Genomic DNA, 54982 nt, shown 5'->3' with positions numbered 1-54982 from the left:
CAGGCCGTCGAGGACGCGGTCTCCCGGTTCGAAAGCAAGTCTCGAATCAGAGGGCTCGCAATCATGTGAACGGGAAGGGAGGCCCACGAAGCATGGGATCTCGCGGATCGGTCCATCGGCTTGAGCGCTGGATGGTTCTCGCTTCGGCGGCGAGGTATCCCGATGGAATGAGTCTCGCAGGTCGCGACTAGCCGGCGGGGCAGGGTGATCCTCCGCCGCCTTCGTTGGGCGCGTCTCAGCCCTGCGCGAGCGAGGCGTGATAGGCAGCCAGCACCTCTCCGATTTCGCCCTGCATCCGCATACGCCCATGTTCCATCCAGATGCCCGTCTGGCACCACTGACGCAGCATGTCGTCGGCATGGGAGGCGAGAACGAGGAGACCGGCTTCGCCGATGAAACGGCTCATCCGCTCGCGCGCCTGAGCGATGAAGGCCGCGTCGCCCGCGCCGATGCCCTCGTCGATCAGCAGGATGTCGGGGCGGATCGACGTCGAAACGGCGAAGGCGAGACGCGTCGCCATGCCCGCCGAATAGGTTCGGATCGGCATGTCCAGAAACTCGCCGAGATCGCTGACGAGGGCGATGTCCTTTGCGCGCTCGTGAATCTCGCGCTTGGAATAGCCGAGCAACATGCCGCGCAGGATGATGTTGTCCCAGCCCGTCGCGTCCGGGTCCATGCCGAAGCCGATGTCGAACATCGGCGCCACATCGCCCTCGACGCTGACGCGGCCTCCCGTCGGCGCATAGATGCCGGCGATGACGCGCAGCATGGTCGACTTGCCCGCGCCATTGTGCCCGATCAGGCCGACGCGCGTGCCGTGCGTCAGGTCGAAGGAGACATCGTCGATGGCCCGAACCGACATCCGGCCGCTGTCGCGCGGCTGGATCTGGCCGCCCGTCGCGGCCGACAGAACATTGTTCTTCAGCGAGCGATTGCTCGCGTTGAAGACGGGAATGTCGACCGAGACGTTCTCGAACTTGATCGAAGCCATTCGGGATCAGGCCCAGTAAGCGATGCGCGGACGATAGCGCGCGAAGAAGTGGAAGGCGACGAAGCCCATCGCCAGCGTGATGGCGATGCAGACGCCCCAGTTTTCCAGCGAGGCGGCATGGCCGAGCAGGGGATCGCGGATGATCTCGATGAAGTGATAGAAGGGATTGGCGTGGAGAAACAGCGCGCGCTCGGGCACCTGCTTCGCGTCCCAGAGGATTGGCGTCATGAAGAAGACGATCTGCACGACGCTTTGAATGATCATCGGAATATCACGGAAGCGAGCGCAGAGTGGCCCGAGAATCATGGCCATGAAGAAGCCGTTCGCCGTGATCAAGACGAAGGCCGGAAGGAACATCAGCCCGTTCAAGCCCGGCCAAAGCCCGAAATAGAGAGCGACAGCGATATAGATAATGAAATTGTGCCCGAAGGTGATGATCTGCCGCCAGACGAATTGGTAGATATAGATGCTGAGCGGCATCCGAACCTGCCGCACGGACGAGGCAGCGGATGAATAGACGTCGCAGCTGCCCACGATCAAGCCGCTGATCAAGCCCCAGGTGATGAAGCCGACCGCCAGGAAGGGCAGATAGTCCTGAATGGGCTGCTTGAAGATCTGGGAATAGAGAACGCCCAGACCCAGCACCATGAAGCCCATGGACAGGGTCAACCAGAAAGGACCGAGGAGCGAGCGCTGATAATGCTTGCGCACGTCGCGCCAGCCGAGAAACAGCCAGAGTTCACGCAGGCCGAGCCCCTTGGAAAAGTCCGCAAGGCATTCGCGCATCCGGTCCGCACGGTCGGATCGACCGTTCGAGACATAGACAGGAGCATCCGTCGAAGACATTCTGCCGATGGTCCTTTCCAGCAGGCATCGCGGCGGCCTGGGCGCGTCATGCGCCATCGGCCGCCAAGGCCGGGCGGGAAGAGCCGCCCGGCGAAGTCGCGCTGATATAGGTTCGCCTCGCCTGCGACAAGCGAGGCTGACGATCAGAGGCCGCCGGACGCGATCTTCTGGAGATAGATGCCGTATTGGCTCTTGCCGAGTTCCTTGCCGAGGCGCGTCAGCTGATCGGCGTCGATGAAGCCGAGGTTGAAGGCGATCTCTTCAGGGCAGCACACCTTGAAGCCCTGGCGATGTTCAAGCGTGCGCACGAACTCCGCCGCCTGAAGAAGGGAATCGGGCGTGCCCGTGTCCAGCCAGGCGAAGCCGCGACCCATGCACTCGACGCTGAGCGAGCCTTCTTCCAGATAGACCCGGTTGAGATCGGTGATCTCCAGCTCGCCGCGCGGCGAGGGTTTGAGCGAACGGGCGATCTCGGAGGCGCGTCCGTCGTAGAAATAAAGACCCGTCACCGCCCAGTTCGACGCGGGCTTGACAGGCTTTTCCTCGATCGAGGTGGCACGCCCCTCTTTATCGAAGGCGACGACGCCGTACCGCTCGGGATCGTTGACGTGGTAGGCGAAGACGCTCGCGCCGCTGTCGCGCTGCACGGCACTGCCCAGAAGCTCAGGCAGACCGTGGCCGTAGAAGACGTTGTCGCCGAGAATCAGGGCCGACTTTTCGCCGCCGACGAAGTCCTCGCCGATCAGATAGGCCTGAGCGAGGCCATCCGGGCTCGGCTGCTCGGCATAGGTGAACTTCATGCCCCAGCGCTCGCCCGTGCCGAGCAGCGCGCGGAAGCGCGGCAGGTCGTGCGGAGTCGAGATGATGAGAATATCCTTGATCCCGGCGAGCATCAGCACCGACAGCGGATAATAGATCATCGGCTTGTCGTAGACCGGAAGCAGCTGCTTCGACGCCGTCAGCGTCATCGGGTGCAGCCGGGTGCCGCTTCCACCCGCCAGAATGATCCCCTTCATCGCCATGCCTCCATCCGTCCTGTTAACCCATTCCGCTCGTGCAGGCCTGGCCGGGGCAGTTCGCGCTGCTTCCCTTCTTGCCGCAATGCGGGCAATAACTGTAAACGCGTTCAAAACCAACAGGCGAAGGTTGTTTCATGCTCGAAGTCCGCGCTCTGGAAATACCGGACGTTCTGGAAATCACACCGAGAAAATTCGGGGACGAACGCGGCTTCTTTTCGGAAACCTTCAATCGCGAGCGTCTGCGCGCCAGTGGCGTGGACAAGGACTGGATGCAGGACAATCAGTCCTACTCGGCCGAGGCCTTTACGTTGCGGGGCCTCCATTACCAGGAGCCGCCTTTCGCGCAGGACAAGCTCGTGCGCGTGCTTCGCGGCAAGATCCTGGATGTCGCGGTCGATATCCGCCTGAAATCGCCGACCTATGGGAAGTGGGTCGCGCTGGAGCTTTCGGCCGAAAGCTTCAACCAGATTCTGGTGCCCGTCGGCTTCGCGCATGGCTTCGTCACGCTCGTGCCGCACACGGAAGTCTTCTACAAGGTAAGCGCGCCCTATAGCGGGCAGCACGACCGTTCGATCCGCTTCGACGATCCGGACTTCGCCATCGAATGGCCGCTGGGAGGGCGTCAGCCCATCCTCTCCACCAAGGACGAGGCCGCGCCGCATCTTCGCGACATCGAGTCGCCCTTCGTCTACGAGGCCTGACCATCATGAAGATTCTCGTCACCGGCGGCGCCGGCTTCATCGGCTCGGCCGTCTGCCGGCATCTGATCAATGACACCGATCATTCGGTGATCAACTTCGACAAGCTGACCTATGCCGCCAGCCTGTCCTCCCTCGATTCGATCGCCTCGAACCCGCGCTATGCCTTTGTGAAGTGCGATATTCTCGATCGCGCCTTCGTGCTGGATCTGCTGCGCCGCGAAGCGGTCGATGCGATCATGCATCTGGCCGCCGAAAGCCATGTGGATCGCTCCATCGACGGGCCGGGCGACTTCATCCAGACCAATATCGTGGGCACCTACGAGCTTCTGGAAGCGGCGCGCGCCTATTGGTCCAGCTTGGAAGGCGAGAAGAAGTCGGGCTTCCGCTTCCACCATATCTCGACCGACGAAGTGTTCGGCGATCTGCCGCTGGACGACAGCCTTTTCACCGAAGACACGCCTTATGCGCCGTCCTCGCCCTATTCGGCATCGAAGGCGGCGTCCGACCATCTCGCGATGGCCTGGCACCATACCTACCATCTGCCGGTCGTCCTTTCGAACTGCTCGAACAATTACGGTCCCTACCATTTCCCCGAGAAGTTGATCCCGCTGATCATCCTCAACGGTCTGGAGGGCAAGCGCCTGCCGGTCTACGGCAAGGGCGAGAACGTGCGCGACTGGCTCTATGTCGAGGATCACGCGCGGGCTTTGGCGCTGGTCGCGACCAAGGGCGAGCTTGGCCGGTCCTACAATATCGGCGGGCGCAACGAGCGCTCCAACCTGACCGTGGTGGAGACGATCTGCGACACGCTGGATCGCCTGTCGCCGCTGCCCGATGGCACCAAGCGCCGTTCGCTGATCGACTTCGTGACCGATCGTCCGGGCCACGATCTGCGCTATGCGATCGACGCCACGCGCATCGAAACGGAACTGGGCTGGAAGGCGCAGGAGACGTTCGAGACCGGCCTCGAAAAGACGGTTCGCTGGTATCTCGACAACAAGGATTGGTGGCAGCCGATCCGCGAAGGCCGCTATAGCGGCGAGCGTCTCGGCGCGAAGGCGTGACGGCGATGCGGCTTCTCGTGACGGGGCGCGACGGTCAGGTCGCGCAGGCGCTTCTGGCGCTCTCGGGTTCCGATGTGGACGTGGTCGCGCTCGGCCGTCCGACGCTCGATCTCACCGATCGCGCCTCGATCGAGCGCGCCATCGCCGAGCATCGGCCCGACGTGGTCGTGAACGCCGCCGCCTATACGGCGGTGGACAAGGCGGAAAGCGACGAGGCGGCAGCCTATGCGGTCAACGCCGAGGGCGCCGGCCACGTTGCGGCTGCCGCCGCCGCGGCTGGGCTTCCGGTTGTTCATATCTCGACCGACTATGTCTTTGCTGGTGATAAGGCGGGACCCTATGTCGAGAGCGATCCGACTGGGCCGCAGGGCGCCTACGGCCGCTCCAAGCTCGAGGGCGAGCGGCTGGTCGCCGAGGCCAATCCGAACCACGCGATCCTGCGCACGGCCTGGGTCTACGGTCCCTATGGCGCGAACTTCCTGAAGACCATGCTGCGCCTGTCGCAAACGCGCGATCTCTTGCGCGTCGTCGCCGATCAGCGGGGAACGCCGACCTACGCGCCCGATATTGCCGAGGGCATCGTCGCCGTATCCCGCGCGCTCGAGAGTGCGCCGGGAGATGCATCGAAGCGCGGTGTGTTCCACATGGTGTCGGAAGGGGAGACGACCTGGGCCGGTTTCGCCGAGGCGATCTTCTCACGTCTGGCCGAGACAAGTGGCAAGCACGTGACGGTGGAGCCGATCACCACGGCCGATTATCCGACGCCCGCCAAACGCCCGGCCAATTCGCGTCTCGACACGACACGCTTCCGTCAATCCTTCGGCCATAGCCTGCCCGAATGGACCGAAGGCGTGTCCCGCTGCATGGCGGCTCTGGCCGCGAACGAGGCTCCTTGAAACACGACGTTCCCGTCATCTTCGTCCATGTCTTCTACCCCGATGTTTGGGCGGAGATGGCCGAGGAGATCGCCCGAAGCTTCGATCGGCCGTTCGAGGTCGTTTTGACCTGCCCGAATCCGGCGCTCGAACTGGTGAGCGTGCAGAGCCCGCATCTCGTGCGTCAAAGACGGATCGACGTCGAGAATCGGGGGCGGGACGTCCTTCCTTTCCTTCTCGCGCTGAAGGAGGTGGGTCCGAATTTCGAGATCGGCTTGAAGCTCCACACCAAGCGCTCCAAGCACCGCAGCGACGGAGAAGCGTGGCGGCTGCATCTGACCGGCACGCTGCTTCGCCCTGCTGCCGGCGAAACGGTGCCCGAACCGCTGGCCCTCATGGAAGAGGATACGCGCCTCGGACTGGTGGCGCCAGCCAACCATATGCTGTCCCTCGATAGCCGCATCGGCCTGAACGCGCGCGCCTTGCGCCGGGTGGCGGACGCTCTCCAGCTTCCTCTCGATCTCGAAGCGTTGGAGAGTGACCATTTCGCCGCCAGCTCCATGTTCTGGTTCCGGCGGAGCGCGCTCGAAGCTTTGAACGAGCCGAAGCTGAAGACCCTGTTCGAGCGCGAAAAGGGCCAGCTCGACGGAACGGTGGCCCATGCACTGGAGCGTCTCTTCGCGCTTTTGGCCGAGCGACGCGGCATGATTGCGACGGCCGCCGAAGCCGTTCCGGCCTTGCGCAGGGCGTCGCGCGAGGGGGCCTCGTTCAGTGAGATGGCGTCACTCGCCCGGACGGAACTACGGCCGCTCGAGAACCCGTTCATTCTTCCGGTGCCGGAGCTCTGGCGGCGTTATCCCCGCCTGATGCTGGTCGCCCATCATCTTTACCACCATCTGCCGCGACCGATGTTCGTCGTCGCGCGCGTGGTGTTCCGTATCATGATGCGGCGGCCGCGCCGTTCGATCTCGGGGTGAAACGGGAGGGGGCGAGCGGTTCTCGCTCCGCCCCCAAATTCCCCAGTGTCAGGCGACCTGAACGGCGCTCAACGATTCCGCCACCGCCTGCACGATGCGATCCTGTGTCTCGCCGGAAAGATAGGCGTGCATCGGCAAGCTTACGACCTCGCCGCATAGCGCTTCCGTCACGGGCAGCCCGTTGCCGCCGACCGGGAAGTGGCGATAGGCCGTCTGCTGGTGCAGGCCCTTGCCGTAATAGATGACGGTCGGGACGCCGCGCTCTTTCATCGCGGCCATGAAGGCGTCGCGCCGGCCGCCGGGCACCCGGATCGTGTATTGCGCCCAGGTGGACACGACATCGCCGGCGATCGTCTGAGGGGCGACGCCGAGCAGCATCTCACTGTAGCGCGCGGCAATGCGCATCCGCGCTTCGATCTCGCCGGCAAAGAGCGGCAGCTTCTCGTTCAGGACGGCGGCTTGGAACGAGTCGAGACGGGCAGTCAGGCCCAGCCGGACATTGTCATACTTGTCGCTGCCGCTGCCATGGATGCGAATGGAGCGCAGGATGGCGGCGAGCTCTTCGTCGTCGGTCTGGATCGCACCACCGTCGCCGTAGCAGCCGAGCGGCTTGGCGGGGTAGAAGCTGGTGGCCACGACATCGGCCCAGTACCCGGCGAGATGCCCGTCGCGCGTCGAGCCGAAGCCCTGCGCCGCATCGGAAATCAGCTTCAAGCCGAACTCGTCCGCCGTCGCGCGGATCGGCGCGTAGTCGGCGATCTGGCCGAACAAGTCCACTGCGATGATCGCGCGCGGGCGCAGCTCGCCTCGGCTGGCGATGGCCGCCACCGTCCGGCGCAGATGGGCGGGATCCATGTTGAACGTATCGGGCAGGACATCGACGAAAACGGCCGTCGCGCCGGTCAGGCCCACGACCTCGGCCGTGGCCGCGAAGGTGAAGCTCGGCACGAAGACGGCATCGCCCGGCCCGATGTTCCAGGCCATGAGCGGCATCAGGAGCGCGTCGGTTCCCGAGGCGCAGGAGATCGTCTCCTTCATCCCGCTGAAGGCCGAAAGCGCCGTTTCGAACTCGGCCACCTCGGGCCCCTGGATGAACGAGCCCTGATCCATGATCCGGCCGAGCCGCGCTTCGATCCGCTCGCGAATGAGATCGCGCTGCGTGGCCAGATCGATGAACGGAATCGGTTGGGTCATGTCGGGGTCCTCGTCAGAAACGGATGCGGCGACGCGCATCCGCAGCGTCTCAGCGCTCAGAGCCTGTTTGGAAACTCCCCGGCGGAGGGATGGCGAGGGATTTTTCGGTCTTCGGGCGGAGGCAAACGCAGTCGATGCCGGCGGCATCGGCTGATATTGACGACAAACCGAGGCCGTAAAAGAACCGCCGGACCGACCCGGTGGAGTTTCCAAACAGGCTCTAAAGCCTCGCAGCGCAAAAACCAAGCGAGGCGAAGGGAGGGCCTATCACGATTGATGGGCCGGGGCGCAAGCGCGTGATGGCGCTAGCCGAGACCCATGCGACGGTAGAGCGCGGCGACGGTCGCCATCACGTCCTCTTCCGTATAGCCGCTGCGCACACGGGCCGCCGCGCTTTCGCTCATGGCCGAGAGGCGCGCACGATCTTGCGCGAGTTCTTCGATCCGGGCCGCGAAGCCGGCGGCATCGCCGACGGGCAGAACATATCCGTCTTCGCCATCGCGAACGAAGTCGCGGCAGCCCGGCACATCCGTCGTCAGGGCCGCACGGCCGCAGGCCGCCGATTCCAGAAGCGTGCGGGGCAGACCTTCGCCGCCGCGTGAGGGTAGGATGGCCAGATCGTGCTCGCGCCAAACCGAGGCGATGTCGCCGGTCGGCCCATACCAGCGCAGGCCCGGCTCGCGCGACCAGTCGTGCAGCGTCTCCAGCGGTACGGCCTTTGGATTGGAGGGATCGGGCGAGCCGTAGAGGTCGAGCTCGACATTCGTGCCGTTCGAACGGGCGAGCCGAACGGCCTCGACCGCCGTGTCCACACCCTTCGACCAGAGAAGGCGGGCGACGAGGGCAAGGCGCAATGTTTCTCCCTCGGGCAGGGGGGAGGCGGGATAGCGTGCGGGATCGATGCCGGCACCATTGACGATCGTCACCTGGGGTGAAGCGGGGTCTAGACCGAGCAGGCGCGGGTCGTCACGGTTCTCGAACAGGTAATGCGTGCCGGCCGTCTCAAGCCCCCAACGCACGACGGTGCGAACGATCCGGCGGGCAAGGCGTGCCGTCCCGTCCTGCCGCGCGCCGAGAAAGCCGAGGCCGGTCAGTGCGAAGACGGTCCGCTTCACGCCTGCCAGCCGGGCGGCGAGGCCGCCGACGAGAATGGGCTTCAGCGAGATGCAATGAACGACATCGGGCCGCTCGCGGCGCAGGATGGCAGCCAGCCGCCGTGCCGTGTCCAGCGCGTGAAGCGGGTTGGTGCTCCGGCGCTCGGCCTCCAGCGCCACGACTCGGGCACCGGTCGCCTCGATGATTTCGGCATGATCGCGAACGCGCGTCACCACCACCACGTCCAGCCCAAGCTTCAGGCCAACGCGGGCCATGGGGAGGAAGTGAGACGCGAAGAACCAATCTTCGGTGACGACGAACAGGAGCTTGCGCAAGGTCGAACGGGTCCGCTGGGAGCGATGAGGTGCGGCTTATCGCGCTGCGAGCGAGGCGAATAGGGCGGTCAAGCCTCTCTCGGGACGAAAAGCGGCGATGCGTGGCGCCCGTGCGCTGGAAGAGCGAGAGGTGTTGCCTAACTCGCCTTCCATGACCCAGCGCGCATCCGAGACCATCACCCTGCCTGTCCACGAGCCGCTTCGCCCGCCCCCGGAGGATTGGCTGCTGGCCTATGCGGCGATCATGCCGATCACGGCGGGCGCGCTTTCGCTCTTCGTTCTGCCGGACTGGAGCGCGACGCTCCTGCCGCTGACACTCGTCTGGGCCGGGGCAATCGTGACGTTCCTGTCGGGCGTGCGGCGCGGGGTGAGCTTCCGTATGCCCGATGGCGCCCATCTCAGCCAGTTGGCGATGATGATGTGGCTTTTTCTCGCCGGCATAGGCTCGATCCTGCTGACCGGAGCCGGGCGGTTCGGCCTCGCGACAGCTCTTCTCCTCCTAGCTTATCTTTCGCTGGCGGTGCTGGACCCGATTGCCGCGCGCAGGGAGGAAGTGCCGAACTATTTCGCGGGACTTCGACCGATGCAGATGGGGTTGGCGGTCGTGTCCCTGATGGTGGTCGGTCTGCGCGTTGGCGGTTGGATTTGAGGGCTGGTGTTGCAGCGTAACGGGTACGTGCCGATCAATACGTCCCCTGGGTCGTGACGACGCACGAAATGTCAGGCGCATGACAGATTGGTGGGCTCTCCCATGACGACATCCATCCTCATCCTTCTCGGCTTCATCCTTTTCTCGGGGCTGATCGCCGCCAGCGGCATCGTCTTCAAACCAGGCACTTGGTATCAGGGGCTGACGAAGCCCTCTTGGACGCCGCCCAACCGCGCCTTCCCGATCGTCTGGAGCGTGCTTTACCTCCTGATCGCCATCAGCGGGTGGCTGGTCTGGCGGCAGGCCGGCTTCGTGATTATCCCGTTCGGCATCTTCCTGGGGCAGATGATCCTGAATTTTCTTTGGTCGATGCTGTTCTTCGGCAGGCGGCGGCCCGACCTCGCCTTTCTCGACATAACGCTGCTGGGCCTCGCCATCGCGGTCAATATCCTCGCCTTCTGGCCCTATAGCCGGACAGCGGCGCTTCTGCTCGTGCCCTATCTCGCCTGGGTCTGCGTCGCCGCCGCGCTCAATCTCAAGGTCTGGCAGCTCAATCGGGACCGCGGCACATTTGCTTAGACAGGTGTCTTGACGCGCGTTCGGTGCCTTGCCACTCCGGCTTATCACGAAGCGGGCCTTTCGCCTGCCGGGAGGTTTCATGTCCTATGCCATCTATCCTAGCCTGCGCGGGCGCACGGTCTTCGTCACGGGCGGCGCGTCTGGCATCGGGGCGGACATCGTGCGCGCCTTTGTCGATCAGGGCTCCAAGGTGGGCTTCGTGGATATCGATGCCGAGCGCGGAGCCAAGCTGGCCGAAGACCTGTCGGGCAAGGATTGCGACGTGGCCTTCGAGCCCTGCGACCTCCGCGATATCGACGCGCTGCGCGCTGCCTTCGCACGGCTCGAAGCTTGGCTCGGACCGGCCACCGTCCTCGTCAACAATGCCGCGCGGGACGATCGCCACGGCTGGGAGGACGTGACCCCGGATTATTACGACGAGCGCATCGCCACCAACCTGCGGCACATGTTCTTCGCCATCCAGGCCGTCGCGCCCGGCATGATCGCGGCCGGCGGCGGATCGGTCATCAATTTCGGCTCGAACTCCTGGTGGGAAGCGGGCGGCGGAATGCCGGTCTATACGACCGCGAAATCGGCCGTGCACGGCATGACGCGCTCCTTTGCGCGCGATCTCGGCCCCCATCGCATCCGCGTCAACACGGTGGTTCCCGGCTGGATCATGACCGAGCGCCAGAAGGAGCTTTGGGTAACGCCCGAGGCGCTGGAGGCCCATCTCAAGCGCCAATGCCTGCCGTTTCCGATCGAGCCGGTCTATCTGGCCCGCATGACCTTGTTCCTCGCCTCCGACGATGCGGCCATGTGCACCGCCAACAATTACATGGTGGAAGCGGGCTCGATCTGAGCCGGGGGCCTGCGCCGCTCTCCGCCTCGCTTCCCGGCGGCCGTGGGATCGGCTAGGGGAGGACATGTCCAGCGCCTGTTCAGCCGAAGCGACCCCGCTTCGGCTTCGGCCTATGCCTGAAAACAAATGGTGAGGGTCTTCTTCTTGAACGAAGGTTCCGGGGAGGGCTCTCGCGCCTGCCGGAGTGTGCCGTGCCCAGCCCCGAATATATCCTGACCCTGTCCTGTGCGAACCGTCCGGGCATTGTCGCTGCCGTGTCGCGGCATCTCTACGACAATGGCGCGGACATTCGCGAGGCGCACCAGTTCGACGACCCGGAAACCGGCCGCTTCTTCATGCGCGTGCGTTTCGCCATCGTGGAATCGGTGGTACGGGTCGAAAGCCTGACCACGGCCTTCTCCGCGATCGCCGAGCGGTTCGGCATGGATTGGCGCATCGCGGCCAACGATGCGCGCCAGAAGGTGCTGATCCTCGTCTCGCGCTTCGACCATTGCCTCGCCGATCTCCTCTATCGCTGGCGGATCGACGAGTTGCGCATGGACATCGTGGGCATCGTCTCGAACTACCCGCGCGAGACCTATGCCCATCACGATTTCGACGGCATTCCGTTTCACTATCTGCCGATCACGCGCGACACCAAGCCGCAGCAGGAGGCCGACATCATCCGCATCGTGGAGGAAACCGGTGCCGATCTCGTGGTGCTCGCGCGCTACATGCAAATCCTGTCGGACGAACTCTCGGCCTATCTCTCGGGCCGCTGCATCAACATCCATCACTCCTTCCTGCCCGGCTTCAAGGGTGCCAAGCCCTACCATCAGGCGCATCGGCGCGGCGTGAAGCTGATCGGCGCGACGGCGCACTATGTGACGGCCGATCTCGATGAGGGCCCGATCATCGAGCAGGATGTCGAGCGCATCTCCCATCATGACGCGCCGGAAGACCTCGTGCGCAAGGGGCGCGACATCGAGCGCCGCGTCCTGTCGCGCGCCATCGCCTGGCATCTCGACAACCGCGTGATCCTGAACAAGGACAAGACGGTGATCTTTCGCGATTGAGAGGCGGAACCTTTGCCGCGTTTCGCCACTATGGGCATCCCATTGATCGGGATGCCCTTTTTGTTTGGCATCCATAGAATCCAGCAGGCCATACCCCCGCGCCAAGGGGCTTCGGCCGCCTCCATCTGCCGCAGGTCGGCGAAGAGTTAACCCTCAGTTAAGGCTGAACGGTTTAACTCCCTCAGCAACAAAGCGTTAATGAAGATGACCGAAGCCCTACCGAACAGCAAAGCCGTCCGCCTGCGCGGCCGATCCTTTCTCGCGCTGGTCCTGTCGCCCGAACTGCCGTTCCGCGACTGGCTCGCGCAGCTGGACGACCTTGCTCGGCGCTCCACGGGCTTTTTCCTGGGCCGGCCCATCGTTCTGGATGTGGCGGGTCTGCCGATCACCCGCGAGCAGCTGGCCGATCTGCTCGCGGAACTGACCAAGCGCAATGTCCGCGTCATGGGCATCGAAGGCGCACTGCCTTCGATTCTCGGGCCGGGGATGCCGCCGGAAATGCGCGGCGGCCGCAACGCAGCCGACATCGAGATGCCCGACGAAACTTCCGCCCCGGCGGCGGCGAAATCCGGCGCGGCGCCTCAAGCGCCCGCCGTTCCGCGCATGACGGCGCCGCCCGTTACGCCGGCGCTGGTGATCGACACGCCGGTTCGCTCGGGCCAGTCGATCATCTTCCCGGAAGGGGACGTCACTGTTCTCGGCCATGTCGCCTCGGGGGCCGAGGTCATCGCCGGCGGTTCGATCCATGTCTACGGCGCCCTGCGGGGGCGGGCGCTGGCAGGGTCGGCCGGCAATGCCAATGCGCGCATCTTCTGCCGCAAGCTCGAGGCCGAACTGATCGCCATCGACGGTCTCTACAAGACCGCCGAGGACCTCGACCCCAAGATGCTGGGCCAGCCCGTCCACATCTGGCTCGACGACACGGCTCTGAGAACCGTGGTCCTATCGAACTGAGCTCGCCTCGGGGCGGGTGCGACGGCCGAACGAAACGAAACGAAAAAAACGACAACAGGGAAAGGCCTGACATGGCTGAGGTGATGGTGGTGACATCGGGCAAAGGGGGCGTCGGAAAGACCACCTCGACCGCCGCGCTGGGCGCAGCTCTGGCACAGAGCGGCCAGAAGGTCGTCGTGGTGGATTTTGACGTCGGCCTGCGCAATCTAGACCTCGTGATGGGCGCCGAGCGGCGTGTGGTCTACGACCTCATCAACGTGGTTCAGGGCGACGCGAACCTCAACCAGGCGCTGATCCGCGACAAGCGCGTCGACACGCTCTGCCTGCTTCCGGCCTCGCAGACCCGCGACAAGGACAACCTGACCCAGGACGGCGTCGATCGCGTCATGGATCAGCTCCGCGCGCAGTTCGACTGGGTGATCTGCGACAGCCCGGCCGGTATCGAGCGCGGCGCGACGCTGGCGATGCGCCATGCCGATCTCGCCGTCGTCGTCACCAACCCGGAAGTGTCCTCTGTGCGCGATTCCGATCGCATCATCGGCCTTCTCGATTCCAAGACGCTGCGCGCCGAAAAGGGCGGCCGCATCGAGAAGCATCTGCTTCTGACGCGCTACGACCCCATCCGCGCCGAGCGCGGGGACATGCTCAAGGTCGACGACGTTCTGGAAATCCTCTCCATCCCGCTTCTGGGCATCGTGCCCGAGAGCGCGGAAGTTCTGCGTGCGTCCAACCTCGGCACGCCGGTCACGCTGTCGGACGCCCAGAGCGCGCCGGCGCGGGCCTATATGGACGCCGCTAAGCGGCTCATGGGTCAGACCGTCCCCATGAACGTGCCGACGGACAAGCGCGGTCTTCTGGGCAAGTTCTTCAGCCGGAGGGCTGCATGAGCCTCTTCAACTTCTTCAACAAGCAGCGGACCACCGCCCCGGCGGCGCGTGAGCGCCTCCAGATCCTGCTTGCTCACGAACGCGCCGAGATCGGACAGTCCGATCTCGTCGCCGTGCTGCGCGAGGAAATCCTGGCCGTCATCGCGCGCCATGTCCCGATCAACCGGGACAAGGTGAAGGTGAAGATGGACCGCAAAGATCAGATGTCGACGCTGGAAGTCGACATCGAATTGCCGCAGCAAGCGGCACTCCTGACGGCGCATTGAAACCGACCGGACAGTCTGTCCGGTTGGCCGAAGCCGTTCCACACCAAAGGGAAAGGAGACAGCCATGAGCAGCAGAGCCGAGCTTCTCGTTCGTCTGCAGGAGGTTCAGAACCTCCCACAGATGCAGGGACGCAACATCCGCTCCATCGCGTCCATCCTGTCGACCGAAGCGCTCCGCAAGCATGTGGAGGTCTGCGAAGCGCAGGCCCGCAAGGGCGAGGCGAAGCAGTAGGACCCAAACCCGACCGCTGACACGAAAAGAGCCCGGCTGCAGGATGCGGCCGGGCTCTTTTCGTTGGTCGGCGCGTGAAGCCTATTTCAGGAGATTCTTCGAGCGAAGATAGTCTTCGGCCACCGCGCGCGCCGGCTCGCCGCCGAGCTGGACGCGGCCGTTCAGCTCCTGCAGCGTCACGAGATCGAGGCTCTCGAAGATCGGCTTCAGCAGGCCTTCGATCTCCGGGTGCTCCTTGAGCACCGCCTCGCGCACGATGGGCGCGGGCTGGTAGACCGGCTGCACGTTCTTGTCGTCCGCCAGCACCTTGAGGTTGGAGGCCGCGATGCCGCCATCCGTGCCATAGACCATGGCGGCGTTAACGCCATTGGTGTTCTGGGCTGCCGCCGCGATCGTCGCTGCCGTGTCGCCGCCCGAAAGCGTCAGCAACTGATCGGGCTTCAGCGTGAAGCCATAGGTCGTCTGGAACGAGGGCAGGGCGGAGGCGGAGTTCACGAATTCGGCGGAGGCGGCCAGCTTCACGTCGCCGCCCTTGGCCACATAAGAGCCGAACTCGCTGAGCGTCGTCAGCTTGTTCTGGTCCGCGACATCGCCGCGCAGCGCGATGCCCCAGGTGTTGTTGGCCGGCGAGGGCGTCAGCCAGACGATCTTGTTGGCGTCGTAGTCGAGCTTCTTGGCCTCCGCATAGGCCTTGGCCGCGTCCTTCCAGAGCGGGTCCTCGGCGCGGTTGAAGAAGAAGGCGGCATTGCCTGTATATTCGGGATAGATGTCGATCTCGCCCGATGTGATGGCCTTGCGCACCACCGGCGTTCCGCCCAGCTGAATGCGGTCGGTCGTCTCAATCCCGCCATTCTGCAGCGCCAGCATGATCATGTTGCCGAGGACGCCGCCTTCGGTATCGATCTTGGACGAGACAGTGACGGGTGCCGCAAAAGCCCCGCTCGCCAAGGTTGAGCCCAGAAGCAAGGCGGCTGCGAACACGGGAAGGCGCATCGAATGTCTCCAGATCGGGAAAGCCCGACGCTGTTGAGCGACCGGGCTGCAGGTGGTTCGAAACGGCAAACTGGAGCAGCACCGGCCGGAAGCCAGAGTGCCGGTGCCGCAGCCGCGCCGTTCGATGCGAATCGCGATCGTTTCAAATCATCAAAGGGACTGTTCTTCGGCGGCTAAATGGTAAAAAATCCGTAAATCTCTACGGAACCAAGCTGGAAACAAAGTGTTCGTCTGACTCCCGCCCTGATGAAATGGGGAACTCCATGACAGCGTCCGATATCGTCACCGCCCTCGAGGCGGGATTGATCACTGAAAACGAAGCCGTCGAGCAGGGGATGGTCGAATGCCTGTCCGACCTCTACGGCAAAACCTCCACATCCCCGCGCTTCGGCGCCTCGTCCGGCCGTGAGCCGCAGACCGCCAGGGTCTGGTCGCCCCGCTGAGGCGGGCCGAACCGCATCGCTTGATCATGGCTGGAAACGCTTGCTGACTTTGCTCATTCGCATCTAGAACGCAGCCGGCACAAAGCCCAAAGCGGAAGGATTTCGTATGAGCATTCGTCGCATCGAGCCCGGTCATCGCATGAGCGCGGCCGTCGTTCACGGCAACACGGTCTATCTCGCGGGTCAGGTCGGCAATCCCGGTGAGGATGTGACCGCTCAGACCAAGACGGTGCTGTCCGAGATCGATCGTCTCCTGGCCGAGGCCGGCACTGACAAATCCAAGATCCTTCAGGCGACCGTCTGGCTCGCCGACATGAATGATTTCGGCGCCATGAATGCGGTGTGGGATGCTTGGGTCGATCCGTCCAACAAGCCCGCACGCGCGACTGGCGAGTCGAAGCTCGCCACGCCCGACTATTTCGTCGAGATCATCGTGATCGCCGCCATCTGAGGCGGTCGGCCGGCGCGATCATCCCGCGCCGGCCTTTTAGTTTCAGTATGCGCCTTGGCTGCGCAGCAGGCTGATGGGCGTCATCACGAGAATGCGGATGTCCAGAAGCAGGGACCAGTTCTCGATATAATAGAGATCGTAGTCGAAGCGCTTCTTGAGCTTTTCGCTGTCGTCGATCTCGCCGCGCCAGCCATTGATCTGCGCCCAGCCCGTGATGCCGGGCTTGACCTTGTGCCGCCCGAAATAGCCGTCCACGATTTCCGTGAAGGTCGCGTCGAAGCTTGAGCGCGCATGGACCGCGTGCGGGCGTGGACCGACCAGCGAGAGTTCGCCCGTCAACACATTGAACAGCTGCGGCAACTCGTCGATCGAGCTGCGCCGGATGAAGCGGCCGACGCGTGTCACGCGCGGGTCGTTATGGGTGACGATCTTGCGCGCGAGAGGATCGGCCATCTCATGGCGCAGCGAGCGGAATTTCCAGACATTGATGATCTGATTGTTGAAGCCGTGGCGCTTCTGGCGAAAGAAAACAGGGCCGGGGCTGTCGAGCTTGATGGCGATCGCCGTCGCCATCATGACCGGGCTCAGCGCGATCAGCGCGAATGTGCCGACCACGAGATCGAGCGTGCGCTTGGTGATCATGCTCCATTCCGCGAGCGGCCGGTCGAAGGCGTTCAGAAGCGGAATGTCGCCCAGGAACGAATGCGAACGGGAGCGGAACCGCAAGTCGGCCGAGGAGGCGGCGACGCGAATATCCAGCGGCAGAACCCAGAGTTCACGCATGATCGAGAGCAGCCGGGCTTGTGCGCTCATCGGCAGGGTTACGATCAGCATGTCGATATGGGCGCGCCGCGCGAACTCGGTCAATTGCGCGATGGAGCCGAGCTTGGGATAGCCCGCCACGATCGGCGGGGAGCGGTCGTCGCTCCGGTCATCGAAGATGCCGCAGATACGCACATCGTTGTCGGGGTGCATTTCGAGGCGGCGAATGAAGGCCTCCGCCGCGCTGCCGCCGCCCACCAGGATCGCGCGCCGCTCCATGAAGCCGTTGCGAACCCATCGGCGCATCCGCCGGGCCAGGAAAAAGCGCACGACGCTCAAAAGGCCGAAGCCGGCGATGGCCCAAATCCAGAGATCGTGGGTCAGCGCCCAGGTCAGCTTGCCGGTGAGGGAGGCGCATAAGCCGACGATGATCGTGGCGGAAAAGATCGAGGCGCCCAGGCGAAGGAACTGCGAGCGGCGCGAACGCAGCACCGCAGGCTCATAGCCGTGGGTCATCTGCATCATCGCGGCCAAGACGACGATCAGGAGCGCGCTGAGGCTGAGGCGCGCGATCAGACCATCGACAGAGTTGCGGAGGCAGATGATCGCGAGAAGGCCGAGCACGACGATCTCGAAGAGACGAACGAGCCCGCTCGCCAGACGGGGCGACAGAACGCGGCGCTCCAGCATCTGAGCCAGACGACGGGCGTTGACCGGCAGTTGGACCTCCGCCGCATCCCGCTTGATCTCCTTCTCGTCCGGCCGATAGGTGCGAACGATATCGCGCTCGAAAAGATTGGCCTTTGGCTTCCTGTTCTTCATCCGATCGCCACCCTAGTGCCGGCGGGCTCTCTTGAAGGAGCGAATGAACCGTCCGGCTGACGTCAGATCTAGCGGTCAAAGGCTAAAGGAGTTTGAGCCGACGCGCCGAAATCAGAATAGCCTTTCGCGAACGGAAATCGTGTCACCGGGAATGATCGGATCGGAGATCAACACGCGCCCTGTGATGACCTGACCATTAACCTGCCGCGTGATGTCCACCGTGCGCTGGTCGGCGCGCGAGGAGAAGCCGCCGGCAATGGCGATGGCGTTCTGGGCCGTCATGCCCGGAACATAGGAGTACTGGCCGCCGCTCGCGACTTCGCCCATGATGAAGAAGGGGCGATATTGCTCGACCTGAACCGAGACATCGGGCGAGCGCAAATAGCCGTTTCGAAGCGCCGCCGTGATCGCGGCCTGTACCTGTTCGGTCGTTTTACCGCGCGCGGGCACCGCCCCGACCAGCGGTAGCGACAGATAGCCGGACTTATCCACAGCATAGATGTTGGACAGGTTGTCCTGCTCGAACACCGTCACGCGGATTCGATCGCCCGCGTCGAGCTTGTAGGGTTGGTTCAAAACCGCATGAAACGCAGGGGCGGGCGGTTTCGCCGTCACGCAGCCCGACAGCAGCGCTCCGATCAATACCATCGTCACGAAGCCGGCGCGCATGGGTCTCACTCCAGAAAAGCTTCAAATCGTGTGTCGGGCGACTCGCCCGCGCCAACATTCTCGAATTAGGGTTAACCGTACGTAAACTCGCGTGCATATTGTCCGCGAATTTCAACCTTCTATCCTCGAACTCGATGACGGATACGAGAATCGATCCAAGGGGCGGCGTGCGACAGGAAGGGCAAACCATGCCGGCGATCTGGCCGCAGCGGGGACAGGACGATCTAAAGGGGCCGCGCGACGTCGCGCGGCGCCTTGGGATTGTCGGTGCGTCCACGGTCCTGTCCGGCGCGATCGCCGCTTTCGCCGTTTCGCTCGTACCCCCCGTGCACCGGGCCCGGATCGAGCTTTCCGCCGATGGCGCGCCTCTGCCATCCTGGACCAATGCCGAAATTCACGACCTGATCCGTCGTGAGACCCATGCGGATGAGGCAGAGGCGGACGAGGTCGTCTCCCTCAACGACCTTCTGAACCGGAGTTCGGGGCCGCTCGAAGGCAGCGTCAGCCGGCGCGCGGGCGTGACATCCCTGTCGAGTTCGAGGAGCGTGGTCTGGGCCGATGCCGGAAGCGCCGCTCTTGCCGAAAAGCGTGTTCGCCTGATCGTCGCCGATCTCCTGGCCCGCGTGCCGAGCCCGGCTAAGCGTCTGGCGGCGGCCGATGGAAGAGCAGGCGCGCCGCAGAGCGCGAACGACGCGGCGCCCGATCCGGCGCGGAGATCGGATCAGGATCCGGTGCTGAAGGATTTGGAAGCGCGCATGACGGATGCCGAGCGTCGCTTGGCGGATTTCGACGTGGCGATCAGCGCCTCGCCCGCACCGGCAGCCGCCGAGGGTCAGGAAATCGCCGCGCGGGCCTTGCTGGAGCAGCGGCAGGCTGACCTCGATGCGGCCATCGTTGCGGTCGAGAAGGGCGAGGAGGGGGATGCCCCTTCGAACCTCTGGCAAGGGTGGGATACTTGGCGGCGACTCGTGGCCGAGACTCGAACGCTCAAGCCCAAGGCTGACGAACTCGCGGCACAGTTCGACGAGTCCCATCCGCGTGTGCAGATGGTGCGTCTGCGCCTGCGCCAGCTGACCGCCAATATCGAGCAGCAGCGTGGAACGCTGCTCGCCGACCTGCGGGCGGAACGCGCGGCCAACGGAGCGGCTCTGCGCGCTCTGACACCCAGCGCCTCCGCTTCGGCCGATCCCGATTCCCGTATGCAGGCTAGAGACACCCTGAGGTCCGATCTGACAGCTGCGCGAGCGGATCTGGCCGCGTGGCGTGCCAAGCGGGGATCGGAGGAGGCCGCCTCACCCGATGCGCAAGCAACAGCGGCCAAACCCCTGATCGCGCAGACGCAACTCCCGCCAACACAGCGCTCGCTTTCGCTTTGGCCGGGCGCGCTTGCCGGGAGCGTCGCGGGCTTTCTCGGATCCTCATTCTTTCTCGCCCTGTCGCGCTCCTTGCGGCGCAAGGAGGAGATCGAGGCCGGGCCGATCTTGCCGGCCGTGTCCTTGACGAGTGAGGCCCCGAGCCGGCCCGAAATCGCGATGATCGACGATGTGATCGAGGCGCTGCGGGCGAGCGAACTGTCCCGCGCCATCGTGGTGGCCGCCGGCGAGGGCGATGGGCGACCGCTCAGCGTCGATCTGGCGCGCCGCCTTGCGCTGCGGGGCCGCTCCGTGCTGCTGGTCGATTTGTCGAAAACGCAGGACGCCGCACGCGCCATGGGACTGGCTCCCAGCGAGCCCGGGCTCATCGACCTCGTGCGCGGCGATGCGAATTTTTCCGAGATTGCCCGGCGTGATTTCGCCACCGGCGCGGACATCGTGGCCGCCGGTCGCAGCCTCCAGGGCGAGGACGACACGGGGCGCTGGAGCGAACGCCGCCATGCGCTCGACTTCATGGAGCGCAGCTACGAAACGCTGCTGATCGACGCCGGGCGGGTCGATACGACGCGTCTCAAGACCATGATCGACGCAGAGGCCGCGCTGCTCGTGTCGGTCGAGGGTTGCTCGTCAAGCGAAACCGACGCAGCCGTCGGCACGCTGGCGGAAAGCGGCTTCGCCGATATGATCCTGGTGCGGGACCGGCAGAGCGCTTGACGCCGATGTCGGAATGTTTGTCGCCGCGACGCTTCAGGAACGTCGCGCGCCTTCCATCCATTTGATCACGAACATGGCCGGCACAACCCAGAGGATGCCGGTCGCGAAGAAGTAGAGCAAATGGATGTAAGCCGCTGACTCTGCCAGATAAAGAGTGGCATAGGCCGTCGCCACCACGGCATAGACCGCGACGAAGCCGACCAGCAGCAGCGTGCCGATGAGCTTCTTCAATCGGATGGGCATGGGAAACCTCCGGTTTGGGACGCAGACGTGATGGTGCCGCGACCCGATGACCCTTGCCAAGCGTGGCACATCGTACCAAACCTCGGGGCCAGGGCCCATTTCGCAAACCCTTCGGGTCCGGTCCTAGATTGCCGATCCGATCGGCCGAAAACAAGGGGATGAAGCGGCTGAGTTCGCAAGCCGGTTCAAGACAGACATGACCCTATCGACCCATGCCCCCACCCTTGCCCGCGAAGCCGACGGCTGGGCACGCTCGCGCCGGCTCATTCGCTTCTGGCTCTATGGCGTCGCGGCGCTGATCCTTGCGCTGGTCGTCGTGGGCGGAGCCACGCGTCTGACCGAATCCGGCCTGTCGATCACGGAATGGAAGCCGATTCACGGTATCGTTCCGCCGCTCTCGCAGGCGCAGTGGCAAGAGGAATTCGATCTCTATCGTCAGATCCCGCAATATCAATTGCTCAACAAGGGCATGAGCCTGTCGGACTTCCAGACGATCTACTGGTGGGAATGGGCGCACCGGTTTCTGGCGCGCAGCGTCGGCTTCGCCTTCGCCCTTCCGCTGGCCTTCTTCTGGCTGACGGGGCGGATCGAGCCTTGGCTGAAGCCGCGCCTTGTCGGGCTTCTGACGCTCGGCGGTGTTCAGGGCGGTATCGGCTGGTGGATGGTGGCCTCGGGGCTCGTGGAGCGCACCGAGGTCAGCCAGTATCGGCTGGCGGTTCATCTCACCATGGCCTGCATCATTTTCGCTTCGACTCTCTGGATCGCCAAGGGCCTGTCGCCACAGCGGATCGAAGCGCCGCCGACGGGCCATTCCGCCAAGGTCGGTGCGCTGCTGGTCGCGCTGGCCTTGCTCCAGATCTATCTCGGCGGCCTGGTGGCCGGTCTCAATGCCGGTCTCAGCTTCAACACTTGGCCGCTGATGGACGGGCAGATCGTGCCGGCCAATCTTCTCGCGATGTCACCGGCTTGGCGCAACTTCTTCGAGAATGTGATGACGGTGCAGTTCACGCATCGCTGTGGCGCCTATCTGCTCTTCACCGTCGCGCTGCTTCACGCCATTGCCGCGCGCCGCCTCGCGCCCGGCTCGCGCCATGCCAAGATGGCGACGCATCTCGCCGGTCTCGTCACTCTGCAGGCCGCGCTCGGGATCACCACGCTGCTCTTGCAGGTGCCGATCGGCTGGGCGCTTCTGCATCAGGCAGGCGCGCTCTTGGTGCTCGCCGGCGCTGTGTTCCATGCGCGGGAGCTGAAAGGGGCCTATCCCCTTCCAGCCGCTGCCTAAGGGGTCAGCCCCGCAGCATCAGGTCCATGTTCTGGACGGCCGCGCCCGACGCACCCTTGCCGAGATTGTCGAGAAGGGCGACGAGATTGAAGCGCGCGCCGTCCTTCGAGCCGAAGACGAAGAGCTTCATGCGATCCGTGCCGGCGAGTTCGGTCGGGTCGATGCGCTTCAGCCCCGACGTTTCCTCCCCGCTCGCCACCTCCACGATCGACTGGCCGGCATAATGATCGGCCAGCGCCTCGCGCAGGCGCTCCGCGCTGGCGCCGTTCACAGCCTCGGCGTGGAACGGCACCTGAACGATCATGCCTTGGGCGAAGCGGCCGACCGAGGGCGCGAAGATCGGATCGCGGTCGAGCTTTCCGAACACGCGCATTTCCGGCAGGTGCTTGTGGGCGAGGTCGAGCCCATAGAGGAAGTGCGGCGCGTCGATGTGATCGTCGCGGGTGGCATCCTCCATCTGCGCGATCATCTGCTTACCGCCGCCCGTATAGCCCGACACGGCGTTGACCGTCACCGGCTGCGTCTCGGCCAGGAGGCCGGCATCGCGGAGCGGGCGCAGGAGCGCGATGGCACCCGTCGGGTAGCAGCCGGGATTGGCGACGAGCCGTGCCTTGGCGATAGCCTCGCCTTGGCCCTTGGCGAGTTCCGCAAACCCATAGGCCCAGTTCGGATCGACCCGGTGCGCGGTCGACGTGTCGATGACACGGGTCGAGGCATCGGTGCCGATGAGGGCCACGGCCTCGCGCGCCGCATCGTCCGGCAGACAGAGGATGGCGATGTCGGCGGCTTTCAGAAGCTCCTCGCGCAGCGAAGCGTTGCGCCGCTCGGCTTCGGGAATCGACAGAAGCTCCACATCGCTCCGGTCGGCCATGCGGACGCGGATCTGGAGGCCGGTGGTTCCGTGTTCGCCGTCGATAAAGATGCGCGGTTTCATGAGCGTCGTGACCTGTCTGAGGGAAGGCGGGAAGGGATGAGGAGGCTCAGCGGCCGGCTTTTCGCGCGGCGAGAAGGCCGACCAGATACATGCCAACCGTCGAGCCTGCGATGGCTGTCATGTCGGCGTGATCATAGGGCGGCGAGACTTCCACCACATCGGCGCCGATGAGATTGAGCGCACCCAGCTTGTGCAGCACGGCCAGCATCTTGGCGCTCGATGGTCCGCCCGCGACGGGCGTTCCCGTGCCGGGCGCGAAGGCGACGTCGAGGCAGTCGATGTCGAAGGTCAGGTAGCAGTTCCCGCCCGCCGTCTTCTCGATGATGCGCTGCGCGATCGCGGAGGACGACAGGTCCTCCAACTCGTGGCCATAGAGAATGTCGATGCCGCCGGTCTCGGGCGCGTGGGTGCGGATGCCGATCTGGATCGAGGTGGCGGGATCGATCAGTCCTTCGCGCAGCGCGGCCGAGACGAAGGAGCCATGATCGACGCGCGGCCGGCCATGGGTGTCGGTGGCCAGTTCCCACGTGTCCTGATGCGCGTCGAAATGCACGAGGCTAACCGGCCCGTGCTTGGCCGCATGGGCCTGAAGCAGCGGAAAGGTGATCGAGTGATCGCCGCCCAAGGTCAGGAGAAAGCCGGTCTTCTCCAGAAGCGCGGCCGCCTGTTCGCGCATCGCCAGATGAGCGCGCTCGGGCAGGCGATAGTCGAGAAGACAATCGCCATAGTCCACGACATCCAGCGTTTCGAAAAAGTCCTGCTGAAAGGGATATTGCGGGTCGTTGTCGAAAATGGCCGAAGCCCGCCGCAAAGCCTGCGGTCCGAAGCGCGCGCCCGGCCGGTTCGACACGGCCGAATCGAAGGGAATGCCCCAGACCGTCACATCCGAGCCCGCCACGTCCTTGGAAAAGCGCCGCCGCATGAAGGAGAGCGCGCCGGCATAGGTCGGGTCGCTGGCCGCCCCCAGCGGGCCGGCGGCGGTAAAGGCATGGTCGATCGACTTGCTGGCCATGGGAACCCCGTTTCGAATTGCCGCCAGACATAGGCCAAGAGGGCGACAGCTTGAAGTCAAAGACGGCTGTGCCGCTCGCAAAGAAAAAGGGCTCCGGTTTCCCGAAGCCCTTTCCCGTTGGTCCGTTCGAAGCTTGGAGCTCCGGTGAAGCGTTGCGCTTCGATGAAGCTTGGCGCTTCCGAGAAGCGATTAGCGCTTCGAGAACTGGAAGGAGCGGCGGGCCTTGGCCTTGCCGTACTTCTTACGCTCGACGGTACGCGAGTCGCGGGTCAGGAAGCCGCCCTTCTTGAGGATCGAGCGCAGGCCCGGCTCATAGTAGGTGAGGGCGCGCGAGATGCCGTGACGAACCGCACCGGCCTGGCCGGAAAGGCCGCCGCCGGCAACCGTCACGATGATGTCGAACTGGCCGTCGCGCGAAGCGGCGACGATCGGCTGACGGAGCACCATCTGGAGAACCGGACGCGCGAAATAGTCCGCGAAGTCCTTCTCGTTGACGGTGATCTTGCCCGAGCCGGGCTTGACCCAGACGCGAGCGACCGCGTCCTTGCGCTTGCCGGTAGCATAGGCGCGACCGTTCGAGTCGAGCTTCTGGACGTGAACGGGAGCAGCCGCTTCCGTGACGCCAGCGCCGGCGAGGCCCTGCAGCGAGTTCAGGTCGGCCATTATGCAGCCCTCGAGTTCTTGGAGTTCAGCACCTTGACGTCGAGCGTCTCGGGCGACTGGGCTTCATGCGGGTGCGCGGCACCGGCATAGACGCGCAGGTTCTTGAGCTGGCGACGGCCGAGCGGGCCGCGCGGCAGCATGCGCTCGACGGCCTTCTCGAGCACGCGCTCGGGGAAGCGGCCTTCGAGGATCTGGCGAGCCTTGCGCTCCTTGATGCCGCCGGCATAACCGGTGTGCCAGTAGTACGTCTTGTCCTCGTACTTCTTGCCCGTGAACACGACCTTGTCGGCGTTCACGATGATGACGTTGTCGCCATCATCGACATGGGGCGTGAAGGAAGGCTTGTGCTTGCCGCGAAGGCGAAGCGCCACGAGGGAGGCGAGACGGCCGACAACGAGCCCTTCGGCGTCGATGACGATCCACTTCTTCACCACCGTCTCGGACTTCTGCGAGAAGGTCTTCATGAAAATACCCTTTGGGTCAGTCGCGCGTCAGCCGCGAAACCAATCCCGGCCATACGAAAAGGGCGGCTCGCGCCGCTCTTGATGACGGTTCCATAACGAACGAGTAGATGATTGGCAAGGGCGTCCGAAAGGACGGAGCCATCGCGCAGCCTCTATAAGCATAATGAAAACATGTACTTAGAAATGCGGTGTTCAGATACCGGAAAATAGGCCTCTTGATACCGCACTTGTGCAGGCGCTTTAATCGCCTCGAGCCGCCGCCGGTCCTGCCGCACGTCAACCCGACCGATACAAGCTGACGCTCAAGGAGTTCTCCATGACAAGCTTTCTCGCCCTCAATCCCGAAGGGATCACCCCCGAGGAAAGCCGTCCTGCTGCCGAGAAGGTCACGATGGGCGATCCCATTCATCGAACCTGGAATCTCGAGGAGGCCGATGGCCTCTATGCCGGCATCTGGGAATCCACGCCCGGCGAATGGCTGATCGAATATACCGAATGGGAATATTGCGAAATCTTGTCCGGCGCCTCCGTGCTGATCGAGGAGGGCGGGGCCGAGCGCCGGGTGATGGCGGGAGACGCCTTTGTTCTGCGCCCAGGCTTCAAGGGGCGCTGGCGCGTCGAGGAGACGACGCGCAAACGCTATGTGATCCGGCTCTGACGACGGAGCTCAGAGCGTGACGTCGAGCCGCTCGACGCCGCGAAAGTGATAGCTGTCGCGAAAGCGCGGCGGCGAGGCGGGAGCAATCTTCGGATAGCGTCGGGCCAAGCCCCGAAAGGCAATCTTCAATTCCAGCCGCGCAAGCGGCGCGCCGATGCAGAAATGGACGCCCGCCCCGAAGGAGACATGGGGAATACGCGCGCGTCCGGCGTCGAATCGGGCGGGCTCGGGAAACACTGCCGGATCGTGATTGGCCGCCGCCAGAAGCAGCGCGACCTCTTCGCCGCGTTTTAGAATCCGATCGCCGATCTCGACATCGCGCAGCGCGAAACGTCGGAAGAGATGGAGCGGCGTGTCGAAGCGCAGTGCTTCCTCCACCGTGCGTTCCAGAAGCGCATCGTCTTCGCCCAGCGGGGCCAGCGGAACCCGTTGCCGCGCGAGCGCCGCCAGCGCATTGCCGATCTGGTGGACCGTCGCTTCATGGCCGGCGTTGAGGAGCAGCACGACGAGCGAGACGAGTTCCTCTTCCGTTAGCTTGCCGCTATCCGTCTCGGCCTCGATCAGCCCGGACAGGAGATCGTCCGTGGGCTTGCGCCGCTTCTCGCCGATCACGTGGAGGAGATAGTCGCGGAACTCGCGCGCGGCGTCGTTCGCCCGATGCTCGACCTCGGGCGTGCGGCCCATCTGATACATGGCGACCATCGCGTGCGACCAGCGCAGGAGATGGCCCGTATCCTCGCGCGGCACGCCGATCAGCCCCGCGATGACGGCAACCGGTAGCGGTTCGGCAAAGGCCGAGACGATCTCGACCGGCGAGGACGGGTCGAAGCGATCGATCAGGTCTTCGACGATGGAGGTGATCTCGGGCGCGAGCGCTTCGATCCGTCGTGACACGAAGGAGCGGGTCAGGAGCGCGCGCAGCCGCGTATGGGCCGGGGCTTCCAGGTCGAGCAACGAATGGTTCTCGAGCTCGTAGAAATGCGCGAGATGATCGGGGATGTCGCCGCGCACCGGCCGCCCGCTGCCGTCCTGCGACAGGACGCGTCCAAAATCGCGCGACTTCAGAATGCGCTCGACCAGAGGATGCGAGGCGACCGTGAGACAACCGGCCTCGTGCCAGAAGGCCACCGGCGCTTGGGCGTGAAGCGCCGCATAGGCCGGATAGGGATCGGCGAAGAAGGTGGGATCGCGCGGGTCGAGATGAAAGGCGCGTCCGTCAGCGTCTATGCTCAGGGATGCAGAGAGTGGGGAGTCGGCATGGGTCATGCCACTTTGGTACGGCCCGAAGCCGGGGCGATGCAACAGCCCGAATGAACGCTTGGGGGACGCGAGACGGATTCAAGCGAAAGGCGCGGGCGGGGTGTTCCGCTCGCGCCTTCGAGAGGTTCGGGACCGCTGATCGGATCAGCGTTCGACTTCGATCAGGATTTCGTTGCGGCGCATGAAGCCCGGCGTCCACGGCGCGTTGTAGAACGCGTAGATCGGGTCGCCCTTCTGCTTCAGGTTCTCATCGGCCAGATAATTGTACAGCGTCATCAGCTTCTTGGATGCCGTCGATGCCGTGAAATTGCCGCTGAAACGGATCGCGACGATGCGCTTGGCGTCGACTTCCTTGATCGCGACATCATGCGAGTTCGGCGTCGGCAGGCTCGCCTTGGTGTATTTCTTCGGCATGATGAAGCGCACGGCCCAGCCTTTGGTACGGCCCTCGCTGTCGGAGAGCTGCTGGAGCACCGGCACGGTCATCGCGATCTTCTTGCCTGAGCGATTGTTCGCCGAGATGAAATCGTAGAGCGTCTCGAAGCCGCGACGGCGGGCCTTCTCGTGATAGCCGGTTTTCACCGTTTCGGCGACGATCATGGCGTCATAGTCGCGCACTTCGACATCGCCGTCCCGGCGCACGACCTCGTAGTCGGGCTCTTCGGCATGGTCGGCGATCTTCTTGGTGACATAAACGGCTGCGCCGAGCGCGAGGATCGCGCCACCGGCTATCACCACCGCCGACGTGTTCGGGCGCTCGCGAAAGAAATCGACGCCGCGCTGATAGCCGCGACCGCCATGGAAGCTGGCGCGCTGGCTGAAGAGCGAGGGCAGCGAGAAGGAGGACAGGTGATCGCGCGCGTCGGACGCGCTGTCCGACAAGCGGCTGCGCGCATCCGCCGTGCCGTCCTCGATCGAGCGCTTGGCCTTGTAGAAGCCGGCCTTGGCATCGCTGGAGGAGGGGAGCGACCAGCCACTGAGGAAAGACGGCAGATAACGCGACGCACCATGATCGCCGTAGAGACGTCCGACTTCATGCTCCACCGCGCGGCGAATGCGCTCGGCGCGCGAGGGGCGCAGGTGAAGGCGGTCCGCGACCTGGGTTTCGAGTTCTCCGATCCGATCTGCGATGTCGCTCAGGGCATCCGTCACGCGCTCGTAGGCCGAAGGCTTGTCGCGGAACATGGGGTTCTCCTCAACTTCGCTGGACTCGATCGCAGAAGGCGATCGCCAGTCAGAAACACGCCTGACGGACCGCGCCCGTCAGCGCTGCCATAACGTCACGCCTTGTTCTTGGTTGCGACGCGGTGTGAAAATGGGGAGAACATGTCTCGTGAAACATTCGTAAGGGTTATGGCAACCTTCTCCTGACTTAACCACTTAACAGGCATCGGGTTCTTTCATGGCTCGATACTCCAGCCAAACTGGGCGGCCTCGGCCGCCCTTTTTTGTGCCTTGCCTTGAGCGCCCAGTCGCGGCGCATCCGCGGGGCATGAAAGATCGCTCAGCCCTTATCGGAGAGGCTCTGGAATGCGAGGGTGAACACACCCGGCTGCGACGCATCGTGCCGAAACGGCAGGTCGTATCCTCGCTCCAGCACGACCGGGTCGACATGTTGGGCTTTCCCGCCATGCCGGGATTGCCAGAAGCGGATTTCCGATCGTGCGCCGTCGATTTCCAGCGCCGTCAACGTACCGCTGAAGAATGCACCGGTGTCGAGCGAGATGCGGTTTTCGGTCACGTGAGGGCGGGCGGGAACCTGCGGCGTGTGCCCGTGGACGACGAGGCCGGGCAGAGGAGCGCGATGGTCGAGAAACGGCGCGCGAGTCCAGAGGCAAGTGCGGCGCGTCTGGCGTTCCAGCGACGCAGCCGGGTCGATGCCGGCGTGGACGAAGACGAACCCCTTCCACGTGGCGAGGAGAACCGCGCGGCCGAGCAGGTCGATGCAGACGGGATGCTCGCGCAAGACGCTCTCTCGCGCCTCGCGCGGCCGCAGCGGGTCGGCCCCGAAGGAGCGCATCGTTTCCTCCCCGCCTTGCATCAGCCAGAGATCGACTTCCTCCTCGAATTCGAGATCGGCCAGAAGGAAGCGATGAAACCAGTCATCGTGATTGCCGAGGCAAAACACGCTGTCCGGCCAGCGCGACAGGGCCTGGTCCACCAGCGCCACGACCTCGCGGCTCGACGGGCCACGATCCACGACGTCGCCCAAAAAGACGAGCGCGCTGCGCCGCGTCGCGCCCGTGCTCTGCTCGAATTGGGTGAGGAGCGCCGCAAGCTCGTCCACACGCCCATGCACGTCGCCGATCGCGAAGACATGCTCCACCTCGTCCGGGATCGCGTGTGGCCGGACGAAATCGGCCGAGACCCGCGCGCTCATTCTTCGGCCGGGTCCACCCTGTCCAGAAGATGGGTCGCCGCCTGGAATCGCTCGGCGACGGTTTGCGTCGCGATGGGATACACGAGCTTCATATCGGTCCACTTCCAGTCCTTGGGGAGTTTAGCTGCCGCTCCGAGCTTGGCGTCGTCCTTTGTTCGGAACGTGGCCGCGATGCCTTTCGGACCGGCCGCCATCTTCTGGATGCCGAGTTCAGCGCAACGGACCCGCACCTCCGCCAGTTTCAGAAGCGTACGCGTGGCAGCGGGCGGCTTGCCGAAACGATCTTCGATGTCAGCGGCGAGTTCGTCCAGACCGGCGCGGTCATGTGCCCGGTCGATCTCGGCATAAAGATTGAGACGGGTTTCCTCGTCGGGCACGTACTCGGTCGGGATGCGGCCGGCGACGCCCAGCGCCACGTCGGGCCGCCATTCGTCCAGAACCGCGCCGCCACTCGCCACGGTCAGCGCGCGGCCGAGCACATGGCGATAGAGCGCGAGTCCGACAAGCTGGAGATGGCCCGCCTGCTCTTCGCCCAGAAGCTCGCCCGCGCCGCGCATGTCGAGATCGCGCGCGCTGATTTCGAAGCCCGCGCCGAGGCGGTTCAGCGCTTCCAGAGTGCGAAGGCGGCGCTCGGTCTCTGGCGTCAGCGACCGACCGGGCTCGGTCAGGAGATAGGCGACGCCCCGCCGTGTGCCGCGTCCCACGCGCCCGCGAAGCTGGTGCAACTGCGACAGGCCGAAGCGATCCGGGTGCCAGACGATCATCGTGTTGGCGGCCGGCACGTCCAATCCGCTCTCGATGATGTTGGTGGCGAGGAGAACGTCGCCATGCCCTTCGGTGAAGCGCAGCATCGTGTCGTCCACCTCCTCGGCCGGCAGCTTGCCGTGAACCACGGCCAAGTCGAGATCGGGCACGATCCGCGTCAGGCGCTCGCGCATGGGTTCGATATCTTCGACACGCGGGCAAACGACAAAGCTCTGGCCGCCACGTCTGGTCTCGCGCTCCAAGGCTTCGCGCACGCGGTCGTCCTCGAACGACGCCAGAACCGTTTGGATAGGCTGGCGCAGAACCGGCGGCGTCGCGACGATGCTGAGATCGTTCAACCCGACGAAGCTCGCCTGCAAAGTCCGCGGAATGGGCGTCGCCGTCAGCGTCAGGAGATGAGCGTCCTTTCCGAGCGAGCGCAGGGTTTCCTTCTGCTTGGCGCCGAAGCGCTGCTCCTCGTCGATCACCATCAGGCCAAGATCGGCGAAGCCGACCCCCTTGCCGCCGACGGCATGGGTGCCGACCATGATACGGATCGAACCGTCCGCCAGCCCGGCCTTGACGCGGCGGGCTTCGGCGGGGGTCGAAAGCCGCGAGAGGTGGGCGACTTCGATGCCGAAGCCCGCAAACCGGCGTTGGACATTGCGCATGTGCTGCTGGGCGAGAACGGTGGTCGGTGCGACAATGGCCACCTGACGGCCGCTGAAGGCGACGGCCGCTGCCGCGCGCAGGGCGACCTCCGTCTTGCCGAAGCCGACATCGCCGCAAACGAGGCGATCCATAGGCTTTCCGCTCGCGAGATCCTCCAGCACGGCATCCACCGCCGCTGACTGATCGTTCGACAGTTCATGCGGGAAGCGGCCGCAAAAGCGCTCGAAATCGCGCCGGTCGGGCCGCAGGGCCTTGGTGCGGCGCTTGGCCTTGGAACGCGCCATCTCGACCAGCCCCTCGGCCGTCCGATGCACGTCCTGAAGCAGGCGATTGCGTCGCTCGATCCAGTTGCCGCCCTTGAGGCGGTCGAGTGTCACGCCGGTGCCTTGGCCGCCATAACGCCAGAGCGCACCAATCTCTCGAACGGGCACGAGCAGCGTGGCATTGTCGGCATAGCGCAGGCGAACCGCGTCCCGTTTGGTGCCGTCCTGCTCGACCTCCGTCAGCCCTTCCAGAAGGCCGATGCCGTGGTCGAGATGGACCAGCGCGTCGCCGAGCGAGAAGGTGGCATCGGCCGGTGCCAGAAGCGAAGAGGCCGAGTCCGCGCGCCGCGAGACCGCCGACGAGCCGCCGAGATCCTGCACGGTGACGACGACGGCCTTGTGGCCCGGCACCCTGAACCCATGCGCGACCGGAAGAACCAGTCCGAAGCCTTCGTTTTTCTTATGGGACGCGAGCGCCGTCGCCCAATCCGCGTCGAGTTCGAGGCTGCGGCCGAGATTGCGGCGGAAGCGACGTGACCATTCCTTCAGAAGGCCCTTATCCGGCGCGGCGAGAATGACGGTCATGTTCTTGCTTTGGCTGTCGAGGTAGTCGGCCAAAGCGCGCCAGGGCGCGTCCATCTCGGCGAAGCGCGGCAGTTCGAACGACTCCTCGCCATCATGGATCGTCGCCAGAAGACGCGCTCCGACCAGCGCCTCCCACTCTTCGCTCTGGAGGAACATGCGCTCCGGCTTGGGCGCACGACGCTTGCCCCGCCCCCCGCCGGCTTCCTCGAAACCATTGGCGATGGTTTCGAAGAACGAGCCGACGCGAAGCTCGACCCCGTCTTCCAGAAGAACGCTGGCCTCGTCCACATAGTCAAACAGCGTGGCAAGCCCCGTTTCGTAATGCTGGCAGAGCCAGTGCTCTCGGCCGACGCTTTCGCCGGAGGGCGCTGGGGCCGCGCCGGGAACCTCGCTCGCGGGATCGACGATCAGCATGTCGCTGGACCCCAGCGTTCTCTGCGTGACCGGGTCATAGGAGCGGATCGCGCTGACGATCCCGTCTTCATGCTCGATGCGGCAAGGCAGGGGCGCGGCGGCGGGGAAGAAATCGATGACCCGGCCCCGGATCGCGGCCTCGCCCGGCTCGTCCACCCGGTCGTCGAAGACATAGCCGACACCGCGCAGATAGGATTCGACCTCGCCGATTTCGATCCGGTCGCCGACGCGGAACTCGCGATGCAGCCCATTCCAGATGGAGGCCGGGGGCACGCGGCGCAGAAGAGCCTCGGCGGTGGTCAGTACGATCTCGGGCTTGTTGTCGGGGTTGGTCAGCCAGCGCAGGACGCCCATGCGCTGCCCCATGACCGAGCGGGACGGCGAGCTTCCGTCATAGGGCAGGCAGTCCCATGGCGGAAAGAACGCCAGCGAGCGGTCCGGGTCGAAGCCGGCGAGAATGGCCATCAGCTCTTTCGCACGGCGAACCGTCTGCGCGACATAGACGATCGGGCGGCCCTTCGCTTCTGCCGCTCGCTCGCGAATGAGACTCGCGGTCGCGCCCAAGGGGTGAAGCGGCACCAGCGCATCGACATTCGAGGCCTGCGTTTCGATCGTCACGGATTGCAGCATGGGGTCTTTCGAAGACTCGCCCAAGATCGGGCTTGCATGGGAAACGTGCGATCGGCCGCAACGATCCAAACCTATGGTTGGCTATGGTTCGAGCAGCGGCTTGCGCTCTTTGAGGTGTCGCCACTGGTCGGTCGAGGCCCGGCCGATAGCTATGGCGGGACGTTCGAGACAGGAGACGATTTTCCCATGGCGCATCACGAGGACACGACCCTTGCAGGCCACCGGCCGCTCGACAGGCTCGACATGGGAGCCAAGCTCGACAAGGCGCTCTACGAGGATCGGCTCAAGGCCATTCAGCTGAAATTTCAGGAAATCCAGCAGGCCTATCTGCACACGGGCGATAGCGCCGTAGTGGTGTTCGAGGGATGGGACGCTGCCGGCAAGGGCGGCGCGATCCGGCGCATGTCGGCCGTGATGGACCCGCGCGGCTTCAAGGTCTGGCCCATCGCCGCGCCGACGCCGCAGGACCTGCAGCATCATTATCTCTCGCGCTTCTGGGCGAGGCTTCCGGCTACGGGAGAAATCTGCGTCTTCGACCGCTCCTGGTACGGCCGCGTTCTGGTGGAGCGGGTTGAGGGCTTCGCCAAGCCGGCGGAATGGGGGCGCGCCTATGGGGAAATCAACGAGTTCGAGCGCCTCCTGACCGACGCGGGAACGCGTATCGTCAAGATTTTCCTGTTCATCGATGCCGATGAACAGATGAAGCGATTCGAAGACCGGATGAACGATCCGCTGAAACGTTGGAAGCTTTCCTACGAGGATTTCCGCAACCGCGACAAATGGTCGGAATACGAGGACGCCGCGAACGAGATGCTGGAGCGAACCTCCAGCCATTGCGCGCCCTGGCTCGTGGTACCCGCCAACGACAAGCGCCATGCGCGCATCGAGGCGCTGGGCACGATTGCCGATCGCCTGTCGGCCGGCGTCGACCTCTCGCCCAAGCCTGCCGACCCGAAGCTGGTCGAGCAATATGAGCGCATGGTGAAGGACGAGAAGAAAAAGCGAAAGACCTAAGCCTTCCGCATCGAAAGGTCAGCGCTGCGAGCGCCGCATCGGCATGGCGTCGATGACGGCGTTCATAGCCTTGGGCTCAAACGGCGCGTCGCTGCGCCATTTCACGCCGCCATCCTTGCCGATCAGGATGGCTTCGAAATCTGGCTTGGCCCCCAAGCCGAAATGGCGGCGCAGCGCGGCCGCGCTGTGCTGCGCCTTCGGGTCTCCGTACAGAGCCTCGACCCGCTCGCCCGCGACGCTCAGCACCACGAGGTCGCGCTCCGACAGGGCTTCGCGATCCGACAGGAGGCGCTGCTTCTGCTGGGTGAGCGCGGGGTCGTTCGTCTCCGGCGCGAAGAGGATAAGGATGCGGTTCTTCCAGCGAAGGGCATCAAGATCGCTTTGGGCCGAGGCGGCGGACAGGCCCGCCATCAGGCTGATCGATGCCATGACGAGGGTCCATTTCATCGCCGTGTCCTCCACTCGGAACTTATGGAGGTCGAACCCGCGAAGGCTTCGCTTCGTTCCCGCTGCGCCGCAGCAGGTGCTTGGCAGGAGAGGGGTCTCCCGCTTAGCGTGAGCGGGTCTTTCAGAAGGGCGAATCCATGGACCTGACCCCGAGTGACCGCGACGCGTTGGTGGTAGTGGATGTGCAGAACGATTTCTGCCCGGGCGGCGCGCTGGCCGTGACTGAGGGCGATGCCGTCGTGCCGCTTGCCAATGCGCTGGGCCGGCGCTTCCGACATGTGATCCTGACGCAGGACTGGCACCCAGCCGGCCACGCCTCCTTCGCCTCGACCCATGGCAAGACGCCGTTCGAGACGGTAGAACTGTCCTATGGCACGCAGGTTCTCTGGCCCGATCATTGCATTCAGGGGACGAACGGGGCGGAGTTCCACCCCGGCCTCGACATTCCCCACGCGCGGGCGGTGATCCGCAAGGGCCTGAACCCGGCGGTCGACAGCTATTCGGGATTTCGCGAGGCGGATCGCGTGAGCCCCACGGGGCTGGCCGGATATGTCGGCGATCTTGGCGTCGACCGCGTGTTTCTCTGCGGCCTCGCCACGGATTTCTGCGTCGCCTGGACGGCCTTTGACGCACGCGAAGCGGGGCTGGAGGTCGTGGTGGTCGAGGATGCCTGCCGCGGCATCGATCTCGATGGTTCGCTCGCGCGCGCCCGAGCTGAGATGGACGCGCGCGGGATAGTCAGGATCGCGATGCGCGATCTGGCGTGACGCTCAGGCCGCGTCGGGCTGGGCGTTGACCTTGGGCTCCGACGTGCGCTCGATCCACTGCACGAATCGGTCGACATAGCGCTGAAGGAAGGCCTTGGTCGCCTCGTCCGTCACCGAGCCATCCTCGGCGAAAAGCTCCGGCTTGTAGTGGAAATAGACTTCAGGCTGGCCCATGAGCACGACGTCCACGACGTTGAGCACGCTCTTCAGGTGGTTCTGCCCAGTGCCCGCGCCGCCCGCGCCCGGCGAGGTGCCGACGAGACCGCCGGGCTTTGCCGCGAAGACGTTCTTGCCATAGGGGCGAGTGCCCCAGTCGATGGCGTTCTTCAGGACGGCGGGGAAGGAGCGGTTATATTCGGGCGAAACGAAGAGCACGGCATCGGCCGAGGCGATCTCGCTCTTCAGGCGGGCGACGGGTGCCGGCATGTCGGCCAGGAGATCGTCATTGTACATCGGCACATCGCCGAGTTCAACGAAGTGGAAGTCCAGGCGGCCTTTGGCGAGCTTGCCCAGCGAATGGGCGAACTTTCGGTTGATGGAATCCTTGCGGAGCGAGCCGACGAGAACGGCGACCTTTTTCATATTAAGTCTCCCTGTGGGATACGAGTTGGGCGCAATGTTGCGACGCGGTGGTGGCCGGTCAATGCTCCACGCAGGAAACGGTGCGTCACCTCAGGCAAACGCCGTCAGGCGTTTGCCGCTCAGGCCATCGCTTCTCTTGCCAATAGCTCCAACAGAGATCGACCCAAAAAAGCCGGCGGGCATCATCCGCACCCACCGGCCTGAGACATGTCAGACCGCCACCAGTTCGCGCGTCTCGTCGAAGGAGATGTCGGGGTTGCGCTCGCGGGCGTAACGCAGCTCCCAGTCGCTCTTTGGCAGGAAGACCGGCCGCTCGTCGCGATCGAGCGCGATGCTCATGCCGTTGTCCTTGATGAAGTCCTTGAGCTTGCGCTCGTCGGGGGACGAAATCCACCGCGCGGTGGAATAGGGCACGGGCTCGAAGCCGATCTCGGTCTTGTATTCGCCCCGAATGCGCGAGGCGAGAACGTCGAGCTGGAGCGGGCCGACGACGCCGACGATCCAGTTCGAGCCGAACATGGGCTTGAAGACCTGCACCAGACCTTCCTCAGCGAGATCCTCCAGCGCGCGGCGGAGCTGCTTCATGCGCATCGTGTCTTCCAGGCGCACGCGGCGCATGACTTCGGGCGCGAAGGAGGGCAGGCCTGTGAAGCGGAAGGCCGCGCCTTCGGTCAGCGTGTCGCCGACGCGCAGCGTGCCGTGGTTGGGAATGCCGATCACGTCGCCCGCGAAGGCTTCTTCCGTCAGCGCGCGCTCCTGCGCGAAGAAGTAGATCGGGTTGTTGACGGCCAGCGGCTTGCCCGAGCGCACATGATTCAGCTTCATGCCGCGCTTGAAATGGCCCGAGCAGAAACGAACGAAGGCGACGCGGTCGCGATGGTTCGGGTCCATATTGGCCTGCACCTTGAAGACGAAGGCCGAAACCTCGTCATTGGTCGGCTCGACCGGCCCCTTGTCGGAGGGCTGCGGGCGCGGCGGCGGGGCAAAGCGCGCGACGATGCGCAAGAGCTGATCCACCGAGAAGTCGCGCAGCGCGCTGCCGAAGACGACGGGCGTTAGATGGCCCTGACGATAGGCGTCGGCGTCGAAGCTCGCATAGCCCTCGCGCGCGAGTTCCGCCTCTTCCGCGAAGCGCTCCAGAACATGAGGCGCGATCATGGAGGTGAAGGCCGGGTCGTCCAGCCCTTCGACCTTCTTCAGACTGTCGCAGGGGCCGTTGGCGCGAGCCTTGGAATAGATGAACTCGTCATGGGCGAAGTCGTAGCAGCCCTGGAAATCGGTTCCCATGCCGACCGGCCAGACCTGCGGCGAGACGGTGAGCGCCAGCGCCTCCTCGATCTCGTCCAGCACCTCGAACGGGCTGCGGCCTTCGCGGTCGACCTTGTTGACGAAGGTGATGATGGGAATGTCGCGCAGGCGGCAGATCTCGAAGAGCTTGCGCGTCTGGGACTCGATGCCCTTGGCCGCGTCCACCACCATGATGGCGCTGTCGACGGCCGTCAGCGTGCGATAGGTGTCTTCGGAGAAGTCCGAGTGGCCCGGCGTGTCGAGCAGGTTGAAGGTGATGCCCTCGCGCTCGAAGGTCATGACCGAGGAGGTGACGGAGATGCCGCGCGACTGCTCGATCTCCATCCAGTCGGACCGGGCGCGGCGATTCTCGCCGCGCGCCTTGACCGCGCCGGCCATGTTGATGGCGCCGCCGGCGAGCAGCAGCTTTTCCGTCAGCGTCGTCTTGCCGGCGTCCGGGTGGGAGATGATGGCGAAGGTGCGACGGGCGGCATAGCCGGTCGGCACGGCGGACGCAGCCTGCGTCATGTCCGTTGCGGCGCTCATGATGAAGCCTTTTTCAGTCTCAAGGCCGCGATCTAGGCGCGGCGACAAACATTCCTGCCGTCTCCATGCCGTTTGCGGGCCTCGGCTGCAAGTCGGACGCCGATTTCCCTCGTTTTCGTGCTTGTCTGAATTACCACGAAAAAGGCCGGCGAAGCGCCGGCCTTTTCTATGGATTGCGCAGGCTCACTCGCCGAAGCTGATCCGCCAAAGCTGCGTTGGCAGGCTGGCCGGTGCGTCCGGCTTGAAGAAGGCGGAGTCCTGAATGCGCGAGGTCGTGACATAGACCGAGCCATCCGGCGCTTCGCTGAACGTATCGGGCCAGCGCAGCCGCTCGTCCTTCACGAGGATCTCCGGCTTGCCCGATGGGCCGGCGGCGAGATCGCGCCGTTTCACGGCATCTTCCTCCGGCGCGGTCACATACATCGCTCCGCTCTCGCGACCGATCAGAAGCCCGTCCGCCACGCCGTTCTCGCCGAAGGGCTCGACAGCGCTCGAAACGTCGTCCCCCTTAAGACCGGAGCCGACCAGCGTTTCGGTCGCGATGCGATAAAGTGTTTTGCCCTTGATCGCCTGCCAATAGAGATACTGGCCGTCTTTCGAGAGGGCGATGCCATCGGCGGAGAACTCGACGCCGCGCCCATCGGGACGGCGCAGCACCTGGCCGTTGGCTTTGACCTCCACGCCTTTCTCGACCTGTGTGGACGGATGACCGTCCAGCACACGTTGGGCTTTTCCGCTTTCGAGATCCACCACCAGAAGCGCGCCCTTGGCACCGGAATCAGTGATGAAGGCGTGGCGACCGTCCGGCGAAAAGCGCACATCGTTGAGATAGGAGCCCTGCGGCGCGGCCGTCTCGTCGAAAGCGATGGTCTGCCCGATCTCGTTCGTTGCAAGGTCGATGCGCACGAGCTTGGCGGCCTTGGGCACCAGCAGAGACTGCGCGGGCGCGGCGGCATCGAGCACCCAGACATGGCCGCGCCCATCGGCCACTACGCTCTGGACGCAGACCCAGTGCTGGCTGGCGTCCATCTCGTCCTTGCGCGCGTTGCGCCACGCGTTCCATTCGTCGCTCGGATAGGGCTTCAGTGTGCCGGCCTTGGTGAGTTCGGCGACGGATACGGGCGAATCTTCGGTCCAGCGTGGGAAGTTGACGAAGACGCGGCCATCCTCGGCGACGGTCACGCCCGTTACCTGATGGGGGAAATCTGCCAGCTTTTCGAGCTTGGGCGCAGCCTGTGCGGGCGAGGGCGCTTGCGCGAAGGCGGCCGGCGAGACGGTGAGCAGCGCAGCAGCCATGAGCGCGGCGCGGATGCCGGCGTGCGGATGGTTCGGAAGGCGGCTCATGGGCCAACCCTCGCCGAGCCGGGCTCGGCGCCATGCTCGTCATCCTCCGCCGTGGTGCCACCGACGCTTTCAACGCCCCATTCGTCGCGCGCCTGCGCCCCCGTCCGGTTCAGGCGGACCTTGCCATCTTCCACGCTTTCCACCGAGTCCATATGGATGAAGTGGTGTTCGCCCCCGGCGGCCGGGTCGGTACGCGCCAGCTTCATGCGCGCACCATCGAGGCGATCGACGGTTCCGACATGCTCCCCGTCGGAGCCGAGGATTTCCATATGTTCTTGAATCTGCGTGCTATCGGCCATGTCCTACCTATCCGATTGAAGTCCGAGCGCCCTACGGCGCTATCGAAACTGCAATCGGGCAAGGGCTCGCCCGTTCCGTGCTCATGAGCCGGCTGACGAATCCGTCGCAGATCACCTCGCCGTCAGGCGTAGGCGAACGCTTCCTCGGTAACGACATGGAAATGCGAAAGGAGGGCGGGGCCGAAATTGGTGGACAGGGCGACGTCTGTCGCGTCCCGGCCTGTCGCCATTAGAATGCGGCCGATGCGCGGGAAATTGTGACGCGCGTCGAACGTGTACCAGCGGCCGCTGAGATAGACCTGGAACCAGGCGCTGAAGTCCATGGGAGCGGGCGAAAGAGGAACGCCGAAGTCGCCAAGATAGCCCGTGCAGTAGCGCGCGGGGATGTTGAGGCAGCGGCAGAGCGTGATCGCCAGATGCGCGAAATCGCGGCAAACGCCGGTGCGATCCGTGAACCCGCCATGCGCCGAGCGCGTGGAATCGGCGTTCTGATAGTTGAAGGCGATATGGTTGTGCACGAAATCGCAGACGGCCTGCACTCGACCCCAGCCCGGCGCGGTGTGCCCGAATTGCTGCCAGGCAAAGTTCGCGAGCTTGTCGGTGTCGCAATAGCGGCTGCCAAGAAGATAGACGAGCACCTCGTCGGGCAGGTCCTGAATTTCGTGCTGCACCGCGTTCCAGGCAACGGCGTCAGGCTCGCCGGAGTCGTAGATTTCGAAGCTCGTAGAAATATGCGTCGTGCCGGCCGGCGCGAGAATGCGCGTGCAGGAGTTGCCGAACCCGTCCGTGTAGGTCCAAGGCTGCACTTGCTGGTCGAAGTAAAGCACCTGCTCACTCAAAAGATCGACCCGTCGCGATGGGTGGATATTCAGGACGAGAAGCATGGGCGTGGGCTGCGCGCATTCATATCCCAGCGTGAAGCCTGCCTTGATCCGCATTCGTGAGTCCCCTTCGCGCGGCGCGGAGTGCGCCGTTTCGCTATGAAGGCGCGAACGCTGCTTATGTTCCAATCTTTTTACAAATTGCCTCTTCGATAGGCAGTGTCCCTTCCAATCTACCTTCGGTGATGACGTTGACCTGCACCGTCATGCCGAGACTGTCGGCAGCGGCGCCGCTGAAGGTACCGGACAAGGGCGTCGCCTGCGTGGGGTCGCGCACCACGGCCACCCGGATCAGATCACGATTGCCGACGATGCCGTTGGTCGGGTCGAATTCGATCCACCCGGCGCCCGGCAGGAAAACCTGGCACCAAGCATGAGTAGCGCCGCCGCCCAGCGTATCCGACCCATCCCGATCCGGCACATAGATATAGCCGGTGACGAAGCGGGCGGCGAAGCCGAGCGAGCGAACGGCCTCCATCATGAACAACGCGAAGTCGCGGCAGGTGCCCTTGCGCAGCAGCAGCGTCTCGTAGGGCGTCTGCGTCCCTCGCTCGTGCCGGCGCGCATAGGAGAAGCACTCGCGGATCGCGTAGCACAGCGTCATCAGGAGCTTGCCCGTATCCGTGTGCCGGTCCCCGTGGGCGAGGAAGCGCCGCGCCCATTTGCCGACCTCGTCCTGCGGGTCGGGATAATGGCGCTCGATGGTCCGTCCGAGATCGAGCCGATCGTCCGCGCCATAGTTGAACGGATAGGTGAGGGCGGCCGGGTCGATCTGGAAGTCGGGCGCGGCCTGCGGGGCGTGATCCACCGTCAGCCGCGCGTCGAAGGACAGGCGCTTGGCCGGCGTGTCGAAGCGGACCAGAGCGACGCAGTTTCCGAAGACGTCGTGCATCCATCGAATGTCGGCCGGGGCCGGATCGATATCGAGCGTAGAGGTGAGCAGGCGCTGATCGTAGCTGTCGCGCGGGCGAAACAGGAGCCGGTGCTCGCCGAACGAGACCGGCCGAGCGTAGTAGAACACCGTCTTGTGACGAACCGAAAAGACGGCCATCCGCGCACCTCTCCCATGGACGAAAGACCATGCTTATCCATGGAGATGGTCAGCCGGCAAGCGGCCCGCGCCTGGGGCAGGCCCCTACGCGCGGTCTCATTCTCGTCGCAGGACCGGTTGATAGGCGGCCCATCGCCATGGTCCAAGACATCTCTCGAGACGGAGACCTGCCCATGTCCGCATCGCGCATCGACGCGCTTCTGTCGCAGATGACGCTGACGGAGAAGATCGGCCAGCTCAACATGCTGGCCGCCGGCTTTTCCGTCACCGGGCCGATTCTCGGCGGCGATGCGTCCGGCGCGGTGCGCGAGGGGCGGGCGGGGAGCCTTCTCAACGTCTTCGGCCCAAGATCTGTGCGCGATATCCAGCGCGTCGCGATCGAGGAGTCGCGCCTGAAAATCCCGCTGCTGCTGGGCTTCGACGTGGTGCACGGGCATCGCACGGTGTTTCCCGTGCCGCTGGCCGAAGCCGCCGCCTTCGACCCGTCGCTTTGGGAGGCGACGGCGCGCGCGAGCGCGCGTGAAGCGGCCGTCGACGGCGTGGCGCTGACCTTCGCACCCATGCTCGACGTCTCGCGCGACCCGCGTTGGGGCCGGGTGGTGGAAGGTGCGGGTGAGGACCCTTACGTCCAGTCGCTGTTCGGCGCGGCCAAGGTGCGTGGCTTTCAAGGGGACGATCTGTCCGATCCGAGGAGCGTCGCGGCCACCGTGAAGCATTTCGTCGCCTATGGCGCAGCCTCGGCGGGGCGCGACTATGCCTCGACCGACATGTCCGAGCGCACGCTGCGCGAAACCTATCTGCCACCGTTTCAGGCGGCGATCACGGCGGGCTGCGCGGCCGTCATGCCGGCCTTTTCCGATCTCTCGGGCGTTCCGATGACGGCCAATGGCCCGCTCCTGAACGGCTGGCTGCGGGGCGAGGCGGGGTTCGATGGCGTCGTCATCAGCGATTACAACGCGATCGCGGAACTTGTCGCGCATGGCGTCGCGACCGATCTCACCGAAGCTGCCGCGCTGGCGCTGAAGGCCGGCGTCGATATCGACATGATGAGTGGCGCTTATGAGCAAGGGCTCCCTCTTGCCCTGGAGCGCGGACTTGTGACCCTCGGCGAGATCGAGACGAGCACGCGCCGCGTCCTGGCGCTGAAGGAGCGTCTCGGCCTGTTCAACGATCCGATGCGCGGGCTTGCGCCCGGCGGCGAGGGCGCCGGGACGCTTCTGCCCGAGCACCGCCCGCTGGCGCGCGAGGCGGCGCGGCGCTCGGCCGTGCTGCTGAGCCATCGCCATTCAGTGCTGCCCCTGTCCGAGCGTCCGCAGCGGATCGCTATGGTCGGCCCCTTGGCCGATGCGGCGACGGACATGATGGGAAGCTGGTCCGGCGCAGGGGAGGCGGGCGAGTGCGTCACCTTCCTGCGAGGGCTGCGTGAGGCCAGGCCGGACTGCGCTATCTCTCACGCGCGCGGCGTCGGCGTGGACGAGGCGGAAGAAGGCGGGCCGGAGGCGGCGCTGGCGCTTTGCCGCGAGGCCGATCTCGTAATTCTGGCCATCGGCGAGACGCGCGAGATGAGCGGCGAAGCCGCGAGCCGCACGGGGCTCGAACTGCCGGGCGATCAAGCCAATTTCGCCCGCGCCGTTCTGGATCTCGGCCGGCCGACCGTCGTCCTCCTGTCCTCCGGCCGGCCGATCGCCGTGCCTTGGCTCTTTGCTCGCGCCGATGCGGTTCTGGCGACATGGTTCCTCGGCAGCGAGGCGGGTCATGCGGTCGCCGATCTTCTGACCGGGCGCGCCTCGCCCTCGGGCCGACTGCCGATCACCTGGCCGCGCTCGGTCGGACAGGTGCCGATTTTCTTTGGCGAACGGCCATCGGGCCGGCCCGCATCCGATGGGCACTATACCAGCAAATATATCGACCTGCCGACGACGCCGCTCTTCGCCTTCGGCCATGGTCTGACCTATGGACAGGTCCGCTATGCCTCGCTCGCCGTCGAGCCAAAACGGCCGAAGGGCAACGAGGCGATCACGGTCGCGGTCGATCTTGCCAATGACGGCGAGCATCTGGCGGAGGAAACGGTCTTCCTGTTCGTGCGGAAGCCCGTGGCGCGCGTCGCCCGGCCGCTGCTCGAACTCAAGGGCTTCAACCGCCTGACGCTGCGCCCCGGCGAGGAGGCGCGCACGATGCTGACGCTGCCCGTGGCTGCTCTCGCTTTTCCTGGCCCCGATCTGACGCCCTCCGTCGAGCCGGGCGAATACGAAATCCTCGTGGGCCCCGCCGCCGACCGCACCCGCCTCCTGCGCCAGACCATCCAGATCGAGGAAGGCGGATCATGAAAGGCGTGACGAGTGGTCCGACGCGCCGCGCGGTTCTGGCTGGTGGGCTGGCGCTGGCGGGCGGGGTCGTGGCCCGTCCCTGGGGCGCACAGGCCGACAGCATGGAGACTCGGACGATTCTTCTCGTCACCGTGCCCGGCCGCCGTGCCGAGGGGGCCTGGGAGCGCGCGGGTCCGCTTCTCCAGGCGGCGGGGCGTGCACCCGGCCTCGCCGATTGGCTGATTGCGGATGGCTACCGGCCGGCCGGCTTCACCGGCCGCCTCATCGCCCCGGCCGCCGTTTTGGACCTTGCGCCCGCGAGGTTGGCCCGGCTTCTTGCCGATCCGCAGCTGGTGCAGATCACATCAACCCGCATTCCCACTCGCCAAGACACACAGGATTGGGCGACGGCCTTTGCGGCTCTTTTGCGCGAGCCCGTCGACTTTGCGTCCTGCGTGGTCGCAGTGGATGAAAGCCCGCCCGCCGCCATCGATCCGTTGGCGGCTGCGCTGAAGCCGCTGGCAACGCTGCGCTTCGCCTGAGATCAGTCCGCTGGCGGGCGCTCGCCGGCTGGGCGAAAGGCCACCGCCTTGACCACGGCATAGACCTTGGTGCCGGGATGCAGGCCGAGTTCGTCGAATGAGCGGCGCGTGATGCGCGCGAGGATTTCGTCGCCCGCGCAATCCAACAGCAGATCCATGCCGCTGGGGCCATCGGGCCGGACGGACACGATCCGTCCGCGCGCGACATTCAGCGCGCTGATCCCCTCCGGCGCTCGTGTCGCGATCATCACGTCGCGCGCGCGGATCCGCAGCCGCAGAGGACTGCCGATCGGAGCGGCGACGGTGGGGAGATGAAACCGCGCCCCTGCCAATGCGACGGTGGTCAGTCCATAGGATGGGTCATGTGAGACGACCTCTGCATCGAGTTCTCGGCCCGGCTCCTGATCGGCTGCAAGCGGAAACAGATCGAGCCGATCCATCACGCCGGCAGCCGGTCCGTTGGCGACGACGCGACCGTTGGCGAGAACCACCAGATGCGAGGCGAGCCGTCGCACTTCGGAGACGGAATGGCTGACATAGAGGATCGGCACACCCGCTTCATCACCTAGCCGTTCGATATAGGGGATGATCTCCGCCTTCCGCGCTTCGTCCAGTGCCGCCAGCGGTTCGTCCATCAGTAGGAGGCGAGGGTTGGCCAGAAGCGCGCGGCCGATCGCGACCCGCTGCTTTTCGCCGCCCGAGAGGCGCTGCGGACGGCGCGCGAGAAGCGAGGATAGGCCGAGGAGATCGACCACCCCGTCGAAATCCGCGCTTCGTTCCGCCCGAGGGGCGAACCATCGGCCGAAGACGAGGTTCTGCCGAACCGTCAGATGCGGAAACAGGCGCGCGTCCTGGAAGACATAGCCGATCCGGCGTCGATGGGCCGGGACGAACAGCCCGGTCTTCGTATCGGCCAGCACACGGTCGCCCATCGCAATCCGCCCCTCATCCGGCCGCGTGAGACCAGAGACGAGATTCACCAGCGAGGTCTTGCCCGAGCCCGAGCGCCCGAACAGCGCGGTCAGCCCGCCTTCGGCGCGGAAGGCGATGTCGAGTTGAAACGCGCCGAGGCGTTGGCGCACGGACACATCGAGGCTCATGCAGAGCCGACGCGTCGGTCGAGCCGCGTCGCCAGCCATTCGGAGGCGATCAGCGCGGCCATGGAGAGAGCGACGGAGAGTGCCGTCAGGCGCAGCGCCGCCGCGTCGCCGCCCGGCACTTGGGTGAGCGTATAGATCGCGGCCGGAAGCGTCTGCGTTTCGCCCGGAATGTTGGAGACGAAGGTGATGGTCGCGCCGAATTCGCCCATCGCCTTGGCAAAACCCAGAATGAGACCGGCGAGGATGCCGGGCAGGGTGAGAGGCAGGGTCACGAGAAGGAACACCCAGACCGGGCCTGCGCCGAGCGTCGCGCCTGCATCCTCCAGCCGGCGGTCGATCGCTTCCAGCGACAGGCGGATCGCCCGCACCATGAGCGGAAAGCCCATCACGGCGGAGGCGAGCGCGGCACCGGTCCAGCGGAACGAGAAGACCAGACCGAACCAGGATTCGAAGAACGCGCCCAGCGGCCCGCGCCGCCCGAACAGCAGCAGCAGAACGTAGCCCGTGACCACCGGGGGCAGAACCAGCGGCAGATGAACGAGACCGTTCAGCAGCGCTTTGCCGGGAAAGCGGGTGCGCACGAGGAACCAGGCGACCAGGAGCGCGAAGGGCAGGCTGGCCAGCGTCGCGACGCTCGCCACGCGAAGGCTGAGTCGCACGGCCGTCCATTCTTCCGCGCTGAAGCCCCATCCCGTTTCCACGCCTCGACCTCGCCGAACGCTTATGGGCGGGACGCGTCGAGGATCGTGAAACCCTGTTTCCGAAACAGCGCGGCGGCGGCGTCGCTTTTCAGAAAGGTGAGGAAGGCGGCCGCTTCTGTCGAATGCGTATCCGCTGTCAGGGCGAAGGGATAGACGATCGGCTCGTACGAATCGGCGGGAAAGGTCGCGACGATTCGAACACTCGGGTCTGACACCGCGTCCGTCTTATACACGATGCCCAGCGGCGCTTCGCCGCGAGACACAAGGAGCAGCGCGGCGCGCACGTTTTCGGCCTGCGCCACGCTGCCCTCCACATCGCCCCAGACCCCGAGCTTCTGAAGCGAGGCTTTGCCGTATTTGCCGGCCGGCACCGAATCCACATTCGCCATGGCAAGTTTGCCGCCCGAGAGCATCGAACGGAGCGGGAAGCCGGACGTGATCTCGGTCGAGACAGTCGAGTTTGCCGGTGCGATCAGAACCAGATCGTTTCCGAGAAGATCGACTCTGCTGTCCGGCCGGATCAGCTTGCGCTCGGCGAGATAATCCATCCAGGCAAGATCGGCGGAGGCGAAGAGATCGGCTGGCGCGCCAGCCTCGATTTGCTTCGCGAGCGCTGAACTCGCGGCATAGGACAATGTCGCGCCGGAGCCGCCGTCTTTCTTCCAAGCCGCATTCGCATCGTCCAACGCGTTCTTGAGGCTCGCGGCCGCGAAGACCACGGGAGGCTTGTCCTGCGCGTGAGCGGGAGCTTGGCACAGCCCGCCGATCACGAGGGCCACGGCAGTCAAAAGACGAAACAGGCTTCGACGATTCGGCACGGACGACCCCTCAGCTGATCCGATATGTCCAAACGGATATAGCGGAACCCGCCATTCGAAAAGGGGCGTCATCCCCGAAACGAAGCCGCAAACGCGAAAGGCCAGCCCCAAGGCTGGCCTTTCCGAATGGTGAGTTGGGAAGGAACGCGAGAAGGGGAGACGATCGCCTTCGCGAAGACGAACCATCTCCGCCCGAGATCGGGCCTCGCGTGCCGTCAGAGGCTTTTCAAAGTCGCGTCCGTTCCGACGATGGCACCGCCGCCATTGTCGCCGGCTTGAATGGCGGTCACCGTGCCGATGCCCGGCGCGGACGAGCCGATCTTCAAGCGAACGAGATTGTCGCGCGTCGCGACGATCGCCTCGTTCCGGAAGATCGACACGATCTGATAATCGCTTGCCTGAAGCTGCGCCGTGGACGCGACAAGTTCCACCGGCATCGGAACCGGAATCGGCGGGGGGCCGGCTTCGACCGTCTCGACGGCATGGGCGGGCGACTGCGTCAGAAGATAAGCCCCACCGGCCCCTGAAACGATGGCGAACATCGTGGCGCAGCCGGCCAGAATCTTGACTTTGCGCGACAGGCCGCGCTTGGTCGTCGGCTCGCCGGTCTCGACCTTCACGGCTTTCGTTTTCGTCTTTTTGGCCATCGCTAGGCTCCATCAGCATGTTCAGCGTGGGGCCAGATTGGCCACCGGCCGTTCAGGCGGGATGGAAAAAACCGTTAAAGATCGAACCAACTGATCAGTAACAGCCACGTCATTTGGATGTCTGCCGCCTATGGCGAAAACATGCTTGCTCTCATTGGCGGGTTTTATTGAAAATACGATTCAATCAATATTGGCGAAGGTCAGAAGAAGAGGCAAGGCTCGACCGAGATATCGGGAGCAAACTGCCACGCTCTGAAACTCACCCGACGCCGCCGAACGCTGGGAAGACTACAAAGATCAACTATCGAATGGAAGTTTGTGGACCCGTGGTGCCGGCTGCAGGGCTCGAACCCGCGACCCCCTGATTACAAATCAGGTGCTCTACCAGCTGAGCTAAGCCGGCCACGACGCGTCCATATCACGATGTCCGGCGGATGACACCTCTAATTTTCGATCGCGCAAGTTTCGTGTAGGGAAAGAGCGACGCGGCCACTCTCATCGGCCGCGCGAGGTTGGCAGAGATTGCACCGGCCCGCGCTCTCGATCACGAGCCGAGCCGCTGGGGGGGAATTCCATGGATCGTCGTACATTCATTCGGTCGGCCGGGCTGACGGCCGGCGCCAGCCTGACGCTGGCGGCACCCGCCCTAGCGCAAGGCACACCGGACCTGCGCTGGCGCATGACGTCGAGCTTTCCGAACACGCTCGACACGCTGTTCGGCTCGTCGCAGCTTTTCGCCAAAACGGTGTCGGACCTGACCGACGGCAAGTTCAAGATCGACGTGTTTCCGGCCGGCGAGCTCGTGCCCGGCCTACAGGCGCTCGACGCCGTGCAGGGGGGCACGGTCGAGGCGGCGCATACCGTTCTCTATTACTACGTCGGCAAGGACCCGACCTTCGCCATCGGCTCGGCCATCCCCTTCGGCCTCAACGCCCGCCAGCAGAATGCCTGGCTCTATAATGGCGGGGGCAACGAGGCGGTGAACGCGTTCCTTGCCGATTACGGCGTGCTGGCTCATCCCGGCGGCAACACCGGTACGCAGATGGGCGGCTGGTTCCGTAAGGAAATCAACTCGCTGGCCGATCTTCAGGGTCTGAAGATGCGCATCGCCGGCATCGCGGGCCAAGTGCTCGCCCCGCTCGGCGTCGTCGCGCAGCAACTGGCCGGCGGCGACGTGTATCCTGCGCTGGAGCGCGGTACGCTGGACGCGACCGAGTTCGTCGGCCCCTATGACGACGAGAAGCTCGGCTTCTATCAGGTTGCCCCGTACTACTATTACCCGGCTTTCTGGGAAGCGGGGCCGACCGTCCACTACATCTTCAACAAGGCCAAGACCGAGGAACTGCCGGCGACCTACCGAGCGGCGCTGGAGGCGGCTTCCACCGTCTGCAACACGCGGATGCTGGCCGATTACGACGTGAAGAACATGCGCGCGATTCGCTCGCTCGTGGGCAAGGGCGTGCAGCTTCGCCCGTTGCCGCGCGACGTGCTCGACGCCGCCTACGGATCGGCCCAGCAGCTCTACGCCAAGCTCGATGCGTCGAACCCGAAGTGGAAGGTGATGTACGATCCGTGGAGCCAGTTCCGCACGCAGATCTACGAGTGGTTCCGCGTCGCGGAATACACGAACGACACCTATGTCTATTCCCAGCAGGCCGCCGGGAAATAAGCCGGGCTTCATAAGGTCGTCAGAGGCGATCCGCCGCCTCTGACACGCTTTCGTGAAGGCGCCGACGCGCCTTGCTTGTGGCGCTCATGTCCTCCCAGAATGCCATGCCCCGCGGAGGGGGTGTTCAGGGAGGACTCGGCGTGGATCGTCGTAAATTCATTTTCAAGGCGGGCTTAGCGGGCGGCGCCTTGGCGACAGGCTCGGCACTCGCCAAGCCGGCCTTGGCGCAGAGCGCACCGGAGATTCGCTGGCGTCTGACGTCGAGCTTTCCCAACACGCTCGATACGATCTTCGGCGGCGCGGAGGTTCTCTCCAAGACCATTTCCGAAATGACGGATGGTCGCTTCAATATCGACGTGTTTCCGGCCGGCGAACTCGTGCCAGGCCTTCAGGCGCTCGACGCCGTGCAGGACGGGACCGTCGAGGCCGCGCACACGGCCTGCTACTACTATGTCGGCAAGGACCCGACCTTCGCGATCGGCGCGACCATTCCCTTCGGCCTCAATGCGCGCCAGCAGAATGCCTGGCTCTACCATGGCGGCGGCAACGAGCTGTTCGACACGTTCCTCGCCGGATACGGCGTGAAGGGCCTGCCGGGCGGCAATACGGGCGTCCAGATGGGCGGGTGGTTCCGCAAGGAGATCAACTCGCTGGCCGATCTCAAGGGCCTCAAGATGCGCATCGCGGGCCTTGCCGGCCGGGTGATGGAGCCGCTCGGCGTCGTGCCGCAGCAGCTGGCCGGCGGTGACATCTATCCCGCGCTGGAACGCGGGACGATCGACGCGACGGAATGGATCGGCCCCTATGACGACGAGAAGCTCGGCTTCTATCAGGTCGCCCCGTATTACTATTACCCGGCCTTCTGGGAGGGCGGGCTGACCGTCCATTTCCTCTTCAACAAGGAGCGCTACGAGACGCTGCCGGCAAGCTACAAGGTGGCGCTGGATACGGCCGCGAAAGCCGCCAATATCAACATGCTTGCGCTCTACGACGTGAAGAACATGCAGGCGATCCGCTCGCTCGTCGGCAAGGGCGTTCAGCTGCGCCCGCTGCCGCGCGACATTCTGGACGGCGCTTACGATTCGGCGATGAAGCTTTACGCTTCGCTGTCGGAGAGCAATCCGAAGTGGAAGGCGATCTACGACCCTTGGAAGACGTTCCGCTCGCAGAGCTACGAGTGGTTCCGCGTCGCGGAATATTCCTACGACACCTATGTCTATTCGCAGCAGGCGGCCGGGAAATAGGGTCGCGCTCCTATTCAACAAAAAAGCCGGCGGGAGACCGCCGGCTTTTTTGTTGTCACGGCTGCGTCGCCGGAGCGCCGAAGCTGGGCGCGGGGGCCGGAGCGGGAGACGCCGGCTGGCCGAAGGACGGTGCGGCCGGTTGGCCGAAGCTCGGTGCCGGCGCCGGAGCGCCGAAGCTGGGCGCTGCGGGCTGACCGAAGCTTGGGGCCGCTGGCTGGCCGAAGCTCGGCGCGGCTCCCGGCGCGGGCGCGCCGCCCGGTGCTGGCATTCCGGGCATCGGGACGTTGAGCTGGATCGTGCTCGGGTCCACCACGGCTTCCTTCTTCAGGAAGTAGGTCACCGATTGCGGCCAGAGAATCAGCACCAGCACGAGAATGAGCTGGAGGCCGAGCCAAGGGATGGCCCCGAGATAGATGTCGGAGGTCTTCACGTTCGGCGGGGCGATGCCGCGCAGATAGAACAGCGCGAAGCCGAAGGGCGGGTGCATAAAGGCCGTCTGCATGTTCACGCAGAGAAGCACGCCGAACCAGACGAGATCGATGCCGAGCGAGTCCGCCACCGGCGCCAGAAGCGGCACGATGATGAAGGCGATTTCGAAGAAGTCGAGAAAGAAGGCGATGAAGAAGATGAAGATGTTGACGAAGATCAGGAAGCCCACGACCCCGCCGGGGATGTGAGACAGGAGATATTCGATCCAGTGGCCGCCATCCATGCCTTGGAAGACGAGGCTGAAGACGGTGGAGCCTATCAGGATGAAGACGACCATGGCGGTGAGGCGCATGGTCATCGCCATGGCCTGACGCGTTAGCGACCAGGACAGACGGCCGTGCAGCGCCGCGAGGAGAATCGCGCCGACCGAGCCCATTGCGCCCGCTTCCGTGGGCGTTGCGAGGCCCATGAACATCGTTCCGAGCACGAGGAAGATCAGCGCCAACGAGGGCACCATGCCCTTGGCCACCTGCCACAGCAGCTCGCGCCCGCTCTTGGTGCGCGCTTCGGGCGGCAGCGGCGGCATCCGGTGCGGCTGAAGCTTGGAAACGACGAAGATGAAGCCGAGGAACAGAGCGATCTGGAGCAGCGAAGGGCCGATCGCGCCGGCATACATGTCGCCGACCGAGCGGCCGAGCTGGTCGGCCAGAATGATCAATACGAGCGAGGGCGGGATCACCTGCGTGATCGTGCCCGACGCCGCGATGACGCCGGTCGCCAGCCGCATGTCGTAGCCATAGCGCATCATGACGGGCAGCGAGACGACGCCCATGGCGATGACGGAGGCCGCGACCGTGCCGGTGATGGCGCCAAGCACCGCGCCGACGATCACGACCGCGTAAGCCAAGCCGCCCGGAACCGGCCCGAAGAGCTGGCCGGAGCCCTCGAGCAGGTCTTCCGCCAGCCCGCAGCGCTCCAGAATCGCGCCCATGAAGGTGAAGAAGGGGATCGCGAGCAGCAGATCGTTCGAGATCGTGCCGTAGAAGCGCAAGGGCAGCGCGTTCAGAAGCGCCGGGCTGAAATGGTCGAAGACCACGCCGAGCACACCGAACAACATGCCGACGGCAGCCAACGAGAACGCCACCGGAAAGCCCAGCAGCAGAAAGACGATCATCGCGCCGAACATCATCGGCGGCATCGGACCGTATTCAAACATGAAAATGTCCCCCCGGACGCCGAGTTACTGAAGCGGCTTTTCGTATTTGGTTTCGAGCGTGATCAGGCCGTTCAGCGCCGCAACGCGCTTGATCAGCTCGGACAGGCCCTGAAGAAAAAGAAGTCCGAAGCCGAGCGGCAGGGTGAGCTTTGCCGGCCAGAGGATGAGGCCGCCCGCGTTCATCGACGCTTCGCCCGTGATGAAGGAGCGCCAGAAGAAGGGGAAGGTGAGCCAGAAAAGATAGCCGATCACAGGCAGGAACAGGACGACGAAGCCAAAAATGTCGATCAGCAGCCGTCCGCGCACCGAAAGCATGGAATAAACAAGATCGACGCGTACATGCTCGTTCATGCGTAGCGTATAGGCCGCGCCCAGGAGAACGATGGCCGCGAACATGTACCACTGGATTTCCAGGAGGCCGTTCGAGCTCATGTTCAAGGTGTATCGCAACAGCGCGTTACCGGCGCTGATCAGAACCGCGATCAGGACCAGATAGTCCGCGATCACGGCGAAGCCGGCCGACAGCCGGTCTATGCACTGGCTGACGAAGAGAAGTGCTTTCATCCGTTCCCCCCAAGGACTCCCCCGCGCGAGTCCACACGCGGAAGGTGACGAGCCTGTCATCCCTCGCATGGTTTATGAAGTGTGGCCTATGCCACAAGCCCCGGATAATGCCAGCCTTTTTACCGTAAGCCACGGGCGCTAAAAGGCGAGCCGAGGCAGGCAGCCAGCGATCTGACGGGAATGTGACGATGACACTGGAGAAGCGGGTGGAGCGGCAGCGGCGTCTGGTGAGCACGCTGGAGCAGCGGCTTCTGTTCGAGCGTCTCGTGCTGCAACGTTTGGAAGGACGCCAGAGCCGGGACGAAGCGCCCGAGCCCGTCGAGACCCTCGCGAGCTTGGGGGATGTGTATCGGGCGGCCTGCCGGCGAGCCGCCCGATAGGATCGGGTCAGCCGCGCTGCGCGCTGCCCATGAAGCGACGCGCCGCATAGAGAGCGACGGCGGCGGCATTGGAGACGTTGAGCGAGCGAATCGCGCCGGGCATTTCCAACCGCGTGAGCACCGAGACGGTCTCGCGCGTCTTCTGACGCAGGCCCTTGCCTTCCGAACCGAGCACGAGGGCGATTCGTGTTCCGCTCAATGCGGGTTCGAGTTCGCCTGCGCCTTCCGAATCGAGGCCGATCGTCTGGAAGCCGAGTTCGGCGATCTCGTTCAGCGCATCGGCGAGATTGGTGATCTGGATATAGGGTATGAATTCGAGCGCGCCGGAAGCCGACTTGGCAAGAACGCCCGATTCCTGCGGCGAATGACGGCTGGTGGTCACCACAGCGCCCGCGCCGAAGGCCACGGCAGAGCGCAGCAGCGCGCCGACATTATGTGGGTCCGTCACCTGATCCAGGACCAGAATCAGGTCGCTTGTGCCCAGATCCGACAGGCGCTTGGCGCGAAGCGGATCGGCCTCCAGCATCACGCCCTGATGTACGGCGTCGCTGCCGAGTTCCGAATCGAGGAAGCGCGGCTCGACGATTTCGAGCGGGCAGGGCGGGTTCGCCTCGTCGATCTCGAGACGGTTGAGAGCGTTGCGCGTCGCATAGAGGCGATGCAGCACGCGCTCGCGATTGCCCAGAGCCGCTTCCACCGTGTGGATGCCATAGAGCCTCACACGGTCGGCCGGGCCGGGTTTGCCGGGCCGGGGCGAAGGCTTTTTGCGCGAATCGGCGGGAAGAGGGCCTCGGGTGCGCTCGCGATGGGCGCGTCGAAGCTTGGCGTAATGCGCATCCTTGGGGGTGCGCGAGGATGGGGTGTCGTCGCTCATGCGTCTTTCTAGAGCATGGAGGGGCCGTCTGAATAGGCTGTGTGCGCTCGAAAGCCCGGTTGCGCGGGCTTTCGGTAGCGCCTGAGCGCCGTTTCGAAACGAGCTTGCGGCTTGTGTGTGAAGACGTGTTGACAGGCGCGGCGCGGCGCTGCATAAGGCCGGCACACGAAGCGACGGCGAGCCGAACGCTTCCTGCTTCTAGACCCTGAAGCAGTATGGAGGGATGCCCGAGTGGTTAAAGGGGACGGACTGTAAATCCGTTGGCTTAGCCTACGTTGGTTCAAATCCAACTCCCTCCACCATATGTTCCAGGGAATACGGATGCGGGTATAGCTCAGTGGTAGAGCAGCAGCCTTCCAAGCTGAATATGCGGGTTCGATTCCCGCTACCCGCTCCATATCGCTGACGCGAAATCGGAAGAGTTTTGATCGGTTCTCAGCAAGACCGAGACGCGTCTGTAGTCCATCCCACGTCCGGATCGATCATGTATGATGGGATGAGGCAAAGGCTGTTTGCCTGCACCTCTTGGCTTCCTAACATTGCGCGCCTACCAAAGCCGTTCGGAACGGTCGATCCGCTCGCTTCTTCTCCTTGGACTTCCAACAAGGAGAGACCCATGGTCACGACGGTCGGAACCGAATCCACGTTCGACAAGATGGTGCAGAATCTTCTGATCCTCGAACATGACGCCATGTCCGCCTATCAGGCGACGATCGACCGGCTTGAAGACCCTGCCTCGCGCGAAAAGATCGCGGCCTTCAAGCAGGATCACGAAGCTCATGCGCGGGAACTGCGACGCATGGCCTCATCGCTCGGGATCGAGGCGCCCATGGAAGGCGACGCCAAGGAACTGCTGACCAAGGGCAAGGTCGTTCTGGCCGGTCTCGTCGGCGATCGGACCGTATTGAAAGCCATGGCAACCAACGAGATCGAGACCAAGATGGCCTATGATCAGGCCTCCAGGAACGACGCCGCACCCGCCGAAGCGCGGGCCTATTTCCAGAAGGCCTTCGCGGACGAAGACCGCCACAAACAATGGATGGACGCAGCCGCCGCCACCTGATTCGACGGAACTGCAAGGAACGATGGAACTGCGGGAATGAAGGGACTTGCCGGGAGGCAGGTCCCTTTTTCGGTTGAGAATACGATTTCAGCCGATGTTTTCACCTTTCGTTAGGGACGGCGATTCGGGCGGTGCTTGTGTTTCACGAGCGCACTCGCTATGTCGCGGCCCTGTTTTCACAGGCTCCGCAAGGTAGACAGAATGGCCAAGAGCAAATTCG

General features: G+C 64.5%; 56 protein-coding genes and 3 tRNA genes. 27 read left to right on the top strand and 32 right to left on the bottom strand.

The features are described 5' to 3' along the window. Positions 1–235: 235 nt before the first annotated feature. The 3 genes from NS365_RS03960 to rfbA form a co-directional block, all read right to left on the bottom strand. Complete coding sequence (locus NS365_RS03960; protein WP_058598979.1) at positions 236–991, bottom strand: ABC transporter ATP-binding protein; 756 nt, start codon at positions 989–991, stop codon at positions 236–238. A 6-nt stretch (positions 992–997) separates the two neighbouring features. After that, complete coding sequence (locus NS365_RS03955) at positions 998–1837, bottom strand: ABC transporter permease (protein WP_058598978.1); 840 nt, start codon at positions 1835–1837, stop codon at positions 998–1000. Positions 1838–1980: 143 nt separating this feature from the next. Then, positions 1981–2853, bottom strand: coding sequence for a glucose-1-phosphate thymidylyltransferase RfbA (rfbA, locus tag NS365_RS03950; RefSeq protein ID WP_058599033.1), 873 nt, complete (start codon positions 2851–2853; stop codon positions 1981–1983). Between the two features lie 137 nt (positions 2854–2990). Between rfbA and rfbC the strand changes: the two genes are divergently transcribed. From rfbC to NS365_RS03930, 4 genes are read left to right on the top strand one after another with little or no spacing between them, the layout of a single operon-like run. Further along, complete coding sequence (gene rfbC / locus NS365_RS03945) at positions 2991–3557, top strand: dTDP-4-dehydrorhamnose 3,5-epimerase (RefSeq protein ID WP_058598977.1); 567 nt, start codon at positions 2991–2993, stop codon at positions 3555–3557. Between the two features lie 5 nt (positions 3558–3562). Continuing rightward, on the top strand, positions 3563–4621 hold the full coding sequence (rfbB, locus tag NS365_RS03940) for a dTDP-glucose 4,6-dehydratase (protein WP_058598976.1): 1059 nt from the start codon (positions 3563–3565) through the stop codon (positions 4619–4621). A gap of 5 nt (positions 4622–4626) precedes the next feature. Next, positions 4627–5517: a dTDP-4-dehydrorhamnose reductase gene (gene rfbD, locus NS365_RS03935; protein ID WP_058598975.1), complete on the top strand. Its 891-nt coding sequence runs from the start codon at positions 4627–4629 to the stop codon at positions 5515–5517. Further along, positions 5514–6473, top strand: coding sequence for a rhamnan synthesis F family protein (locus tag NS365_RS03930; protein WP_058598974.1), 960 nt, complete (start codon positions 5514–5516; stop codon positions 6471–6473). Before rfbD ends, NS365_RS03930 begins: the two co-directional genes overlap by 4 nt. Positions 6474–6521: 48 nt before the next feature. On the opposite strand, the gene NS365_RS03925 is transcribed toward NS365_RS03930, so the two are convergent. Together NS365_RS03925 and NS365_RS03920 are read right to left on the bottom strand one after the other, a co-directional pair. Then, entirely contained in the window at positions 6522–7667 is a 1146-nt protein-coding gene (locus NS365_RS03925; RefSeq protein WP_058599032.1) for a DegT/DnrJ/EryC1/StrS family aminotransferase, read from the bottom strand. A gap of 305 nt (positions 7668–7972) precedes the next feature. Next, entirely contained in the window at positions 7973–9097 is a 1125-nt protein-coding gene (locus NS365_RS03920; protein ID WP_058598973.1) for a glycosyltransferase family 4 protein, read from the bottom strand. A 151-nt stretch (positions 9098–9248) separates the two neighbouring features. Between NS365_RS03920 and NS365_RS03915 the strand changes: the two genes are divergently transcribed. The 8 genes from NS365_RS03915 to NS365_RS24385 all read left to right on the top strand — a co-directional run bounded on the left by NS365_RS03915 (position 9249) and on the right by NS365_RS24385 (position 14560). Then, positions 9249–9746, top strand: coding sequence for a DUF3429 domain-containing protein (locus NS365_RS03915; protein WP_058598972.1), 498 nt, complete (start codon positions 9249–9251; stop codon positions 9744–9746). 102 nt (positions 9747–9848) lie between these two features. Next, positions 9849–10325 (top strand): TspO/MBR family protein, encoded by a 477-nt coding sequence (locus tag NS365_RS03910; protein WP_058598971.1) that lies wholly within the window; start codon positions 9849–9851, stop codon positions 10323–10325. A gap of 79 nt (positions 10326–10404) precedes the next feature. Continuing rightward, positions 10405–11166 (top strand): SDR family NAD(P)-dependent oxidoreductase, encoded by a 762-nt coding sequence (locus NS365_RS03905; RefSeq protein ID WP_058598970.1) that lies wholly within the window; start codon positions 10405–10407, stop codon positions 11164–11166. A gap of 191 nt (positions 11167–11357) precedes the next feature. After that, positions 11358–12221, top strand: a complete 864-nt coding sequence (gene purU / locus NS365_RS03900) for a formyltetrahydrofolate deformylase (protein ID WP_058598969.1) — start codon at positions 11358–11360, stop codon at positions 12219–12221. Positions 12222–12425: 204 nt separating this feature from the next. Then, positions 12426–13175: a septum site-determining protein MinC gene (minC, locus tag NS365_RS03895; protein WP_058599031.1), complete on the top strand. Its 750-nt coding sequence runs from the start codon at positions 12426–12428 to the stop codon at positions 13173–13175. A 71-nt stretch (positions 13176–13246) separates the two neighbouring features. After that, positions 13247–14062, top strand: a complete 816-nt coding sequence (gene minD / locus NS365_RS03890; protein WP_058598968.1) for a septum site-determining protein MinD — start codon at positions 13247–13249, stop codon at positions 14060–14062. After that, positions 14059–14328 carry a cell division topological specificity factor MinE gene (minE, locus tag NS365_RS03885; RefSeq protein WP_058598967.1) on the top strand — a complete coding sequence of 90 codons (270 nt, stop codon included), beginning with the start codon at positions 14059–14061 and terminating at the stop codon, positions 14326–14328. Before minD ends, minE begins: the two co-directional genes overlap by 4 nt. Positions 14329–14392: 64 nt before the next feature. Continuing rightward, the gene (locus NS365_RS24385) at positions 14393–14560 is read left to right on the top strand and encodes a hypothetical protein (RefSeq protein WP_192843390.1); all 168 of its coding nucleotides are present in this window, start codon (positions 14393–14395) and stop codon (positions 14558–14560) included. 81 nt (positions 14561–14641) lie between these two features. Here NS365_RS24385 and osmF read toward each other — a convergent pair whose 3' ends face one another. After that, the gene (gene osmF, locus NS365_RS03880; RefSeq protein ID WP_193753382.1) at positions 14642–15553 is read right to left on the bottom strand and encodes a glycine betaine ABC transporter substrate-binding protein OsmF; all 912 of its coding nucleotides are present in this window, start codon (positions 15551–15553) and stop codon (positions 14642–14644) included. A gap of 263 nt (positions 15554–15816) precedes the next feature. Between osmF and NS365_RS03875 the strand changes: the two genes are divergently transcribed. Next, a complete protein-coding gene (locus NS365_RS03875; protein WP_153003638.1) occupies positions 15817–15996 on the top strand; it encodes a hypothetical protein in 180 nt (59 codons plus the stop codon). 106 nt (positions 15997–16102) lie between these two features. Further along, positions 16103–16447: a RidA family protein gene (locus NS365_RS03870; protein WP_058598965.1), complete on the top strand. Its 345-nt coding sequence runs from the start codon at positions 16103–16105 to the stop codon at positions 16445–16447. 42 nt (positions 16448–16489) lie between these two features. Here the strand turns inward: NS365_RS03870 and NS365_RS03865 are convergent, their stop codons facing one another. Next, a complete protein-coding gene (locus NS365_RS03865; protein ID WP_058598964.1) occupies positions 16490–18031 on the bottom strand; it encodes an undecaprenyl-phosphate glucose phosphotransferase in 1542 nt (513 codons plus the stop codon). Positions 18032–18142: 111 nt separating this feature from the next. Continuing rightward, positions 18143–18679 (bottom strand): polysaccharide biosynthesis/export family protein, encoded by a 537-nt coding sequence (locus NS365_RS03860; RefSeq protein ID WP_374700725.1) that lies wholly within the window; start codon positions 18677–18679, stop codon positions 18143–18145. A gap of 209 nt (positions 18680–18888) precedes the next feature. Between NS365_RS03860 and NS365_RS03855 the strand changes: the two genes are divergently transcribed. Continuing rightward, positions 18889–20787, top strand: coding sequence for a hypothetical protein (locus NS365_RS03855; RefSeq protein ID WP_058598962.1), 1899 nt, complete (start codon positions 18889–18891; stop codon positions 20785–20787). Positions 20788–20820: 33 nt separating this feature from the next. Here NS365_RS03855 and NS365_RS03850 read toward each other — a convergent pair whose 3' ends face one another. After that, complete coding sequence (locus NS365_RS03850) at positions 20821–21030, bottom strand: DUF2842 domain-containing protein (RefSeq protein ID WP_058598961.1); 210 nt, start codon at positions 21028–21030, stop codon at positions 20821–20823. A 196-nt stretch (positions 21031–21226) separates the two neighbouring features. Between NS365_RS03850 and NS365_RS03845 the strand changes: the two genes are divergently transcribed. Next, a complete protein-coding gene (locus NS365_RS03845) occupies positions 21227–22312 on the top strand; it encodes a COX15/CtaA family protein (RefSeq protein WP_058598960.1) in 1086 nt (361 codons plus the stop codon). 4 nt (positions 22313–22316) lie between these two features. Here NS365_RS03845 and argC read toward each other — a convergent pair whose 3' ends face one another. From argC to rplM, 4 genes are all read right to left on the bottom strand, one after another. Further along, on the bottom strand, positions 22317–23246 hold the full coding sequence (gene argC, locus NS365_RS03840) for an N-acetyl-gamma-glutamyl-phosphate reductase (RefSeq protein ID WP_058598959.1): 930 nt from the start codon (positions 23244–23246) through the stop codon (positions 22317–22319). A 46-nt stretch (positions 23247–23292) separates the two neighbouring features. Beyond that, the gene (speB, locus tag NS365_RS03835) at positions 23293–24258 is read right to left on the bottom strand and encodes an agmatinase (protein ID WP_058598958.1); all 966 of its coding nucleotides are present in this window, start codon (positions 24256–24258) and stop codon (positions 23293–23295) included. Positions 24259–24447: 189 nt separating this feature from the next. Beyond that, a complete protein-coding gene (gene rpsI / locus NS365_RS03830; RefSeq protein WP_058598957.1) occupies positions 24448–24921 on the bottom strand; it encodes a 30S ribosomal protein S9 in 474 nt (157 codons plus the stop codon). Next, the gene (gene rplM / locus NS365_RS03825; protein ID WP_058598956.1) at positions 24921–25385 is read right to left on the bottom strand and encodes a 50S ribosomal protein L13; all 465 of its coding nucleotides are present in this window, start codon (positions 25383–25385) and stop codon (positions 24921–24923) included. Before rplM ends, rpsI begins: the two co-directional genes overlap by 1 nt. A 316-nt stretch (positions 25386–25701) precedes the next feature. On the opposite strand from rplM, the gene NS365_RS03820 reads away from it, so the two are divergent. Continuing rightward, positions 25702–26043: a cupin domain-containing protein gene (locus tag NS365_RS03820; RefSeq protein ID WP_058598955.1), complete on the top strand. Its 342-nt coding sequence runs from the start codon at positions 25702–25704 to the stop codon at positions 26041–26043. Between the two features lie 9 nt (positions 26044–26052). Here NS365_RS03820 and NS365_RS03815 read toward each other — a convergent pair whose 3' ends face one another. From NS365_RS03815 to NS365_RS03800, 4 genes are all read right to left on the bottom strand, one after another. Further along, positions 26053–27309: a cytochrome P450 gene (locus NS365_RS03815; protein ID WP_058598954.1), complete on the bottom strand. Its 1257-nt coding sequence runs from the start codon at positions 27307–27309 to the stop codon at positions 26053–26055. Positions 27310–27447: 138 nt separating this feature from the next. Then, on the bottom strand, positions 27448–28488 hold the full coding sequence (locus tag NS365_RS03810; RefSeq protein WP_058598953.1) for an SOUL family heme-binding protein: 1041 nt from the start codon (positions 28486–28488) through the stop codon (positions 27448–27450). A gap of 319 nt (positions 28489–28807) precedes the next feature. Then, positions 28808–29683, bottom strand: a complete 876-nt coding sequence (locus tag NS365_RS03805) for a metallophosphoesterase (RefSeq protein WP_058598952.1) — start codon at positions 29681–29683, stop codon at positions 28808–28810. Beyond that, on the bottom strand, positions 29680–32991 hold the full coding sequence (locus NS365_RS03800; RefSeq protein WP_058598951.1) for a transcription-repair coupling factor: 3312 nt from the start codon (positions 32989–32991) through the stop codon (positions 29680–29682). Before NS365_RS03800 ends, NS365_RS03805 begins: the two co-directional genes overlap by 4 nt. A gap of 186 nt (positions 32992–33177) precedes the next feature. Here NS365_RS03800 and NS365_RS03795 point away from each other — a divergent pair, with 186 nt between their 5' ends. Continuing rightward, on the top strand, positions 33178–34005 hold the full coding sequence (locus NS365_RS03795) for a polyphosphate kinase 2 family protein (protein ID WP_058599029.1): 828 nt from the start codon (positions 33178–33180) through the stop codon (positions 34003–34005). A gap of 18 nt (positions 34006–34023) precedes the next feature. Here the strand turns inward: NS365_RS03795 and NS365_RS03790 are convergent, their stop codons facing one another. Continuing rightward, positions 34024–34452 (bottom strand): DUF4174 domain-containing protein, encoded by a 429-nt coding sequence (locus NS365_RS03790; RefSeq protein ID WP_058598950.1) that lies wholly within the window; start codon positions 34450–34452, stop codon positions 34024–34026. A 137-nt stretch (positions 34453–34589) separates the two neighbouring features. Here NS365_RS03790 and pncA point away from each other — a divergent pair, with 137 nt between their 5' ends. Further along, positions 34590–35219: a bifunctional nicotinamidase/pyrazinamidase gene (gene pncA / locus NS365_RS03785; protein WP_058598949.1), complete on the top strand. Its 630-nt coding sequence runs from the start codon at positions 34590–34592 to the stop codon at positions 35217–35219. A gap of 3 nt (positions 35220–35222) precedes the next feature. Here pncA and NS365_RS03780 read toward each other — a convergent pair whose 3' ends face one another. From NS365_RS03780 to NS365_RS03755, 6 genes are all read right to left on the bottom strand, one after another. Further along, positions 35223–35801 carry an NADPH-dependent FMN reductase gene (locus NS365_RS03780; RefSeq protein ID WP_058598948.1) on the bottom strand — a complete coding sequence of 193 codons (579 nt, stop codon included), beginning with the start codon at positions 35799–35801 and terminating at the stop codon, positions 35223–35225. A gap of 210 nt (positions 35802–36011) precedes the next feature. Then, entirely contained in the window at positions 36012–37634 is a 1623-nt protein-coding gene (locus tag NS365_RS03775; RefSeq protein ID WP_082684401.1) for a peptide chain release factor 3, read from the bottom strand. 183 nt (positions 37635–37817) lie between these two features. Then, positions 37818–38978 carry an SMP-30/gluconolactonase/LRE family protein gene (locus NS365_RS03770; protein ID WP_058598947.1) on the bottom strand — a complete coding sequence of 387 codons (1161 nt, stop codon included), beginning with the start codon at positions 38976–38978 and terminating at the stop codon, positions 37818–37820. Then, positions 38975–39277, bottom strand: a complete 303-nt coding sequence (locus tag NS365_RS03765; RefSeq protein WP_082675415.1) for a DUF2171 domain-containing protein — start codon at positions 39275–39277, stop codon at positions 38975–38977. The genes NS365_RS03770 and NS365_RS03765 overlap by 4 nt, the downstream gene beginning before the upstream one ends. Before the next feature lie 122 nt (positions 39278–39399). After that, positions 39400–40215: a transglutaminase-like domain-containing protein gene (locus NS365_RS03760; RefSeq protein WP_058598946.1), complete on the bottom strand. Its 816-nt coding sequence runs from the start codon at positions 40213–40215 to the stop codon at positions 39400–39402. A gap of 61 nt (positions 40216–40276) precedes the next feature. Next, on the bottom strand, positions 40277–41209 hold the full coding sequence (locus NS365_RS03755) for a transglutaminase family protein (RefSeq protein WP_058598945.1): 933 nt from the start codon (positions 41207–41209) through the stop codon (positions 40277–40279). 173 nt (positions 41210–41382) lie between these two features. Between NS365_RS03755 and NS365_RS03750 the strand changes: the two genes are divergently transcribed. After that, positions 41383–43536, top strand: coding sequence for a glycoside hydrolase family 3 N-terminal domain-containing protein (locus tag NS365_RS03750; RefSeq protein ID WP_058598944.1), 2154 nt, complete (start codon positions 41383–41385; stop codon positions 43534–43536). Next, positions 43533–44057: a hypothetical protein gene (locus NS365_RS03745; protein WP_058598943.1), complete on the top strand. Its 525-nt coding sequence runs from the start codon at positions 43533–43535 to the stop codon at positions 44055–44057. Before NS365_RS03750 ends, NS365_RS03745 begins: the two co-directional genes overlap by 4 nt. A gap of 2 nt (positions 44058–44059) precedes the next feature. On the opposite strand, the gene modC is transcribed toward NS365_RS03745, so the two are convergent. The 5 genes from modC to NS365_RS03720 form a co-directional block, all read right to left on the bottom strand. Further along, a complete protein-coding gene (gene modC, locus NS365_RS03740; RefSeq protein WP_058598942.1) occupies positions 44060–45157 on the bottom strand; it encodes a molybdenum ABC transporter ATP-binding protein in 1098 nt (365 codons plus the stop codon). Then, on the bottom strand, positions 45154–45858 hold the full coding sequence (gene modB, locus NS365_RS03735; RefSeq protein WP_058598941.1) for a molybdate ABC transporter permease subunit: 705 nt from the start codon (positions 45856–45858) through the stop codon (positions 45154–45156). Before modB ends, modC begins: the two co-directional genes overlap by 4 nt. 20 nt (positions 45859–45878) lie before the next feature. Further along, on the bottom strand, positions 45879–46676 hold the full coding sequence (modA, locus tag NS365_RS03730; RefSeq protein WP_058599027.1) for a molybdate ABC transporter substrate-binding protein: 798 nt from the start codon (positions 46674–46676) through the stop codon (positions 45879–45881). A gap of 215 nt (positions 46677–46891) precedes the next feature. Beyond that, positions 46892–47323, bottom strand: a complete 432-nt coding sequence (locus NS365_RS03725) for a hypothetical protein (RefSeq protein WP_058598940.1) — start codon at positions 47321–47323, stop codon at positions 46892–46894. 327 nt (positions 47324–47650) lie between these two features. Beyond that, a tRNA-Thr gene (locus tag NS365_RS03720) sits at positions 47651–47726 on the bottom strand. A gap of 171 nt (positions 47727–47897) precedes the next feature. On the opposite strand from NS365_RS03720, the gene NS365_RS03715 reads away from it, so the two are divergent. Together NS365_RS03715 and NS365_RS03710 are read left to right on the top strand one after the other, a co-directional pair. Then, complete coding sequence (locus NS365_RS03715; protein ID WP_058598939.1) at positions 47898–48992, top strand: TRAP transporter substrate-binding protein; 1095 nt, start codon at positions 47898–47900, stop codon at positions 48990–48992. Positions 48993–49132: 140 nt separating this feature from the next. Further along, positions 49133–50236 (top strand): TRAP transporter substrate-binding protein, encoded by a 1104-nt coding sequence (locus NS365_RS03710; RefSeq protein ID WP_244498348.1) that lies wholly within the window; start codon positions 49133–49135, stop codon positions 50234–50236. 55 nt (positions 50237–50291) lie between these two features. Here NS365_RS03710 and NS365_RS03705 read toward each other — a convergent pair whose 3' ends face one another. Both NS365_RS03705 and NS365_RS03700 read right to left on the bottom strand, forming a co-directional pair. Next, entirely contained in the window at positions 50292–51881 is a 1590-nt protein-coding gene (locus tag NS365_RS03705; protein ID WP_058598938.1) for a TRAP transporter large permease, read from the bottom strand. A 24-nt stretch (positions 51882–51905) separates the two neighbouring features. Then, complete coding sequence (locus tag NS365_RS03700; RefSeq protein ID WP_058598937.1) at positions 51906–52445, bottom strand: TRAP transporter small permease subunit; 540 nt, start codon at positions 52443–52445, stop codon at positions 51906–51908. Positions 52446–52633: 188 nt separating this feature from the next. Here NS365_RS03700 and NS365_RS03695 point away from each other — a divergent pair, with 188 nt between their 5' ends. Next, positions 52634–52825 carry a hypothetical protein gene (locus NS365_RS03695; RefSeq protein WP_058598936.1) on the top strand — a complete coding sequence of 64 codons (192 nt, stop codon included), beginning with the start codon at positions 52634–52636 and terminating at the stop codon, positions 52823–52825. 7 nt (positions 52826–52832) lie between these two features. Here the strand turns inward: NS365_RS03695 and NS365_RS03690 are convergent, their stop codons facing one another. Beyond that, positions 52833–53699, bottom strand: a complete 867-nt coding sequence (locus tag NS365_RS03690) for a TrmH family RNA methyltransferase (protein WP_058598935.1) — start codon at positions 53697–53699, stop codon at positions 52833–52835. A gap of 217 nt (positions 53700–53916) precedes the next feature. Here NS365_RS03690 and NS365_RS03685 point away from each other — a divergent pair. From NS365_RS03685 to NS365_RS03675, 3 genes are all read left to right on the top strand, one after another. Beyond that, positions 53917–54001: transfer RNA gene (locus NS365_RS03685), tRNA-Tyr, on the top strand. A 21-nt stretch (positions 54002–54022) separates the two neighbouring features. Continuing rightward, positions 54023–54096, top strand: a tRNA-Gly gene (locus NS365_RS03680). A gap of 219 nt (positions 54097–54315) precedes the next feature. Continuing rightward, positions 54316–54762, top strand: coding sequence for a DUF2383 domain-containing protein (locus NS365_RS03675; protein WP_058598934.1), 447 nt, complete (start codon positions 54316–54318; stop codon positions 54760–54762). Positions 54763–54982: the final 220 nt, after the last annotated feature.

The organism is Aureimonas ureilytica, from assembly GCF_001475935.1.
Lineage (GTDB): Bacteria > Pseudomonadota > Alphaproteobacteria > Rhizobiales > Rhizobiaceae > Aureimonas > Aureimonas ureilytica_A.
This window is presented reverse-complemented; position numbering and strand designations above follow the sequence as displayed.

Excerpts from the sequence above, each read along its gene's own strand:
- NS365_RS03705 (WP_058598938.1), bottom strand. The coding sequence starts at position 51,881 with ATGTTTGAATACGGTCCGATGCCGCCGATGATGTTCGGCGCGATGATC.
- rpsI (WP_058598957.1), bottom strand. The coding sequence starts at position 24,921 with ATGGCCGACCTGAACTCGCTGCAGGGCCTCGCCGGCGCTGGCGTCACG.
- NS365_RS03870 (WP_058598965.1), top strand. The coding sequence starts at position 16,103 with ATGAGCATTCGTCGCATCGAGCCCGGTCATCGCATGAGCGCGGCCGTC.
- rfbD (WP_058598975.1), top strand. The coding sequence starts at position 4,627 with ATGCGGCTTCTCGTGACGGGGCGCGACGGTCAGGTCGCGCAGGCGCTT.
- rfbC (WP_058598977.1), top strand. The coding sequence starts at position 2,991 with ATGCTCGAAGTCCGCGCTCTGGAAATACCGGACGTTCTGGAAATCACA.
- NS365_RS03770 (WP_058598947.1), bottom strand. The coding sequence starts at position 38,978 with ATGAGCCGCCTTCCGAACCATCCGCACGCCGGCATCCGCGCCGCGCTC.
- NS365_RS03795 (WP_058599029.1), top strand. The coding sequence starts at position 33,178 with ATGGCGCATCACGAGGACACGACCCTTGCAGGCCACCGGCCGCTCGAC.
- NS365_RS03765 (WP_082675415.1), bottom strand. The coding sequence starts at position 39,277 with ATGGCCGATAGCACGCAGATTCAAGAACATATGGAAATCCTCGGCTCC.
- rfbB (WP_058598976.1), top strand. The coding sequence starts at position 3,563 with ATGAAGATTCTCGTCACCGGCGGCGCCGGCTTCATCGGCTCGGCCGTC.
- NS365_RS24385 (WP_192843390.1), top strand. The coding sequence starts at position 14,393 with ATGAGCAGCAGAGCCGAGCTTCTCGTTCGTCTGCAGGAGGTTCAGAAC.
- NS365_RS03865 (WP_058598964.1), bottom strand. The coding sequence starts at position 18,031 with ATGAAGAACAGGAAGCCAAAGGCCAATCTTTTCGAGCGCGATATCGTT.
- NS365_RS03875 (WP_153003638.1), top strand. The coding sequence starts at position 15,817 with ATGACAGCGTCCGATATCGTCACCGCCCTCGAGGCGGGATTGATCACT.
- NS365_RS03750 (WP_058598944.1), top strand. The coding sequence starts at position 41,383 with ATGTCCGCATCGCGCATCGACGCGCTTCTGTCGCAGATGACGCTGACG.
- NS365_RS03905 (WP_058598970.1), top strand. The coding sequence starts at position 10,405 with ATGTCCTATGCCATCTATCCTAGCCTGCGCGGGCGCACGGTCTTCGTC.
- NS365_RS03790 (WP_058598950.1), bottom strand. The coding sequence starts at position 34,452 with ATGAAATGGACCCTCGTCATGGCATCGATCAGCCTGATGGCGGGCCTG.
- pncA (WP_058598949.1), top strand. The coding sequence starts at position 34,590 with ATGGACCTGACCCCGAGTGACCGCGACGCGTTGGTGGTAGTGGATGTG.
- minC (WP_058599031.1), top strand. The coding sequence starts at position 12,426 with ATGACCGAAGCCCTACCGAACAGCAAAGCCGTCCGCCTGCGCGGCCGA.
- NS365_RS03955 (WP_058598978.1), bottom strand. The coding sequence starts at position 1,837 with ATGTCTTCGACGGATGCTCCTGTCTATGTCTCGAACGGTCGATCCGAC.
- NS365_RS03700 (WP_058598937.1), bottom strand. The coding sequence starts at position 52,445 with ATGAAAGCACTTCTCTTCGTCAGCCAGTGCATAGACCGGCTGTCGGCC.
- NS365_RS03725 (WP_058598940.1), bottom strand. The coding sequence starts at position 47,323 with ATGGCCAAAAAGACGAAAACGAAAGCCGTGAAGGTCGAGACCGGCGAG.
- NS365_RS03715 (WP_058598939.1), top strand. The coding sequence starts at position 47,898 with ATGGATCGTCGTACATTCATTCGGTCGGCCGGGCTGACGGCCGGCGCC.
- NS365_RS03860 (WP_374700725.1), bottom strand. The coding sequence starts at position 18,679 with ATGGTATTGATCGGAGCGCTGCTGTCGGGCTGCGTGACGGCGAAACCG.
- NS365_RS03780 (WP_058598948.1), bottom strand. The coding sequence starts at position 35,801 with ATGAAAAAGGTCGCCGTTCTCGTCGGCTCGCTCCGCAAGGATTCCATC.
- NS365_RS03760 (WP_058598946.1), bottom strand. The coding sequence starts at position 40,215 with ATGCGGATCAAGGCAGGCTTCACGCTGGGATATGAATGCGCGCAGCCC.
- NS365_RS03850 (WP_058598961.1), bottom strand. The coding sequence starts at position 21,030 with ATGCCCATCCGATTGAAGAAGCTCATCGGCACGCTGCTGCTGGTCGGC.
- speB (WP_058598958.1), bottom strand. The coding sequence starts at position 24,258 with ATGGCCAGCAAGTCGATCGACCATGCCTTTACCGCCGCCGGCCCGCTG.
- NS365_RS03910 (WP_058598971.1), top strand. The coding sequence starts at position 9,849 with ATGACGACATCCATCCTCATCCTTCTCGGCTTCATCCTTTTCTCGGGG.
- NS365_RS03695 (WP_058598936.1), top strand. The coding sequence starts at position 52,634 with ATGACACTGGAGAAGCGGGTGGAGCGGCAGCGGCGTCTGGTGAGCACG.
- NS365_RS03855 (WP_058598962.1), top strand. The coding sequence starts at position 18,889 with ATGCCGGCGATCTGGCCGCAGCGGGGACAGGACGATCTAAAGGGGCCG.
- NS365_RS03820 (WP_058598955.1), top strand. The coding sequence starts at position 25,702 with ATGACAAGCTTTCTCGCCCTCAATCCCGAAGGGATCACCCCCGAGGAA.
- NS365_RS03915 (WP_058598972.1), top strand. The coding sequence starts at position 9,249 with ATGACCCAGCGCGCATCCGAGACCATCACCCTGCCTGTCCACGAGCCG.
- osmF (WP_193753382.1), bottom strand. The coding sequence starts at position 15,553 with ATGCGCCTTCCCGTGTTCGCAGCCGCCTTGCTTCTGGGCTCAACCTTG.
- minD (WP_058598968.1), top strand. The coding sequence starts at position 13,247 with ATGGCTGAGGTGATGGTGGTGACATCGGGCAAAGGGGGCGTCGGAAAG.
- modC (WP_058598942.1), bottom strand. The coding sequence starts at position 45,157 with ATGAGCCTCGATGTGTCCGTGCGCCAACGCCTCGGCGCGTTTCAACTC.
- NS365_RS03800 (WP_058598951.1), bottom strand. The coding sequence starts at position 32,991 with ATGCTGCAATCCGTGACGATCGAAACGCAGGCCTCGAATGTCGATGCG.
- rfbA (WP_058599033.1), bottom strand. The coding sequence starts at position 2,853 with ATGAAGGGGATCATTCTGGCGGGTGGAAGCGGCACCCGGCTGCACCCG.
- NS365_RS03805 (WP_058598952.1), bottom strand. The coding sequence starts at position 29,683 with ATGAGCGCGCGGGTCTCGGCCGATTTCGTCCGGCCACACGCGATCCCG.
- NS365_RS03925 (WP_058599032.1), bottom strand. The coding sequence starts at position 7,667 with ATGACCCAACCGATTCCGTTCATCGATCTGGCCACGCAGCGCGATCTC.
- NS365_RS03815 (WP_058598954.1), bottom strand. The coding sequence starts at position 27,309 with ATGACCCATGCCGACTCCCCACTCTCTGCATCCCTGAGCATAGACGCT.
- minE (WP_058598967.1), top strand. The coding sequence starts at position 14,059 with ATGAGCCTCTTCAACTTCTTCAACAAGCAGCGGACCACCGCCCCGGCG.
- NS365_RS03690 (WP_058598935.1), bottom strand. The coding sequence starts at position 53,699 with ATGAGCGACGACACCCCATCCTCGCGCACCCCCAAGGATGCGCATTAC.
- NS365_RS03845 (WP_058598960.1), top strand. The coding sequence starts at position 21,227 with ATGACCCTATCGACCCATGCCCCCACCCTTGCCCGCGAAGCCGACGGC.
- NS365_RS03775 (WP_082684401.1), bottom strand. The coding sequence starts at position 37,634 with ATGAGCGCCGCAACGGACATGACGCAGGCTGCGTCCGCCGTGCCGACC.
- argC (WP_058598959.1), bottom strand. The coding sequence starts at position 23,246 with ATGAAACCGCGCATCTTTATCGACGGCGAACACGGAACCACCGGCCTC.
- NS365_RS03675 (WP_058598934.1), top strand. The coding sequence starts at position 54,316 with ATGGTCACGACGGTCGGAACCGAATCCACGTTCGACAAGATGGTGCAG.
- NS365_RS03810 (WP_058598953.1), bottom strand. The coding sequence starts at position 28,488 with ATGTTCCGCGACAAGCCTTCGGCCTACGAGCGCGTGACGGATGCCCTG.
- rplM (WP_058598956.1), bottom strand. The coding sequence starts at position 25,385 with ATGAAGACCTTCTCGCAGAAGTCCGAGACGGTGGTGAAGAAGTGGATC.
- NS365_RS03960 (WP_058598979.1), bottom strand. The coding sequence starts at position 991 with ATGGCTTCGATCAAGTTCGAGAACGTCTCGGTCGACATTCCCGTCTTC.
- NS365_RS03745 (WP_058598943.1), top strand. The coding sequence starts at position 43,533 with ATGAAAGGCGTGACGAGTGGTCCGACGCGCCGCGCGGTTCTGGCTGGT.
- NS365_RS03755 (WP_058598945.1), bottom strand. The coding sequence starts at position 41,209 with ATGGCCGTCTTTTCGGTTCGTCACAAGACGGTGTTCTACTACGCTCGG.